Origin of the sequence: Rhodococcus sp. NPDC079359, from assembly GCF_040702585.1 — a bacterium.
Classification (GTDB): Bacteria; Actinomycetota; Actinomycetes; order Mycobacteriales; family Mycobacteriaceae; genus Rhodococcoides.
This window is the reverse complement of sequence record NZ_JBFBLH010000004.1, coordinates 115,344-173,014: the sequence shown is the minus strand read 5'-3', so window position 1 is coordinate 173,014 and position 57,671 is coordinate 115,344. Positions and strand designations below refer to the sequence as shown.

Sequence of the window (57,671 nt, the reverse complement as noted above, 5' to 3'; positions counted from 1 at the left end):
CCCGGCGATCGGCTTACCGACCACCGACGCACTGGTCTCGACGGACGCGGCATCGAGCGCACGGTACGACACGTGCACGGTCGTCTCGGTGATGCCGTACATGTTGACGAGCTGGGGCGCACTGTGCCCGTGCCGTTCGAACCAGCCGGTCAGCCGTCGTTGTTCGAGGGCTTCACCGCCGAAGATCACGTACCGCAGCACCAATTCGCCGTGCGCGGTCGCCGTCGTGCGATCGGCCTCGGAGAGCTGATAGAACGCCGACGGCGTCTGGTTGAGCACCGTGACCTGCTCGTCGACGAGCAGTCGGTGGAATGCCTCCGGCGACCGTGAGGTGAAGTAGTCGACGACGACCAACGTGCCGCCGTACAGCAACGGGCCCCACAGCTCCCACACCGAGAAGTCGAACGCGTAGGAGTGGAACATCGTCCAGACGTCGTCGGCACCGAAGCCGTAGACCGAATCGGTGTTGTCGAGCAGCCGAACGACGTTGCGATGCGGAACCATCACGCCCTTGGGACGGCCCGTCGAACCCGAGGTGTAGATGACGTAGGCGACGTTGTCGGGCCGCAGCGGAGCAGTCCGATCCTCGTCGGTGACGGGATCGTCGGACACCGAGGACAGATCGACGGTGTCGATATCGAGCAGCGCTGCGCCGGTACGTGATTCGACGTCGGACGGCAGTTCGACTCGGTCCGAGCCGGACAACAGAACGGTGGTGGGGCGAGCATCGTCGAGCATGTACTCGACCCGGTCGAGTGGGTAGCTCGGGTCGACGGGGAGGTATCCACCGCCGGCCTTGATCACCGCGACGAGCGCGACGACCAGTTCCGCCGACCGAGGAAGTGCTACGGCGACCAGGCTTTCGGGGCCGACGCCGTGCGAGACGAGAACGCGCGCAAGGCGATTGGACTGCGCATCGAACTCCGCATAGGTCATCGACGAGCCACCGAATCGCACCGCGACGGCGTCCGGGTGATTCGCGGCTGCTGCATCGAGCAGATCCACCAGGGTCAGCTCTCGTGAGACGTCGTCTCCCGAGACGTTCCACTGCGACACCACGGCACGGTGCTCCGCGGCGTCGACGATCGTGACGTCACCGACCGGCACTGTCGCGTCCGTGGTGACCGCGTCCAGAATCGCCAGGAAGCGACGCGCGAAGCTCTCGACGAGATCTTCGTCGAACAGATCCGTTGCGTACTCGAACACCGCATCGATACCCGCGGGCGCTCCGTCGTCGAGGTGCTCGGTCAGCCACAGCTGTATGTCGAATTTGGCGATGGGAACATCGAATTCGGCGGCTTCCGCGCGCAGACTGCCGACGGTGAGTTCACGAGACATCGCCGATTCGAGTGAGATCGCGACCTGGAACAGCGGGTGCCGAGACGTCGAGCGGACCGGGTTCAGCACCTCGACGAGGCGCTCGAACGGCACGTCTGCATGCGCGAACGCGGACAGATCCGTGTCACGTACGCGCGAGAGCAGATCCTCGAACGTCAACGCCGGGTCGACCTCGGTGCGCAGCACGAGCGTGTTGACGAACATGCCGACCAGGTCGTCCAGCGCGGGTTCTCCCCGACCGGCCACGGGCGCACCGATAGCGATGTCGGTGGTACCACTGAGCCGGGCGAGCAGCAGCGCGTACGCCGATTGCATGACCATGAACAGCGAGGCGTTGTTCGCTCGGGCCAGGTTCGCCAGCGAGGCATGCAGATGAGCCGGAACGTCCACCCGGAGTTTGCTGCCCGCATTCGAGGACACGGCGGGCCGTGGCCTGCTCGACGGCAGCGCCAGTTGATCGGGCAGATCTTCGAGAGTCGCGCTCCAGTAGGCGATTTCGCGAGACGCCAGAGACAGCGGATCGGTCTCGGGACCGAGCACCGCTCGCTGCCACAACGCGTAGTCGGCGTACTGGACCTCGAGAGGGGTCCACTCGGGTGCGCGCCCCTTGACGCGGCTCGAGTACGCCACCAGCACGTCCCGCGCCAGTGGGCCGAACGACGCACCGTCGGCGGCGATGTGGTGGAGCACCATCGCGAGTTCGTGTTCGGTCGGTGAGATCTCGAAGAGTGCGATGCGGAACGGTGTATCGACCGTGACGTCGAATCCCTTGGCGACCAGTTCGTGCAGCCGGCCACCCAGTTCGTCGCGTTCGATGCGGACCGGCAGGATCGTCGCCGGTGTCCGTGCGGCCGTGAGTACGACCTGTTCCGGTGAGCCGTCCACTTCGGGGTAGACGGTGCGCAGCGTTTCGTGTCGATCGACAACGTCGGCGAATGCGGCAGACAGCGCCACCACGTCCAGCGGGCCGGTCAGACGAACGGAGAACGGCAGGTTGTACGCCGCAGTGGTCGGGTCGAAGCGGTTGAGGAACCACATACGCTGTTGCGCAGGTGAGAGCGGAATACGCTCGGGGCGTTCCCGCGACTCCAGAACCGGGGTGTCCGCCCCGAGCCGGGCCGCCGATTCGGCCCTGGCCGCGAGTGCGCCGACCGTGGGAGCCTCGAACAGCTCACGGACACCGAGGCGCACACCGAGAGCGCTGCCGACTCGCGTCACCAACTGCGTGGCAATCAGAGAGTTACCACCGAGCTCGAAGAAGTCCTCGTCCAGACCGACCTTGGAGGCTCCGAGCAGATCCTCGTAGATGCCCGCGACGACGTACTCCGCTCGGCTCTGCGGAGCCCGGTACTTCTTCGCACTGCTGAACACCGGTTCCGGCAACGCTTTTCGGTCGAGCTTGCCGCTGGTGTTCAGCGGCAGGGCGTCGAGGACGACGACCGCTGCAGGCACCATGTACGACGGTAGGGCGTGACCGGCGAACTCGATCGCCGCGGCCGACTCGATGGATCGTCCGGGAGCGGCGACCACATACGCCACCAACTGATCACCGGTGACCGTCTGGACCACCAACACCACTGCCTGCGAGATGGATTCGTTGGAGAGCAGAACCGTTTCGATCTCACCGAGCTCGATGCGTTGGCCGCGGAACTTGACCTGGAAATCGGTTCGTCCGATGTAGTCCAGCACTCCGTCGCTACGCCAGCGCACGAGGTCACCGGTGCGGTACATCCGCTCGCCGCCGGTGCCGAAGGGGTTGGCGACGAAGCGATCCGAGCTCAGATCCGGTCGGCCCACGTAGCCGCGCGCCAACTGGACTCCGGCAAGGTAGAGCTCGCCCGATTCGCCGATCGGGGTGGGCCGCAGCCGACCGTCGAGAACGAAGGCCCTGGTGTTCCACTCGGGGACACCGATCGGAACGGTGCGGGTGTCCTCCGGTCCGCTGGGGTGATAGGTGACCGAGACCGCGGCCTCGGTGGGGCCGTAGAGATTGTGCAGCCCCGCCGAGCACAGCGCGCGGAACGACGCTGCTGTCTCGACCGGCAGTGCCTCACCGATGACGAACACGTGGCGCAGCGAACTGCAGGTGCCCATCGGCGCGTTGGCCACGAACACCGTCAGCATCGACGGCACGAAATCGGTGATCGTGACCCGATGTTCGGCGATCTTGTTGGCCACGTAGACCGAGTCTCGATGCCCGTCGGGGGTGGCGAGCACCATCGTCGCGCCGACGCGCAGCGGCAGGAAGAATCCCCAGAGCGAGACGTCGAAGGTGGTGGCCGTCTTCTGCAGATAGACGTCGGATGCGTCCATCGGATACTCCGAGAGCATCCACTCCATCTGGTTGTGGATGGCCGCGTGTTCGACCGCGACACCCTTCGGTCGTCCGGTGGAACCGGAGGTGTAGATCACGTACGCAGTATTCGAAAGTCGAAGTGGCGCAGTGCGTTCGACATCCCGAACGGGTGCCGTGGACCTCGCGGCACAGTCGACGAGATCGACCGCAACCGTCTCGGTTCCCTCGGGCAGCGCCACGTCGTCGCGGGAGGAGATCAGCACGCACCGCGGCTGCGCGGAATCCAGAATGTAGGCCGTGCGATCCGCGGGGTGGTCGGGGTCGATCGGCACCCAGGCACCGCCCGCCGCGACGATCGCGTACATGCCGACGACGAGGTCGAAAGAACGGCGAATCGACAGTCCGACGAGCGTCTCGGGACCCACACCCATGTCGATCAGGTGGCGGGCGAGGCCGTTCACGCGCGCCGAGAGGTCACCGTAGGTCAGCGCCTCGCCCTCGTACACCAGGGCTGTCGCATCCGGGTTCGCGGCCGCGGCTGCCTCGAATGCAGAGAGCAGAGTCCGTGGTTCGGTCTCGTGCTCGGTGTCGTTCCACCGGTCCACGACCTGCTCGCGTTCGAGACCGTCCGTCAGTGCCAGATCCCATACCGCGTCCTTCGGTCCCGACGCCACGAAACGGGCGAAGAAATCGACGAAGCGTTCGTGGTTCCGGCCGGCTTGTTCCGGTCCGTACAGATTGGGGTTGGACTCGAAGTCGATGTGCGTGGTGGACCCGGCGACGCTGGTGTAGAGATTGAGCCCGAAATCCTCGATGAGGCCGGTCGAGAGAATGTTGATGCCGCCGACCATCGAACCGAGGCGCACCTCACCGAAGAACAGCATGATGTTGACCCACGGGCCGAAGAACGAGGCCTGACCACTGGCCGAGCCTGCATCGCGCCGGATGTCCTCGTGCCGGTAACGCTGGTGGCGCAGGGCCCCGGAGACCTCGGCGTTGACGCGCGCGAAGAGGGTCTCGACGGTGGTGTCTCCCGACACGTCGAGCCGCAGGGGAACGACGTTGGAAACCATGCCGCCGGAACGGCGAAGTACAGCGGTGGTGCGTGCGGTGACCGGCAGCGACAGTACGACGTCTTCTCGTCCGGTCATCTGGGCGAGGTAGGCAGCGAAGCCGGCGATGACGATGGTTGCCATCGTCGTGTCCGTCTCGGCACGAAGAGCCTCGAGCCGTTCCATCGTCTCGGTGGACAGAGCTGTGCTGTCGATCTGGCTCTTCGCTGCGGGCGGAGCCGTGTGCCCGGCGAGAGTGGTGACTCCGTCGATGCCGTCGATGCGTGACGCCCAGTATTCGCGGTCGGCCTCGAAACGGGTCGAATCACGGTATGCCACGTCGATGTCGTAGACCTTGGTCAGGTCCGATGCCAGGTTCTTGCTCGGCTCGGTGCCCTCCACCGCTGCGGTGTACAGCTCCGCCGCACGGTTCATGAACGTGACGGCACCGAAACCGTCGAGCACCACGTGATGCACGCGCTCGTACCAGAACCACACGTCGTCCTCGAGGCGCAGGACGGTTGCAGCGATGAGTCGGTCGCGGAGAATGTCGATCGGCGCGCTGTAGTCACCGTGCATCCACGCCAGGGCGGCTGCCCGCGGATCGGTCTCACCGCGCAGATCGAGGTAGTTCAGAGAGTCGTCGAGAGTGGGGTCGACGATCTGCCGGGGCTCGGCGTCGACCTCGACGATGCGCACGAATCCGGATTGCAGTTCGAGTGCCGCCTGCGAGGATGCTCGGCGAAGCAGCTCCACGTCGAGGTCGCCGTGAAGTTCGATGTACTGGGCGATGTTCGCGGGTACCGAGGGGTCCACGTGCTGCGCGAACCACATTCCCAATTGGGCCGGTGACAGTGGGAACGACGAATGCTCGGAACTGCCGACTCCGTCGTCGTGTCCAGCACCTTCCACACCTAGCGGGTCCAATCGAAGCCTCTCTTTCCCACAATCACACGCGCCCCCACCGGCTGCCACACGGGCAGCGATCGGCAGGCACCGAACACATCGAGCAAGTTGCTTACTTCGTTCTCTATTTTCTCACCGGAAACAACTCGAAGTTACCTTTCAGTACATATCCGTCCGTATGTACCGGACCGTTACAAGTCGATACCCGATCCGAGCTCACCCGACACACTCCGACTCGATTCGGCACCCGGTCAATCTACAGTGCCGACCGGGCGAAGACCGTCGGTCGTCATGCCGTCATGTCGAAAGCGGCGATCACCTTGTTCGGTGTCACTCGAACGATCAATTCGCCCGGAACACCGTTGCGTGCGCCGAACTCCTCGGCGCGATCGCGGCCCATGTACCGAGCCCCCAGCTCGGTGGCGGTGCGGAGCAACTCGGCGGGATCCTCGTCGACCGACGCGATGCCCTGCACCTGGACGAATCCGTACGGCGGCTCTTCGAGATCGACGGTCAGCACCACGCGGGGATCACGGCGAATCGACTTTCCCTTCGCGGTGTCGGCCCCCGTGTTGAACACGATCTCGTCGCCCTCGACGATGAACCAGACGGGGGCCACCAGGGGCCTGCCGTCGGAGGCCAGGTACCCGAGCTTGCCGGTGCGGGTACCCGTGGACAGAAACTCGCGTACGCGCGGATCGGTGATCGACGTCATCGCAGACACGCTACGCGGGTGGTCCGACAGAATCGGCGATCGCGGACACTTCGGCAGGTCCACGAGATCCATTCACGCTGCTCCGGCCTCACCGGCCGAGAGTCGCTCCGACCAGAAGCAATCTCATCGCTCGCTCCGTGGCATCGGTCAGGAACTCGGCACCCCGTTCGAGCGCTTCGACCAACTCGACCGGCGAGGGCAGGATGCCGGCGAAGGCGTCGATACCCGAGTCGTAATTGGCGCGGGCGTCGAGACCGATGGTTCCCGCGAGCGCCACCACAGGTTTGCCGTGGAGCTTGGCTCGGCGGGCGACCTCCGTCGGGATCTTCCCCTTCGGCGTCTGCTTGTCGATGGACCCCTCGGCGGTCAACACCAGGTCGGCAGTCGCGATGAGGCTGTCGAGGTCGACATGATCGAGCATCACCTCGAAGCGCGGTAGCAGCTCGGCCCGCAGGACCGCTGCCACGCCTGCCCCCATCCCGCCGGACGCGCCGGTACCGGGCCCGGTGCGGAGGTTCAGACCGGCCGGCCGCGTCGACACGTCACGCTCCAACACCTCGGCCCAGCGGTCCATCGCGGCCGACAGGATCTCCACTTGCGTCGAGCTGGCCCCCTTCTGCGGTGCGAAGACCCGGGCAACTCCGCCGGGCCCACAGAGGATGTTGTGTGGGTTGCATGCGACCCTGATCTCCACACCGCTTCCCGGACTCAGCCGTGAATCGAGGCCGGATACATCGATGTGGTCGAGCCGAGTCAACTCGCCTCCGCCGTCGCCCAATTCGAGGCCTTCGGCATCGAGGAGTCGCACTCCGAGCGCCTGTAGGAGCCCTGCACCGCCGTCCGAGGTGCCGGAGTCGCCGCAGCCCAACAGGATTCGTTCGGCACCGTAGTCGAGGGCGGTACGGATGAGCTCACCGACTCCGCGGCTCGTCGTCACCGTCGGGTCGCGCATGTCTCGCGGAACCAGCGACAGACCGGCCGCTGCTGCCATCTCCACGACCGCGGTGACCGGCCCGTCCGTTCCCAGCAGAGCGAAATGGGAATCGACCGGCTTGCCCACCGGCCCGGTCACGACGGTGTCGATCACCTTGCCCAGGGTGGCACCGGCAAGGGCGCGAGCGGACCCCTCACCCCCGTCGACGAGAGGGACCGAGTTGACGATGGCCCCGGGCACCACCCGGCGAATACCAGCGGCAATGGCCGATGCGACCTCGTCGGCACCGAGAGATTCCTTGAACCCGGACGGGGCGACGACGAACCGGAGTGGGGTGGAAGACGGCATGGTGATCGATTCCTTTTCGAGGGTGGGAGGTCAGGCGATGGGGGTGCCGAGCAGCGGCCACACGAACACGGCGAAGAACAGCACGGTCCCTGCGGTCAGCGGCGCGAGAAACGCGGACAGGCGTAGCAGGTCCCGCGGTGAATACGTCTCCACACCTTCGGCTTTGGCAAAGATTGCCACCGGCTTCGCCGAGGACGGCATGGTGTGGCAGAAGCCCGCTGCAGCCGTCGACGCGAAGGCCGCGGCCATGGGGTCGACTCCGAGCGCGGAAGCCGTGGTGACGACGAGCGGAACGAGGACGGACGAACGTGCCGAGCGAGATTGGATGAGAAGGTGCGAGGCCACGGACAGCACGATCACCACCGCGATGAACACCCAGGGCGGTGCCGAGCCGATCGGAACCACCGTGAACAGCCCGTCCGAGAGCCACCCTGCCGCACCGGACGTCGTCAACGCGGTCCCGAGGGCCAGCGTTGCCGCCATGAACAACAGCAGCGACCACGGCACGGTAGCGAGCGCCTTTCCGAAGTCGGTGGTACCCACCCGCGGTGAGGTGGAGATCAAGGCACCCAGCAGGGCGATGATGGCGGGGTGCACGCCGTGCAACGGTTCGGAGCACCACAGCACGATGACGACGGCCAGCAGCGTCGCGGCCCGGTTCTCCGCGATGGTCAGCGGTCCCGTCACCGGTGTCGGGAGACGTGACGCCATGTCGGAAACGTTCACCGTCAACGGTATTCGGCGATCCTCCCGATCGGTGAACAGCACCAGTACCAGTTCGGCGGCGCAGTGGCTGCTGACCACGGCCAGCGGCACACCGAGCAACAGCCACGCGGTGAAGCTGATCCCGGTACCCGTCGCACTCTCGAGCACCTGGCTGGTGATCAGATGCGCCCCCGCCCCGATGAGCGTCGCCACCGCGGACAGCAGGATGACGGTAGGAAACAGGATTGCCAACGCCCGCACCACCCGCTTGCGCTCGGCGAGCGCCTGCGCCAACGCCAAGAACACCGGCAGCGCAAGGGCGGCGCGACCCGAGGTGGCGGGAATCGCGAAAGCGGTCACGATCAACGCGGCCGTCACCAGATGGGCGAGCTGACGTACGCTACGCGCGCCACTGACGATGAACACTGCTGCGCGCGTTGCCAAACCGGACTCGCGGACTCCCGCGGCGATGATGAATGCCGCGATGAGAAGCCAGATGGTCTCCTCGCCGAGAGTGTCGAACAGTGCGTCGGTGCTCACCACACCGGTCAGTACCAGAGCAAGTGCGGCACCGAGAGCTACGTAGGTGTCGTCGATCTTCGTGAACACCCAGAGCGCGACAGCTGCGGTGAAGACCACGAGCGTGGTCCGCCCGGCGCTGGGCAGCCCTTGCGCCGCGCCGGCGAGTACGGCCAGGAGTACCAGCAGCGCAACCGAACTCATGACACCCTGGACCAGTCGGCGGGTCAACAGATCGCGAAAGCGCCACGCGCGCATCGGTTCCGGGACAGGAGGTGGCTGCGTTCTGTAGCTGACCGTGTTCATGGTGACCAGTCTCGGTCCGTCCGATGAAACGTCGATGAACGTTCCATGAGCGTTCTTTCATGTGCCGTTCCACTGCCGTGGGTGACGTGGAAACATTTCTGGCAGAACGAAATCGTCGGTCGCTCACCGTGCCGGCAGGTCGAGCCCGAATGTCGCACCGGCACCGGGCCGACTGTCGAGTGTCGCGGCACCGTGATGCCCGTCGGCGATCGCTCGCACGATACTCAGGCCCAGACCCGCTCCGCCGTTGTCCGAGCGAGGCGAAGCACTGGTGCCGCGCGCGAATCGTTCGAAGATGGTCGGCGCGTCCTCGCTGGACACACCGGGACCGGTGTCGCTCACCCACAACAGAACTCGGTCCAGGGCGAGCTCGGAGCCCACGACGATTCGGTCACCGGGGCCGGTGTGCGACACCGCATTCTGCGCCAGCTGAAGCACTGCCTGCGTGACTCGTTGTGGATCGACCCGCACCGAGCCCGTGCCGACGTGCCCCAGTATCCAGTCGCGGTCGGCGAGCGCGCGTACCTTCGCGTCGATGTCGCGCGTGAGGGTCTCGAGATCCACCGGTTGCTTGTGCACGAAATCCGGCCGCTCGGCTTTGGCGAGGAGCAAGAGGTCTTCCACGATCCGGTTCATTCGGTCCAACTCGTCGGTGACGAGGCGGACCGTCTCTTCGCGCTCGCGTGGATCATCACCCATCAGTTCGAGATGCCCCAGCACGATCGTGATCGGCGTACGAAGCTCATGGCTCGCGTCGTCGACGAATTGTCGCTGCGCGGCGAACGCGGACTCCAATCGATCGAGCATGTCGTTGAAGGTGTCGGCGAGTTCGGCGACGTCGTCTCGGCCGTCCACCTCGATCCGCCTGGACAGGTCGTCGGTGGTGATCTGGGCTGCGGTCCGCCGAACCAGACGCACGGGCGCAAGGATCTGCCCGGCCACGACCCAGGCGATGCCGCCGGTGAACAGCAGTGCCATCAGTGATACTCCGATCACCACACGAACGGTGTCGGACACGTCCGCGCGTTCGCGGTCGACGAGGATTCCGATCGCGAAAGTTCCGGCCTGGCCTCCGCCGGAAGGTTCGGCGACCTGTTTCGCCCAGACGACCTCGCCTTCCGAAGTCTGCGTCGATCCCACACTGTCGGGTGAGTCCACGATCGCCGATACGACGGCCGCGTCGGCGACCAGATCTCCCGGGCCGCTGCGCTCCTGACGCAGCAGTCGGTCGGTGTAGCCGAACAGGATCTCGTCGTCGTCCGGGTATTGGCGCTGCAGGTGCAACTGGAGCAGATCGGCGACATTGCCGAACGGCAACCCGTCGTCCGGATCCCGGCCGGTCGCAGCGAACTCGCTGAACTCGCCGATCTCTTGCTCGAGCGCCACCGCGGTGTCTCTCTCGACATCGGCGAGGAGGATCGTTCGGACGGCAACCCCCACGGCCAGCATGGCCAGTGCCATGACGAACAACAGCCAGCCGAGGATGCGCACCCGCGCCGGAACACGGGTTCCCACCCGGGGACGACGAGGCGCAGGCTCGGGCACAGGTCCCCTCCGAGCGAGCACCTCGGTGCGGGCATCACTGCCGTCGATCAGTTTCTCGGTCGAGTTCACCCGTCGTCGTCTTCCACATCGTCGTCGCCATCCGCATCGTCCTGGCCACCGACGTCGTCATCATCGTCATCACCGTCCGGAATGACTTCGACAGGCGGAGGGGCAGGGACGACGATGGACTGCGGTGCTGCCGGCGGCTCCGCTGCATCCGGAGCCGTACCGCCCACCGGGCCCGTGGCCGCGGGAGGAATTTCAGCCACCGAGGGGGCCGCGGTCGAGGGTGCAGCGGTCGGGGGTACAGCGGTCGGGGGTACAGCGGTCGAGGAGGCCGGTGTGTCCGATGGGGGCGGTGCCTCGCCGGAGGTCTGGGATGCGCTCGGTGCCGCGACTCCGACGGTGACTCGCGGCTCGAAGCTCGGTGGCTGCGGGGTGTCGGCGAGTACGGTGCTCGCCAGTGCTACGCCCACCGGGACGATGACCACGGCCGCCAGGACGGCGATCTTGGGTGCGAACTTCACATCACCACACTGTCTCGAACGAGTGAGACGCCGATGAAGGCAACATGAGTGAGTTCTCATGTCCGGCTATGGACCGAATTTTCGTCCGCGAACCCGGTGCCTATCCGGCGGACGCGTGGGTCAGCGCGCCGGCGCAGATCGTCGCTCGGATCTCGGTGTCGGCCAGATCGTGTGCCGATCGGTGCACGGGATGCTCGACGAGAACGACGATGTCCGCCGTATCCCCCACGCGGAGTATCCCGCGGCCACCGCACGCCGCCCGCAGTGCCACCTCGAGAGGTACGGCTTCTTCGGGGTGCCACGGGGGTCGGTCGTCGTCGGTACGGAACACCGCCGCGGCGACTCCGGCCAACGGCTCGGGCGGACTGACCGGGGCGTCGGAACCGAACAGCAGCGTCGCCCCGCTGCGGTGCAAGGTTCCGTATCCGTACGCCACCGAGCGCCGTCCGGCCCACAGATCCTCGGCGATCTCGCGATCGGCCATCGCGTGCTGCGGCTGCACCGATGCCGCGACGCCGAGCGCTGCGAAACGCGTGATGTCCTCCGGCAGGATCTGTTGCGCATGTTCGATTCGACCACCGCAACCGGCGCGCTCGAACGCATCGAGAGCAACACCGTTCGCGCGGTCACCGATCGCGTGGATCGCCGGAACGATGCCGCCACGTGAGGCCCGCGACACGAGCTCGAACAGACCCTCCCGGGTCTCGAGCATCAGACCGTACGCGTCGTCACCCTCGATCCCCGGGTATCGGTCGTGGCAGCACGCGGTTCGGGTGTTGAGCGAGCCGTCGAGCATCACCTTGAGTGGTCCCCGCCGGATCAGTTCCGACAGAGCCGAGACGTCTCCGGTCCGCTCGCCGCGCTCGAGTGCTTCGTCGAGCCATTGCGGCCACACGGTCGTGTCGACGCGTACCGCGGGAGAGCCGGCCGTCAGGCGTCGATCCCAGACCGTCTTGTTGTCGGCGAACTCGAAATCCACGACGCCGGTGACTCCGCGGACCGCCAGTGCCGCGGTGGCGTCGAGCACGGCTCGATCGAGTTCGGCCGGGTCCTCCTGCTCTTCGAGAGCCATGACCGCTTCGAGGCCGTCGACGTCACGCAACACACCGGTGGGGTGGTCGATACCCAGGTCGTCGAGCAACGCCGGGCTCAGCCACAGCGTGTGCAGGTCCATGCTCGTCATCGCCACGCGGGCACCGGGCAGCGCATTCTCTAGCAGGTCCTTGTGTGGCTCCTCCGGCCACTGTGCATCGCGGAAACCGTTGGCGCGCACCACGGATTCACCTGCCGTACGCGCGTAGGGGTACACCAGCGCGACGGCGTCGGCCGCCGACATCGCCGGCCCGACGTCGATTCGCTTACGGGCCGCCGCCCACTGCGTCAGATGCACGTGAGAGTCCACGAATCCGGGTAGCGCCACCCCGCCCCCGCCGTCGAGCACCTCGTCACCCGCTGCGCGTCGAGTACCTGCGGGGGTGATCGCCGCGATGACCGACCCTGCCAGTTCGATGTCGAAGAGCACGCCGGAACCATCCAGTGCGACATTGGCGATAATCACTCCTGGGACTCTAGAGCGTCGACTTCACGGGCGCGCATGCCATCCTCTAGCAATGAAGACAGAGCCTGTTGCGATGCAGACACAGCAGACCGGTCCCGTCGGATATCACGCGAGCGTGACGGTGCGCTGGTCCGACATGGACGCCTTTGCGCACATCAACCATGCACGGATGGTCACCCTGCTCGAAGAAGCGCGAATCGAATGGCTGCTCAGCGAGGGCGAGGCCAACGAGTCACTGATCAAGAGTGCGTTGATCGCCAACGTGACCATTGCGTACAAGAAGCCGCTCCGTCATTCGGACAGTCCACTCGACGTCACCCTGTGGTTCGAGAAGGTGCGCGCTGTCGACTTCACCATCGGGTACGAGGTGCGCGCCGCGGGCGCGGCACCGGATTCGCCGCCCGCGGTGGTGGCGACCACGCGAATGGCGATGGTCGACGTCGGTGCCGAGACTCTGCGCCGCATCGCGCCGGAGGAGAAGGCCTACCTCGCGCGCTGGACTCGCTGAAACTCGGCCGCCCGGTCGACGAACCACGCCAACGCCGCCGGGTCGTCGACGGCACTCGCATCGACGGTGCCTGCCGCAGCGGCACCTTGGAAAAGTCGTTTGAGCGGTACTTCGAGTTTCTTCCCGGTTCGAGTGTGGGGCACCGCGGGCGTGGCGATGACGTCGTCGGGAACGTGTCGCGGCGACACCTGGGTTCCGATGACGGATCGGATGCGTTCACCCAACTCGTCGGTCGCGCCGCCCGGGACCACCACGAACAGCGGCATCCAGTATCCGCCGTCGGGTAGCTCGATGCCCAGAACGAGCGCCTCGGTGACCTCGTCCAGCGATTCGACGGCCTGATAGATGTCAGCGCTCCCCATACGAATTCCGTTGCGGTTGAGCGTGGAATCCGACCGGCCGTGGACGAGCACACTGCCGCGATCGGTCCTGGTGATCCAGTCGCCGTGCCGCCAGATTCCCGGATAGGTCTCGAAGTACGCCTCTCGGTAACGAGATCCGTCCGCGTCGTTCCAGAAGTACAGCGGCATCGACGGCATCGGCTCGGTGACGACCAGTTCACCGACGGTGCCACGGACTGCGTGGCCGTCCTCGTCGTAGGCGTCCAGCGCGACGCCGAGGAACGGCACCGACAGCTCCCCCGCCCAGACCGGCGCGGTCCGCACTCCCCCGGCGAACGCCGACACCACATCGGTGCCACCGGAGATGGAGAAGACCGGCACATGGGCTCCGATGTTCTCCGACAACCAGATCGACGACGTCGCAGGCATCGCGGACCCGGTGATCCCGACGGCCCGCAGTGCCGAGAGATCGTGATCGGAGCCCGGATGTGCGTCGGCCTTGATGCATGCGAGTACGTACCCGGGGCTGGTGCCGAGATAGGTCACGCCCAGCCGAGCGGCGATGTCCCACAATGCATCAGGCGTCGGAAATGCGGGATTGCCGTCGGCGCACACGATCGTGGAACCGACCAGCAGACCGGCGACCTGAAAGTTCCACATCATCCAGCTGGGGCTGGTGTACCAGAAGAACACGTCCTCGGGCCCCAGATCGGAGTGCAGGGCAACGGATTTGAGATGTTCGAGCACCACGCCGCCGTGGCCGTGCACGATGCCCTTGGGTAGACCGGTGGTACCGGAGGAGAACACGACCCACAGTGGATGATCGAACGGCACTGCGACCGGTTCCAACTCACGGCTCTGCACTGTTGCGGCAGACCAGCTCACTGCACTTCCCGACGCCTCGCCGACCGTCACCACCAGCCGTAGCGTCGGCAGCCCGGTCGTGAGCGCGTCGACATCGGCGGCCTTGTCTCGGAACTTCCCTCCGTAGACGTACCCGTCGGCCGTGATCAGTGCCGTGGGTTCGAGCTGCCCCAGACGATCGAGCGCTGCCGAGGCCGAGTAGTCCTGCCCGCACGCGGACCACACCGCACCCAGACTCGCGGTCGCCAGAAACGCGATCACCGCCTCGGGGACGTTGGGCAGATACCCGACGACGCGGTCGCCGCGTCGAACTCCCGCACCGGCCAACGTCCCCGCCAGCGCCCCGGCCTGATCGATCATCTCCTCCCACGTCACGGTCCGCGTCGAACCGTCTTCGCGGGCGTGCACGATCGCAGCGCGACCGGGTCGAGCGTGCCGAGTCACGTGGTCTACGTAGTTCAGTTCCGTACCCGGAAACCACTGTGCGCCAGGCATCGTGCGCTCCGCGAGCACCGTTGTCGGCACGCTGGAGGAGCGAACCTCGAAGAAGTCCCACACCGCTCGCCAGAACAGCTCCAGCTCGGTGGTCGACCATCGCCACAGAGCGAGGTAGTCCGGGAGAAGCACATCGTGACGTCGCTCGACGAAGCGCGCGAACTCGGTCACCCGAGCCTCGGCGAGGTCGGAATCCGTCGGCGTCCACAGCGCTCTGGTCATGGAAGCGAGTATGTCAGCCGAAGGGCAGCTGTTCGATCAGGCCGAGCGATCGCTCGCGCATCTCCACCTTGCGCACCTTGCCGGTCACCGTCATCGGGAACTCGTCGACCACGTGCACGTACCGCGGGATCTTGTAGTGCGCCAACCGCCCGTCGCAGAACTCACGCACCGCTGCCGAATCGAGCGGCGCAGCATCGTCTTTCATCCGGATCCACACCATCAGCTCTTCGCCGTACTTCGGGTCGGGCACACCGATCACCTGCGCGTCGAGGACGTCGGGATGGGTGTACAGAAACTCCTCCACTTCGCGGGGATAGATGTTCTCGCCGCCGCGAATCACCATGTCCTTGATCCGTCCGGTGATCGCCACGTAGCCGTCGTGGTCCATCACCCCGATGTCGCCGGTGTGCATCCACCCCTCGTCGTCGATGGCCTCGGCGGTCTTCTCCGGCTGCTCCCAGTAGCCCAACATCACCGAATACCCGCGCGTGCACAGCTCGCCCGCCTCCCCACGCGGCAGTGTGCTGCCCTCGATCGGATCGACGATCTTCACCTCGAGGTGCGGACCGACGCGTCCGACGGTCGACACCCGTTGCTCGATGGAGTCCTCGCTCCGAGTCTGCAGCGACACCGGAGAAGTCTCGGTCATGCCGTAACAGATCGACACCTCGGCCATCCCCATCCGCTCGATCACCTGCTTCATCACCTCGGTGGGGCACGGCGATCCGGCCATGATGCCGGTACGCAGACTGCCGAGGTCGAAATCCTCGAAGTTCTCCAGTGCCAGTTCTGCGATGAACATCGTCGGGACTCCGTAGAGCGACGTGCACTTCTCCGTGGCGACGGCCGTCAACGTCGCGACCGGATCGAACGCGGGTCCGGGAATCACCATCGCTGCGCCGTGCGACGTGCACGCGAGATTGCCCATCACCATGCCGAAGCAGTGGTAGAACGGCACCGGAATGCACACTCGGTCCTCGGCGGTGTAATGGCAGAGCTCGCCGACGAAGAATCCGTTGTTGAGGATGTTTCGATGACTCAGCGTTGCACCCTTGGGAAAACCCGTTGTCCCCGAGGTGTACTGGATGTTGATGGCGTCGTCGCAGCGGAGCCGCTCGGACACATCGGTGATCATGCGCGGAGTCTTCGCCAGCGCTCGATGCCCGCGATCGGTCATCGCTTCCCACTGGATGCTCCCGATGAACAGCACCTCACGCAGGGATTCCACCTCGGGACGCACGTCGTCGATCATCGCCGCGTAGTTCGAACCCTTGAACTCCGTGGCCGACAACAACACCGACACCCCGGCCTGCTTCAACACGAACTGCAACTCGTGCGAGCGATACGCGGGATTGATGTTGACCAACACCGCGCCGATCTTGGCCGTCGCATACTGCGCCAGAACCCATTCCGGGCAGTTCGGTGCCCAGATTCCGACGCGGTCCCCCACCTCGACTCCGGCCACGAGCAACCCGGCCGCCAACAGATCGACGTCGGCGACGAACTCCGAGTAGGTCCACCGCCGCCCGGACGCAACATCGATCAACGCATCACGCTCCGAGTACCGCGCCGCAGTTCGATCCAGATTTGCGCCGATCGTGTCGTCCAGCACCGCTGTGTCGGACGCACCGGAAGAATAACTGTCCATGAACCCCACGGTAGTGACCGCCGTCACCCTCGGCCACCCCCCGGATAGGGGTGATGTCACTCCAGGGTGAGGGCCTCGGTCGCCTCGAGCACATCGGCTCGCGAGGTGTCCTTCAACGCCACACCCGACCGCCCGAGCTTCCTGGCACCGGCCAACAGACCGGCCACGATTCGTGCCGACTGCGCATACCCCTGCCCTTCCGGCGGGTGGATGTTGGAGATGCAATTGCGATCGGCGTCGGTGCACCCGGGTTTCGGCAGATGCGTCAGATAGATACCGAGACTGTCGGCGACCGACAAACCCGGACGCTCCCCGATCAGCACCAGCACCGTCCGCACACCCATCGCCGCCGCGATGTGATCACCCAGCGCCACCCGCGCCTCGGTCGCGATCACCGGGGCTGCTATCGAATAGCGATCGGCCAGTTCGGCTTTCAACGCCTCCAGCATCGGCACACCGTGATCGGCGAGTGCGCGCGGGGACAACCCGTCGCTCAACACGATGCCGATCTCGTCCTCCGACAGCGTGATCGCAGACAGATCTTCCGGCTGCCGACCCAGATCGGGCCGTCGTAGATACTCCGCGCGACTCGTCGCCAACGACGTCACCACCGACGGCGCACCGAGACCGACCTGCTCGACCCGGCCCACGAACTCCTCGACCTCGAGCGGCATGTGCACAGCATCGCGCGCCGCAGCATGCGCCGAGCGAAACTCGAGCACCCGCGTGGTCGGCAACGAATCACCGATGCGGCCCAACCCGATTCGAGCCTGCGTCATCGCGCGCAACTCGCCCCAGAACTCTGTTTCCGGTCGTTCCGCTGGCGTGCTCATCGCGCACTCATCAACGCGCGCAGCGGCGATCCCGCGGCATCGACGTCGAGGACTCTGCCGTCGGCGTCCACCATGCCCAGTCGGGAGAGCCACGACTCGAATTCCGGTGCGGGTCGCAGACCGAGAACCTGCCGAACGTAGAGCACGTCGTGAAAGCTCAACGACTGGTAGCCGAGCATGACGTCGTCGGCACCCGGCACCGCGATCACGAACGCGACCCCGGCGGTACCCAGGAGCGTCAGCAGGGTGTCCATGTCGTCCTGGTCGGCCTCGGCATGGTTGGTGTAGCAGACGTCGACACCCATCGGCAGTCCCAGCAGCTTGCCGCAGAAGTGATCTTCGAGGCCCGCCCTGATGATCTGTTTGCCGTCGTAGAGGTACTCGGGCCCGATGAATCCGACGACGGTGTTGATCAGCAGCGGCTCGAGATCGCGGGCCACCGCATACGCACGCGTTTCGAGGGTCTGCTGATCGACGGGGCGGTCGCCGGTACCGATGTGCGCGCCCGCCGACAACGCCGAACCCTGGCCTGTTTCGAGATACATGACGTTGTTCCCGACGGTTCCGCGGTGCAGCGATCGGCCGGCCTCGTTGGCTTGCCGAAGCAGCGGAATGTTCACTCCGAAGCTCGAATTGGCTCCTTCGGTGCCCGCGATGGATTGGAACACCAGATCGACCGGAACGCCCTTGTCGATCAGTTCCATCGTCGTCGTCACGTGCGAGAGCACGCACGATTGTGTGGGAATCTCGAAGCGCTGCCGGATCTCGTCGAGCAGGTGCAGCAGTTCGGCCGTCGCCTGAGGCGAGTCGGTCGCCGGGTTGATCCCGATGACCGCATCACCCGATCCGAGCAGCAACCCGTCGAGCGTGGCCGCGGCGATTCCGCGGGGGTCGTCCGTCGGGTGATTGGGTTGGAGCCGGGTGGTGAGTGTTCCGGGCAGTCCCACCGTCGTACGAAAAGCCGACGTCACCTGCACGGCTCGAGACACCGCGATGAGATCCTGGTTTCGCATGATCTTGCTGACTGCTGCCACCATCTCCGGAGTCAGTCCGGCGGCCACCGACCGCAACGTCGCGGCCGCGTCCGGCCTGGCGGTGACCTGGAGAAGCCAGTCCCGCAGGCCGCCGACGGTCAGGTGCGACACCGCTCCGAAGGCGAGGCGGTCGTGTGAATCGATGATGAGCCGAGTGACCTCGTCACTCTCGTACGGCACGAGCAGATCGTGTAGGAAGACATCCAGTGACACCTCGGACAGCGCCCACTGCGCAGCAGCCCGTTCGGCATCCGATTCGGCTGCGCAACCGGCCAATTCGTCACCCGATCGCAGCGGGGTTGCCTTGGCCATCAGGTCGACGAGACCGTCGAACGTGTAGGTGGTGCCCGAGACCTGCTGGGTGTAGATCGTCATTCCAGTTCGGCCTCGGCCTCGGCCAGTGCGGCGAACTCCTCGTCCGGCGAATTCGCGACGAGATGATGCCTGCTGTAGATGCCGAAGTAGGCCATGAACGCCACGAACACTCCCAGGCACCACAGTGCCGCAGTGGAATCGACGACGAACGTGGCGACGACGGCGAGCGCCGCGATGATCAACGCGAATCCGGTGGTCACGACGCCGCCGGGGGTTCGGTACGGGCGTTCCATGTTCGGCTCGTTGCGACGGAGCACGATGTGGCTGACCATCATCAGAACGTAGCTCAGCGCCGCCCCGAACACGGCCATGTTCAGCAACATTCCGCCCTGGCCGGTCAGCGAGAGCAGGAAGCCGATGACGCCGGGGACGATCAAGGCGAGCGTCGGTGCCTTGCGAGAGTTGGTGATGGACAGAGTCTTCGGTAGGTACCCGGCACGCGAGAGCGCAAAGAGCTGACGCGAGTACGCGTACATGATCGAGAAGAAGGACGCGACCAATCCGGCCAGGCCGATGTAGTTGACAATCTTGCTCGCTGTTCCGTCCCCGAGGGCTTCGACCAACGGGTTGCCCGATTCCTTGACGGCGTCGGCCCCGCCGGCTCCGGTCACCAGGAACAGCACGACGGCACCGGTCACGAGCAGCACACCCATCGCGGCGATGATGCCGCGCGGGACGTTCTTGGTCGGGTCCTTGGCCTCTTCTGCGGCCAGCGGAACACCTTCGATCGCGAGGAAGAACCAGATGGCGAACGGGACGGCAGCCCAGATGCCGAGGTAGCCGAACGGCAGGAATCCCGAGGCTCCGGCCGCGTCGGTGGGCGCGATATCGGTCAGGTTGCTCGCGTCGAATTGTCCGATGGCGGCGATGGCGAACACGATGAGTCCGACCAAGGCGATCGCGGTGATGACGAACATGATCTTGAGGGCTTCGCCTGCGCCGGACAGATGGATTCCGATGAACACCGCATAGACCACCAGGTAGACCCACCACCCGTCGGTGATTCCGAACAGCCCGAGGGACTCGACGTAGGCACCGATGAACGTCGCGATGGCGGCGGGCGCGATGGCGTACTCGATGAGAATCGCTGTGCCGGTGGCGAATCCGCCCCACGGGCCGAGAGCACGGCGCGCGAAGGTGTAGCCACCACCCGCGGCGGGCAGCGCCGAGGACATCTCGGCCATGCCGAGCACCATGGCCAGGTACATGCCCGCGATGATGATCGCCGCGATGAGCAGACCACCGAAACCACCCTCGGCGAGCCCGAGGTTCCACCCGGAATAGTCGCCGGAGATGACGTAGCTGACTCCGAGGCCCGCCAGCAGGACCCAGCCTGCCGTCCCCTTCTTCAGGGTTCGTTTGGCCAGGTAGTCACCGCCCTCGACGTGTGACTGAGTGCTCTCGTGGGAGCCCGATTTCGGAGGAGACGACTGGGGGTCTACTACGGACATGACAAGCCTCTCGTAGCCTTTACTCTCGGGACGACGGTCACGCCCGAGGGGACGATTCACAACAGGTGTGGCGCGCGAATCGGTTCACGATAGGCCCGTGATGTAAGCGCCGCGTCATCGATGAATGACGGGCAAATTACGACTGGTGCCCCACGGCGTTGACGTCACCGATGTCGCCCTCGTCCGGTTCGGCGACTGTCAATACCGCGTCCACCACAGCTCTGTTGGTTTCCAACTCACGCTCCAGTCGCCGGAGCGTGTGTGCGATGCGTGATTCTGCGAAATCACCGACGAGGTCGACACTCGCCACCACATAGATCTGTTTGGGACCGACGAACTCGATGCGAACGAACCTGACCGACGCCACCTCGGGGAGTTGCTCGATCCGCTGCACCACCGCATTCCATAATGCCCTCGAACCCGGTTCACCGGTGAGGAATCGGCGGTTTCGATCGATCAGAACGAACGCGACGATTCCGAGCAGTATCCCCACGAGAATGGACCCGATGGCGTCGAAGGCGGCGTTACCGGTGAGTTGGTGTAATCCGATTCCGGCACCGGCGATCACGATGCCGATCAACGCGGCACTGTCCTCTGCGAACACTGCGCGCAGCGTCGGATCCGAGGTCTCGAGCGCGTAATCGAGAAAGTCTCTGTGGTACTCGGCGGCCTCGCCGCGAATCTGTCGAACCGATTGCAGAAACGAGACTCCCTCGAGCAGAAATGCGATGCCGAGCACCACGTATGCGACAAGGTAGTTCTCGCTGCTCGATTCGCCGGCGAACAGCGAGGTGATGCCGTGCCACACCGACACCGCCGCACCGGCGACGAAGAGTCCGACCGCTGCGAGAGTCGACCAGAAGTAGGTCTCCCGCCCGTACCCGAGAGGCCGTCGATCGTCCGGTCCGCGCGATCCCCGGCGATTGGCGACGAGCAGAAAGATCTCGTTCCCGGTATCGGCCCACGAGTGCGCGGCTTCGGCAACCATCGACGCAGATCCGGTGAACACCGCTGCAAAGGTCTTCGCGATCGCGACGCCGAGGTTGGCGACGAAAGCGATGACCACGGTGCGCAGGCTCTCGTCACCCTCGACGTGGTCGGACTTCGGTGCGCTCTTCATCGTTTGCACTGTATGCGCTGCGCGCAGTGGTGCGGTTGAGTGCCGCCTGGGGCTCTCAGCCGCACCACTGCCGCAGGCATTCAGCCCTGGAGCATCCCGGGAACGGGACATGCGTCGACGGCCTCGGCGACCACCAGGGGATCGTCGGGGATCTCCGGCCGTCGGCCTTCTTCCCAGTCGACGCCCACGAGCGGTGGGTGCTCGGCGAGGATGTCGTTCTCCTCGGCGGTGTACGCACGTCCGCGGCTGAGGAAGCGCACTCCCTCGGGCGATTCGAGCGAGAACCCACCGCCGCGGCCGGGAACCACGTCGAGCACGAGTTGCGTGTGCTTCCACGCCTGGAATTGAGACCCCGAAATCCACACCGGTACACCGTCGCTCCCGCTCGGGAGATCCTGTGGGACCTCGCCGACCCCGAGCCTGAGGTCGATGTACCCCAGAAGAACGTCCCGGTCGCCGACGATGAATTCGCCTGCGGGATAACACATCGGCGACGACCCGTCACAGCATCCCCCGGACTGATGCATCATCAGTTCGCCGTGGATACCGCCGAGGCGACGGAGCAGGTCCATCGCCTCGACGGTGGTCTTCAGCCGCGCAGGCGGCCGAGGGGCATTCATCAGAAGAAGCCCTGTGCCTTCTGCGCGTAGCTGACCAACAGGTTCTTGGTCTGCTGGTAATGATCGAGCATCATCTTGTGGTTCTCGCGGCCGATACCCGACTGCTTGTAACCACCGAAGGCCGCGTGCGCGGGGTACTGGTGATACGTGTTGGTCCACACACGACCGGCCTGGATATCGCGGCCGGCGCGGTAGGCAATGCCGCCGTCCCGCGACCAGACGCCTGCGCCGAGCCCGTACAGGGTGTCGTTGGCGATCTCGATGGCGTTGTCGTAGTCGGTGAACGACGTGACCGAGACGACCGGGCCGAAGATCTCTTCCTGGAAGATGCGCATGTTGTTCTTGCCGGTGAAGATCGTGGGCTGCATGTAGTAGCCGCCGTTGAGGTCGCCGCCCAGCTGTGCACGCTCGCCGCCGGTGACGACCTGTGCGCCCTCGCCCTTGCCGATCTCGATGTACGACAGGATCTTCTGGAGCTGATCGTTCGAGGCCTGTGCGCCGATCATGGTCTCGGTGTCGAGCGGATCTCCCTGTCGCACAGCCTTGGTACGGATGGCTGCGAGGGCGAGGAACTCGTCGAAGATATCGGCCTGGATCAGCGAGCGCGACGGGCAGGTGCACACTTCACCCTGGTTGAGGGCGAACATCGTGAAGCCCTCCAGCGCCTTGTCCTGGTAGTCGTCGTTGGCCTGCAGCACGTCGGAGAAGAAGACGTTGGGGCTCTTGCCACCGAGCTCGAGGGTCACCGGGATCAAGTTCTGCGACGCGTACTGCATGATCAGGCGGCCGGTGGTGGTCTCGCCGGTGAACGCGATCTTGGAGATACGCGGGCTCGATGCCAGCGGCTTGCCTGCCTCGACGCCGAATCCGTTGACGATGTTGAGCACGCCCGCAGGCAGCAGATCGCCGATGATCGAGATCAGGTGAAGGATCGACGCGGGGGTCTGCTCGGCGGGCTTGAGCACCACTGCGTTACCGGCCGCGAGGGCGGGGGCCAGCTTCCACACGGCCATGAGGATCGGGAAGTTCCACGGGATGATCTGCCCGACGACGCCGAGCGGCTCATGGAAGTGGTAAGCGACTGTGTCGCTGTCGATTTCGGAGAGCGATCCCTCCTGCGCGCGGATGCAGCCGGCGAAGTATCGGAAGTGATCGATGGCCAGCGGGATGTCGGCGTTCAGTGTTTCGCGGATCGGCTTGCCGTTGTCCCAGGACTCCGCCAGCGCGATGGACTCGAGGTTGTCGGCGATGCGGTCGGCGATCTTGTTCAGGATCACGGCACGCTCGGCCGCGGAGGTCTTGCCCCATGCGGGGGCCGCGGCATGTGCGGCGTCGAGCGCGAGCTCGATGTCCTCGGACGTGGAACGGGCGACCTCGCAGAAGTTCTCACCGGTGACGGGAGTCGGGTTCTCGAAGTACTGGCCCTTGACCGGCGGTACCCACTCGCCGCCGATCCAGTTGTCGTAGCGCGACTGGAACGACATGACGGAATCGGCGGTACCTGGACGAGCGTAGACGGACATTGAAAATCCTCCTGATCGACACGTGCTTCACAGTTGATGCGGTGTGTGATTCAGGACACTAGGGGTTGCAACGTTGCAACTACGTTGCCGATTCCGAGGACGGCCTGGAGCGACCGGTTCCTCAGATGCCGAGATCGCGGTCGAGAAGGTCGATACGCGCACTGACCTGCCCGTAGAGCGCGGAGTCGCGGCTGAGCGTGGCCCGGTACGCCTCCCATGCGATGACGTCCGTGCGGCCGTGGATGGACGAGGTCCACTGCGCCAGCAGCACCGGATCTCCGAGTCGGAGCAATGCGGCCTGCATCCGAGACCGCAGTTCCTCGCGGATCTCCTCGATTCCCGGCGCGGACGACCCGGGAAGCACCGGGCCCGAGTAGATGCGCAGAGCAGCGTCGACGTCGCCTCGATCCAGGGCTCGTCGGATATCGCCGACGTCGGAGGACAACTCGCCGACCAGCCGGTAGGGCCGCGATGCCAGGCCTGCAGTACCGAAGGCCTTGCGCAGCCTCGACATCTCGGCGCGAATGGTGACCGAGTCGAGTTCCTGCTCGTCGAGCAGCACGGCGAGGTGGTCGGAGCTCAGACCCTCGGGATGCTCACCGAGCAGAAGCAGAATCTCGGCGTGCCGCTGCGAGAGCGGTATCCGGCCGGATCCGCGCACCACTCCCGGCCGTCCCGATCCCAGGACCTCGAGCCGAGGGGCTGTGTCGCCCAATGATTTCGGCGAGTTCATCAGATGCAGGCGCAGCTCGGATTCAGCAGCGGCGACCGTTGCGCGCACCAACGAGAGCACCTCGGGCACCGCTACCCGCGGGCCACCGGTGATGTCGATGGCACCCAGGATGTGACCACTGGTGGGGTGGTGCACCGGTGCCGCCGAGCAGCTCCACTCGTGCACCGACCGCGAGAAGTGCTCGGATGCGAAGATCTGCACGCTGTGATCGACCGCGAGCGCAGTGCCGGGGGCGTTGGTGCCTTTGCTCTCCTCGCTCCAATCGACCCCCTCGGCGAAGTCCATCGCGAGTGCTCGGTCCTTGGCCGCGGAATCACCCTCGACCCACAGCAGGCGTCCCTCGGCATCGGAAATCGCAACGAGCAAACCGGTGTCGGACGCGTCCTCGACCAGAAGCTTTCGAATCACCGGGCGGATGATGGCCATCGGGTGTCCGTTGCGGTAGCGCTCGAGGTCCGCACCGGTCAGCGCAGGAGTGTCGTTGCCACCGTCCGGGTCGACACCCTTGGTTCGGCTGCGCATCCACGAATCGAGAACGACGGACCGGACGGCCGAACCGTGGGTGCGAACGTCGTCGACGAAAGATTGATGGGCACTGGACATCTGGCGCGCGAGCACAGCGACGTCCTCGCCGGGGCGCACTGCGACCCAGGGGTTGCCACCACTGTCCGATCGGCTTGCCATTCGACGCTTCCTCCGTGACCTGTCCACATCGTTGTAACCCAGCTCACACGCAAGGATACAGCCGTGGCCGACGCACGCGGCCGTGGCCGGTTGCGCCGACCCCGAGTGCCTACTTCTTCTTGACGGCCGTGGTGATGATGTCGTTGCTGGTGTCACCACTCGATTTGGCCCGCTTGTCTGCGCGCTTGTCCTTGAGCGATTTGCCGGATTTCTTGGTCATCGTGTTGCGGGGCGATTTGTCCGACATGGCAGTAACCCATCTATCGGGGAACCTGAACGGTCCCCAGACCACGAACGCTACGCCTAAACACCCTCACCGTGGTCTGCAACAGCCACCGGTCAGTCCGCCTGCTCCACTCACATCAACGCAGCGGCGCGCTCGGCGAACATGATCGCCGTCGCATGCGGGCCGCGGCTGGGCACCACCGGGAACGCCGAAGTATCGATCACGAAGACTCCGTCCACTCCCCGCACGCGACAGTGATCGTCGAGCACCGACCCCGGATCCGACTCGGGACCCATCCTGGCGCTACCGGACAGGTGCAACGACGTGCCCAGTGCCGCGAAAGGGTCGTCGGTCGCAGGGACTTCAGCGCAGGCCATGGACGGCGATGCGATCAGATCTCGCACCAGTGCGACGCCACCTCGCATCGCCTGCCGATCACCCTCCGATTCGAGATAGCGGTAGCGCACGTCCGGAGCCTCGAACGGATCCGTGCTGCGCAGCGCGATGCTCCCTCGCGCCGTCGAGCGCATGAGGCCGACACCGAACACGTGGGGACCCGCGGGGAGCCCGGAAATGAGTCGGTCGAATCTTCCGGTGTAGGGCCTGATCTCCACGTCGCCCGCATGCAGCACCGCTTCCAGAGCACGAGATGCCGTCGGGAATTCGTTCGTCGTGACGACGGGAACGGCAACCTCGGGATGGTCACTGAAACCCTGGCCGACTCCCGGACTGTCGGCGATGACCGAAATGCCCAGCGCAGCAGAGCTTTCCGACGGTCCTATGCCGGATCGAAGCAGCAGGGCAGGAGTATGCACCGCGCCGGCCGAGATGACAACGGTATCGGACTCGACGACACTGCGTACACCGTCGGCGATGATCTCGACCCCGATCACCTTGCTTCCCTTGAACATCAACGACGCGACCGTCGTATTCCCCTGTACCCGTAGGTTCTTCCTTCCGACGACCGGCAACAGATATGCCAGAGCGGCACTTACGCGGACCCCGTCGCGGATGTTCGAGGGCACAACGCCGACTCCCCCCACGGCCGCGTCGGGAGCGTTCAGATCATCATGGAATCGAAAGCCAGCGTTCGTAGCGGCCTCTACGAATGCCGCCGTCACTGGATGTCGGTCCTGCACGTGAGTGCGCGAGACCGGCATCGGTCCGTGGGAACCGTGCCACCGACCGGTCGCCTCGACATCGAGATCGGTTTCGGAGGCGATGTAGAACGGCAACACCTGATCGAACGACCACACCGACTGCGGCCAGGCGTCGAAGTCGCCCGGCGTGGCGCGGATGAAGTAACCGCCGTTCACTGCGCCGGAGCCCCCCAGCACCCGGCCTCGCGCGATCGTCCGAGACACGGCCGACGCGAGTTCGGCCGTGTAGGTTCCCACCCATTCGCTCCCCGGGCCGATGGGAAGCGTCGACGCGTCGAGCAAAGCCGCCGGAACGTCGGCGACGCCGGAGAACGCAGGCCCGGCTTCGAGCAACAGCACCGACCGATCGGGATTCTCACTGAGCCTCGACGCGACGACGCAGCCGCAGGATCCGCCTCCCACGACGATGACGTCCGCGTGCTCGATTCCGATCACACCGTCTGCGGGGCGGGCCCGGCTCGCATCGCGTCAGCCGTCCAGGCGAGGCTTGAGCGCGTCGATGCTGCGCGCGGACAGTGCACCGCGCCACAGGCCTGCGCCATACGCGACATCATCGGCACGTTTGTAGAATGCATACCGCACAGGGTCGAGGCCGCCGAGTTCACGATGCTTGTACCAATCCGAAAACGCCTCTGCAACAGCCAATCCCAGCGCTATTCTACGAATACGACTCGACAGCAGCACGGCGAGCAGGGTGATCGGCCAATAGTGTCGACACAGGGCCGACGCCAACTGCCACAACCCCGCCACGAAACCCTCGGCAGCGAGAATGGCCGCGATCCGCGTGGGCTGATCCAGACCGACGAACATCTTGCGCAGGCGGACGATCGTGACACCGAGCGTGGCGGCGGCACCGACGAGTCCGATCCTCGTCAGACTCGCGGCGAGCAGACACGCGACCAACGTCCACGGCGACATTGCGATGGGCGGCACCATTCCCGGATGACGTGCCGACAACGGGGTGGCACCGGTCCCGTAGAACAGCTTGCGGGCGAACCACTCGACGAAGGTGACGCGATGCTCGTGCGCGACGTGAGCGACCGGTTCGTAGCGCAGTCGCCAACCCGCCTCCTGCAGCCGCCAGCACAGGTCCACGTCCTCGGCCACGTGCATCGACTCGTCGAATCCCTCGCAGTCCATCGCCACCGACCGACGAATCAGCATTGCAGCACTGGGCACGTAGGAGACCGAGCTGCCTGCGCGTACCGCTGCTTCCCTGCGACCGAGATCGAGGGACGAGCGCGCGTGTTCGTACCTGGCCAGGGCGCTGCCCTCGGGCTCCAGCGCGACGATTCGGGGTGCCACCAGCGCCACGGCCGGATCCGAGAAGTGTCCCAGCATCACCTCGAGCCATCCCTTGCGCGGCACGACGTCCGAGTCCAGGAAAGCAACGAAATCCGTTGTTGCACATCGTAATCCCGTGTTTCGCGCCGCAGCGGGTCCGCGCGAGTGCTCGTGCCGGAGCACCGTCACGCTGCCCACACTCCACGAGACCCGCGGCACTGCGACCGGAACGTCCGACCCGTCGTCGACGATGATGACGTGCAGACCGTGGAGTGCGGCGATCAAGCGCTCCAACCCGGCCTCGTTGTTCTTGAGCGGTACGACCACGGTGACGTCGCTCGGCGACGGGATCGACATAGGGCGCGGGTTCCCGACACCCGAGTCGAGCAGTTTGCGAGCGACGAGAGCGGACTGCGAGTCGGTCACTTCGATGAAACCGTCACCGATCATCGCCGCTGCCGTCGGTGCCAGCTTGAGCATGCGTGTCGGTGAACCACCGATCAGGACTCGTCCTTCGGAGAATGTGCGTACGCGTGGATCGACTCGCACCCCGAAGCCGTCAGGCAACCGACCTTCACCCATCAGGAGATCGTAAGCGGACGAGACGCCGAAGTGTCGGCCACCCGTGAAATCGGACGGAACATACCCATGCCCCGTTTTTCCGGAATCGTCGGACGGCTCCTCAGCAGGCATTCCATCGAGCTCGTTCATGTGATCACTCCGTGCTCGGAGGGACTCCATCTCTGCACAGCATCGCCGGCGCGGGTGCAGAGCTGCTCGAACATCCGACGCCCCTCCTCCGGATCGGACCCGGTGGGATCACCGAGCACCCCGTTCGCAGTGATCGGTGCCATGCCGTCGACGCGAAGCGCAGGCAACAGATCGGCGATGTCGGCTACATTGCCCACCTCGGCCTTGCTCATGTTCACCACCTCGGGCGAAAGGTGCAGCAGCAACGACGTTTCGGTGCGCCCGGCGTGAGCATCTGCTCCCGGTATCGCGCACGGAAACCACACGACGTCGCGGCCCTCGTAGCGCAGCAGCAGTACGGCAGAGCGCACGGTGGGGCCGTTGCCTCCGTGTCCGTTGACGAACACCACTCGCTCGGCCCAGCGGCACGCGGAACGCCCGTACTCCACCAGAACCGATTCGAGAGCTGCGGCCCCGATCGACACGGTGCCGGGAAATCCCTCGTGCTCGCCACTGGCTCCGTACGCGATCGCGGGGGCCACGAGAGCATCCGCGATGGTGTGCGCCACGGCGGTTGCGATACGAGTGTCGGTATCGAGCGGGAGGTGCGGACCGTGCTGCTCGATCGAGCCGACCGGCACCACCAGGGTGCGAGACCCGTCGAGGTCCGGCCAGTACTGCGTACCGAGGGGGTCCGTGGCCATGAGTGCAGATGCTATCGGATGGAACGAGGACGTCACGCCGCCGAAACACTGCGACGATAATCTTCGATTCGTGCCACCCCGTCGCCGATCCGTATTGCTCTCGCAATTGTCGATATCGGCACCCGGCGGCCCGCAACCGACAATTCTGCAAGAGTTACGCCGAGTCATTCTTGCCGGCGATGCGCCGCCGAATACGCCGATTCCACTCAATGAAGTAGCGGAACTCTTCGGGGTGAGCAGAATTCCGGTGCGCGAATCCCTCAAGACACTCATCGGCGAGGGACTGGTCGATCATCGACCGAATCTGGGCTACACGGTTGCGCAGTTGACCGCAGCCGAACTTCGCGAAATGTACATCGTGCGAGAGGTATTGGAGACGGCTGCACTACCGTCCGCAGTCGAGCTCGCCACCGAGGCCGACCGGGCCCACATCGTCGAGATCAATTGTCAACTCGAGGCCTCGCTTGCCCAGGACGACTCGCGAGAATATCACCGCCTCTCGCGTGAGTTCCACCTGTCCCTGACCCGTCCGTCCCGCATGCATCGATTGCTGCACATGCTCGAATCCGCCTGGAACATAACCGAACCCGTGCAACCCATGGTGCATGTCGCCGGGTCGGACAGGGCGTCGCTGCACAGCGATCACGCCGAAATGCTCGCGGCATTTCTGGCCGGCGATTCCGCGGGCTTGCTGCGCGCCGCGCAGCATCACCACACGCGTCTCAATTCGGTCATTTCGACACTGTCGAACGATCACGGATTGTTCGCCGATCCGTCGTCGGAATAGAGACTGCAGGAACGACCGGAAAGATATATCGCTCTCGTCACGAGTGCGCAACACTTCGCCGCTAACTTTTCCTCATTCGCTCGTTCACCTCCTTCGTTCGTCTCATACGCCATGCCGTCAGGAGCATCGATGACAGATACAGCGCACGGTCCCGCTCAAACGGGAGATCTCGTGGAAGCCGCGGGCCACCCCGTCGGTGGTGGACTGATCAAGGACACCTATGACCCACGGCTGACCAACGAGGATCTCGCTCCGCTGAAGAAGCAGACCTGGACCTCGTACAACCTCTTCGCCTTCTGGATGTCGGACGTGCACTCGGTCGGCGGTTACGTGACGGCGGGCAGCCTGTTCGCGCTCGGGCTGGCCAGTTGGCAGGTGCTGATCGCGTTGCTAGTCGGCATCACGATCGTCTACTTCTTCTGCAATCTGGTCGCCAAGCCGAGCCAGGTGACGGGGGTTCCGTATCCGGTCATCTGTCGCAGCGTGTTCGGAGTGCTCGGTGCCAACATCCCGGCGATCATCCGTGGCCTGATCGCGGTGGCCTGGTACGGCATCCAGACATTCTTGGCATCGGCTGCCCTCGACATCGTGCTGATCAAGCTGTTCCCGTCCCTGGCTCCGTACGCCGTCACCGCGGACTACGGTTTCGCCGGACTGTCGCTGCTCGGTTGGGCGAGTTTCCTGTTCCTCTGGGTCGTTCAGGCTGCGGTGTTCTGGCGCGGGATGGAGTCGATCCGCAAGTTCATCGACTTCTGCGGCCCTGCCGTCTACGTCGTCATGTTCATGCTGTGCGGCTACCTGATCTGGAAAGCCGGCTGGGGCGCAATCGATCTCACCCTCGGCGATGTCGAGTACACCGGCTTCAGCGCCGTTCCCGTCATGCTGGGAGCCATTGCGCTCGTCGTCTCGTACTTCTCCGGTCCGATGCTCAACTTCGGTGACTTCTCTCGGTACGGAAAGTCCTACGCTGCCGTCAAGAAGGGCAACTTCCTCGGTCTGCCCGTCAACTTCCTGGTGTTCTCCATCCTCGTTGTCGTCACCGCCTCGCTGACCCTGCCGGTGTTCGGCGAGCTGATCACCGACCCTGTCGAGACGGTCGCCCGCATCGACAGCACCTTCGCCATCGTCCTCGGTGCCCTCACCTTCGCCATCGCGACGGTCGGCATCAACATCGTCGCCAACTTCATCGCTCCGGCTTTCGACTTCTCCAACGTCAGCCCGCAACGCATCAGCTGGCGCGCCGGTGGCATGATCGCCGCAGTCGGTTCGGTACTGATCACCCCGTGGAACCTGTACAACAATCCCGAGGTCATCCACCTGACGCTCGAGACCCTCGGCGCGTTCATCGGGCCTCTGTTCGGAATCCTGATCGCCGACTACTACCTGATCCGTAAGCAGCACGTGGCGGTCGACGAACTCTTCTCGATGTCCAAGACCGGCCTGTACTGGTACTCGAAGGGCTACAACCCGGCGGCGGTGTACGCGACCGTCGCGGGCGCAGCGGTGGCGATGTTCACCGTGCTGTTCAACGGAGCCGTCGACGGCCTGGAGATCGCCGGTATGTCCACGGCGTCGAAGTACAGCTGGTTCATCGGCTGCGGCATCGGATTCGCCACGTACTACTTCCTTGCGACGCGAACCAAGCTGGCTGTCACCAACTTCGACGTTCCAGCGAAGGCATAGGATCTCTTCCGTGCTCATCAAGGTCATCAATCCGAACACCACCAGTTCGATGACCGCAACGATCGGTGACTGTGCCCGGGCCGTGGTCGGCCCGGGCACGGTCGTCGACGCGGTCAGCCCCTCGATGGGGCCCGTCTCGATCGAGAGCCATGTCGACGAAGCCCTCAGCGTCCCAGGAATTCTCGCCGAGATCGCCAGTGGCGAGGCCGCGGGGGTCGACGGCTACGTCGTCGCCTGCTTCGGTGATCCCGGCATCGACGCGGCTCGCGAGCTCGCGGCCGGGCCGGTCATCGGTATCGCCGAGGCGGCCATGCACGCCGCGAGCTTCCTGGGCCGAGGATTCAGCGTCGTCACCACACTCGGGCGCACCGTCGGGCGTGCCCAGGATCTGGCCAACCACTACGGCTTCGGACGCCACTGCCTCGGCATCCACGCGTGCGACCTGCCGGTCCTCGATCTCGAGGCGGACCCCGACGCCCGCAAGATCGTCACCGAGGCGTGTCGCATCGCCGTGGAGACGGACGGTAGCGATGCCGTGGTCCTCGGATGTGCGGGGATGGCCGATCTGTGCCAACACATTTCGGCCGAGATCGGCGTACCGGTGGTCGACGGCGTCGCCGCGGGAACACTGTTCGTGCAGTCACTGATCTCGCTGGGACTGGGTACCGGAAAGAGGGGCGAATTCGCCGTTCCGCCACCCAAGCGCTACACCGGGATGCTGGAGGGTTTCAGCCGACCGATCCCTGATCCTTAGCCCTGGATCCGCGATCGATCAGGTCTCGCACAACTGCCGATACGGCACCCCGGGCAGGTAGCGGTCCCATTCGGCTTCGGTGACCACCGAGCCCCCGGATTCGCACAGGCGACTGCGGACCTCGTCCGGCTCGGTCTGCCACATGCGGAGGTCGCGGGCCGAGCCACCGCCGAAGAGCACCTGTCCGCCCGCGCCGAACACCGCGGTGTAGACACGCTGGCCGTACGCGGTGAGGGCCGCATACTCTTCGGGTGCGTAGCGGTCCCCCACGTTCCACAGCCAGAGCGTCGATCCCCCCTCACCGGCGGCCAGCCGCGTACCGGATCGATCGAACGAGAGCGACCAGATCGGACTGGACGGTCCGACGATGCGCGAGAGGTGCTGTGGGTTGTCCGGATTCTCCATGTCCCACAGTCGAATCGAGCGATCAGCACTGCCTGCGGCGAGTGTTCGCCCGTCCGGTGAGATGGCCACGGCCTGCACGTCACTTCCGAAACCGCCCAACGTGGTCCTTCGACGCGGATCGGTGGGGTCGGAGATGTCCCACAGTTCGACCACGCCACCGACACTGGCGATGACGAGTACCGAACCGTCGGGCGACAGCGCCATACCCGCGGGGTAGTTACCCGCCTCCAGGGTCGACAACGCTCGCGGGATCGTTGGGTCGGCCAGCGACCACAACGACACGTCGTTCGAGTTCTGGCCGGAGACGACCAGAAGCGATCCCGTTCCGTCGAAGACCAGCCCCGCAGTCAAGCTGGTCGTTGCCTCCCGAATGCCACCGAGGGCGACCGGATCGGTGAGATCGGTTGTGTCCCAGAGCTGAAATCCACCGGTGGTGGTACCCACAGCAGCACGGGTGCCGTCTGCGGTCAGTGCTACCGCCCCCGTCTGCTGGGCACCGTCGCCGATCACCAACGGTGCCGACGCCACCGGATTCTCCACATCCGTGACGTCCCAGACGATCGTGGCCGGGGCTCGGCTACCGGCACCGACGAGCATCCGGGTGTCCGACGCACCGATGGGGTTCTGATAGATCGTGTCGCCGGCATCGACCAGGGCCGGTCCGGGAAGTGGCCAGATCCGCGTGATGCCATCGCCACTGGCCGTCACGATCGACGAGCGATCCGGTGAGAACGCGAGCGAAGTGACCTCGATGGGGCCGGGCAGTGTCCGCTGCAGCGTTCCCGAGTCGGCGTCCCACACCTTCGTGGTGTTGTCCGAACTCGCCGCAGCGATCAACACCCCGTCCCCGCTGAACGCGACGTCGTTGACGTAACTGGTGAATCCAGTCAACGCCGGTAGTGCAGTCAGCCGACCGCCGTCGACCGCCCAGCGTAGAACCTCGCGACCGGTGGTACCCGCGATCAACGTGGTGCCGTCGGGAGAGAATGCCAGCTGTAGCGCGGTGTAGGTCGATCCGTCCGACGGGACGTCGATCAGCGGAACGACAGGGGCTGCTGGAGACGCGGTCAGTCGGGTCGCGTCCCACAGCCGCATCGCGCGCCCCGGACCGGCCGTCACCAGGTATCGACTGTCGGGACTGAATTCCGTCGCTGTCGGCGAACCAGGTTGAGAGACTTCACCTATGGTGCGCGGCGCGGTGGGATCTGCAACGTCGAGGAGAGGCAGTGTGTCATCTTGGGTTCCGACGAGGAGCAGCCGGCCGTCGGGAGAGTACGACAGGCTACTGACGCCAGTTGCGTCGATGCGCGACAACAACATCGGTGCAGACGGGTTCGCCACATCCCACAGCTCGACGCCGTACGATCCTCCCACAGCGAGCACGCTCCCCTGCGGATCGAACGTCAACACCCGGGCGTCACGCAAGACAATTTCACCGAGCTTCGCGTGCCCGTCTGCGAGCGACCACATCCGCACGTGTCCGTCGGAACCGGCTGTCGCCACGATGTTTCCGCGCGGCTCGACCGCGGTCACCGCCCCGCCCTCCACTCCGAGCAGCCGCACAGGAGTGTGGATCGCAGATGAATCGAGTAGCGATGACCGCGCCTCCGTCGTGCGGTCCACCTCGTACGACGCCAACGCGAAATATGCCGCCAGCCCGGGATCTCGAGTCCTCAATTGCTCTGCGACACCGGCGATCTGACGTGAGACAGCCTCTGCCTCCGCGCGCTCGGCCTCGACCCGTCGGTTGTTCGCGTCCGACCGAGCAACGAACGCGGTCACTGCCAGTGTCACAGCCAGTACGGTCAGCAGCGCGAGTGCAGTGACGAGCGTTTCGAGGGTGCGTCGCCGACGTCGGTCGCTTCGGTTCTGTTGCTCGATTCGGTTCGCACTCGCGTCGAGGTAGCGCCTCTCCACCGAGTTGAGATCTCGCCGACGTACCGGACCGAGGGATTCCTGCACCAGCGCCAACCTCGATTCCGGCAGCAACGAACCGTCGTCGCGATCGTTGTTCTCCCACAGTTCTGCGGCCTGGGTGAGTCGACGGTGCTCGACGAGCCACTGACGATCGTCGTCGAGCCACTCGCGCAGCCGCTGCCACGCCGTCAGCAACGCCTCGTGGGTGATCTGGACGGTCTCTTCTCCGACGGTCAGCAGTCTGCGTGCGGCAAACCGTTCGACGACGATGTCGACGTCGGTGACCGCGACCTCGTTCTCGTCTCCGTTGAACAGCTCCACGCGATCGACGCGGCGACGAGTGACGACCTCGTCGTCGAGATTGACCAACCGCATGAAGATGCGCCGTGTCTCGCGCTGCTGTTCGGCGGTCAAGGCCGAGAACACTTCCTCGGCGCTCTGCCCCACCGCACCGCCGATCCCGCCGGTAGCGAGATAGTCCGAGACAGTCAACGTTCTACCGCTCGACACCTGCCACGTGGTGAGCAGGGCATGGGACAGCAGCGGCAGGGCACCGGAGTCATGGGCGAACTGCGATCCGCGTGGACCCAATTCGCCGACCAAGACCTGCACGAGGGCGGCCTCGACGGAGACACCCGCCTTCGCGGCAGGCGACACGATGACCTCCCGCAGTTGTGACTCGGTGAGACGCCCGACAACCACCGGGTTGTCGGACAGGCCGGCGAGCAGCGCGTCCTCGGACACGGCGTTCTGGTAGAAATCCGCCCGCAGTCCGACTACGAGAACCGACCCCGCGCTCGGCAACGCCGCTGCCGCACGCAGAAAGTTCTCGCGCTCGAGCGGTGTCGCCAGTGTCCACAACTCCTCGGCCTGATCGAGGACGAGAACCGATCCCGGCGCAAAGGATTCGGCTCGCTCGGGGAAGGCACGAATATCGCCGACGCCGGAATGGACTTCCGAACCGGGGAATCTCGATGCCAGCCCGGCACGCAGGAGCGAGGACTTGCCGGAGCCCGAAGCACCGACGACGAAGACGATGCCTCCACCGGAGCCGAGGGCCTCACGGACGCGTGTGCCCAGACGCTCGATCACGTCGTCACGGCCGAAGAACCACTCCGCATCGGCCGGCTCGAACGCCTCGAGGCCCTTGTACGGAGGGTCGCCCTTCACCGGATCGACGGTCCGCCTGCCCGGGATCGACCGCACCCTCGACACCGCGTCCCACCACAGGGCGCGCTCGTCCTCGTCGGCGACGCCGCATGCGATCAGTACGGCGGCGAACATCTCGGCGCTGGCTTTGGTCGGGACGTGATGTCCGGAGAACCAGCCACCGATGGTGCCGTGCAAGCCACCGGAACGCTCGACGATCTCCCGGACCGTGGCACCCGCCTCTGTCCGGATCGCACGCAATGCTGCCGCGAATTCCGTGCGGTCCGTGATCGACGAAGGATCCGGACGGTCGATGGTCATGAGCGAGAACTATAGAACCGGGAAAACCTCGATAGAGGCACTCGAGCATCGCGCTGAGCTGCGCGAACAGCAAATTGATGCGTTTGAATGACGCTCGTACGGAGTCCGTGGCCGTCCGTATTGACCTTGTACGGACATGCTCGTTCAGCTGGATCCGCGACGAAGTCCAGTCGACGATGGACGGTGTTGTCGGGGCAAGTGGACACTCCAGGGGGGAAATTTTCGTGCTCGAACAAACGCTGGCATCGGCAGTGCATCACCCGTTCCGGAGGCCGGCACAGCGGGGACCCGGTGCAGTCCCGACACCGCTCGAAGCTCGCCACCGCAAGCCTGCGTTGAGCGCCCGCGAGATCGAGGTCATGCTCGCCTGGTTCGCCTCCGACTCGAAAACGGTCGCAGCTCGGTCCGTCTACATCTCGGTGGGCACGATCAACACCCACATCACCCGCATCCGGCAGAAATACGCGGCGGTGGGACGCAGCGCGCCGACGAAGGCCGCCCTGTTCGCTCGCGCACTACAGGACGGCCACACTCACCTGTCCGAATGGTGACTGTCGATTCGTCTCCCTGCGGCGGCCGTCCAGGTCGAATCGGCCCCTCGGTTCTGGATCCCGGACTCCGATCGGCGTCGGTTATCCCAGACCTGGGAGCTGATTCGACCGCGTGAAGTCAGGCGGCACGAGGACATCCGACGGTGACAGTTCGTGGACCGACGTGCGACCGAGACCGAGTACGGCGGAGTCCAGGCCGCCGCGCAGGATGTCGAGGACGTTCTCCACTCCGGCCTGACCGTTCGCCGCCAGACCCCACAGATACGCCCGCCCGATCAACACCGCCCGCGCACCGAGCGCGAGCGCCTTCGCGATGTCACTTCCCCGACGCACACCACCGTCGAGGGTGATCTCTACCTGATCGCCCACGGCCTCGGCGATCGCAGGCAACACCCTGATCGACGCCGGGGAACCGTCGAGATTGTTACCACCGTGATTGGACACCGAGATCGCGGTGACGCCTGCGTCCACGGCCCGCAGTGCGTCGTCGACCCGCGAGATGCCCTTGAGCATGAACGGCCCGTCCCACTGCTCGCGCAACCACGCGATGTCATCCCACGTGGGCAGCGGGGTCGCCTTCCACTCTCGATAAGCAGCGAAGAACGTCGGCGCACGCCCACCGGGCGGCGCGAGGTTCGGAGCAGTCAGATCAGGGAATACGCCCGACCGCGCCCACTGCGTCAGCCACCGTGGCCGACACAGCGCTTGCGGCGCGAACCGGATCATCGCCCTCGGATCGAGGCGTTCGGGAATCACCGGGCTACCCCAGTCACGGCCCTCCGAGAACGACCAGTCCATCGTCAGAATCAGCCCGACCGCGCCTGCATCACGTGCACGCTGAAGCATGTGCCCCAACAACTCTCGTGAACCGACCCAGTGCAGCTGAAAGAACGTCTGTGGGTTGGCCGCGACGACCTCTTCGATCGGTTTGCTCGCGAACAACGACAACCCCATCGAAATCCCCCGCGCCGCAGCAGCTCTGGCGACGGCGACCTCACCGTCCGGGTGTACCGCCTGCACACCCGTCGGGGAGATCATTGCCGGGAACGCCAGCGGTTGCCCCATCAGTGTCGTCGACAACTCTCGGGTGTCCGACAACCCTGCAACGTGTGGGGCGAAACCGAGTTCGGCGAACGCGGCGGTGTTGTCCGCCGCGGTCAGACCACGTTCGGAACCCGCCACCAGCGCCGAGTACACCGACGGCGGTAGACGTTTCCGAGCTCGCCGCTGGGCCTCGGCAACGGTCTCGAACCACACGCCCTCGCTCAGACCCCGAGCTTCCGGTCGAACCCGGGCGGCATCACCACATCCGACGGCGAGAGATCGTGTACCGAGGTGTGTCCGAGACCGAGGACCGCGGAATCGACTCCGCCGCGCAGAATGTCGAGCACGTTCTCCACGCCTGCCTGACCGCCGGCCGACAGACCCCACAGGTACGCCCGGCCGATGAGCACCGCACGCGCACCGAGTGCCAGCGCCTTCACCACGTCGCTGCCGCGCCGGATTCCGCCGTCGAGGGTGATCTCGATCTGATCGCCCACGGCTTCGGCGATCGCAGGCAACGCCCGGATCGGTGCTGGGGTGCCGTCGAGATTGTTGCCGCCGTGATTGGAGACGGAAATAGCGGTCACGCCCGCGTCGACGGCTCGTTTGGCGTCATCGACCCGCATCACTCCCTTGAGCATGAACGGCCCACCCCACTGCTCACGGAGCCAGGCCACGTCCTCCCACGTCGGCAACGGGGTGCCCATCCATTCGCCGTACGCACCGAAGAACGTCGGTGCAGGACCGCCGGTGGGTGGCGTCAGGTTCGGGGTCGTCAGGTCGGGAATCTTGCCGGTCTTGGCGAACTCCCACAACCACTTCGGTCGCATGATGCCCTCGGGGGCGAATTGCACCATTGCCTTGAGGTCCATCTTCTCCGGAATCGACGGGCTGCCCCAATCGCGGCCGTTGGAGAACGACCAGTCCAGGGTCATGATCAATCCGACGGCCCCCGCGGCGCGTGCCCGCTCCATCCGCTGCAGCAGGATCTCACGCGAGCCCACCCAGTACATCTGGAAGAACGTCTGCGGATTCGCCGCAGCGACCTCCTCGACGGACTTGCTGGCGAACGAGGACAGTCCGATCGGAATGCCCCGCGCTGCAGCAGCTCTCGCGACGGCTACCTCACCGTCGGGATGAACCGCCTGGACACCCGTCGGGGAGATCATCACCGGGAACGACAGGGGTTGCCCCATCACCGTCGTCGACAAGTCCCGCTTGTCCGACAACCCCGCAACGTGCGGGGCGAACCCGAGTTCGCCGAATGCTGCCATGTTGTCGTCGATCGTCAACCCGCGCTCGGACCCCGCCACGAGTGCGGCGTACACGGACTTCGGTAGACGTTTCTTCGCACGCCGCTGCGCTTCGGCAACGGTCTCGAACCACGCACTCTTGGCCATCAGTGTTCCTGTTCCATTCCTGCGAGCGGGTTCTCGTCGCAGATCTTCGCCGGCGGGCGCATCATCAGCGTGAGCGGCACCGACTTTCGTGGGGTCTTGCGCTGCCCGGTACGGGAATGGTCGACGCTGGACTTCGGGATCTCCCCCGCCGCCGCCAACGCCATTTCGCCGTTACCGATGACGCATTCGGGATCCGGACCGTCCATGGGCAGGCCAGTGAAGAATTTCGCCGCCATGCAGCCACCGCGGCACGCATCGAAATGAGCACACTTGGTGCATGCACCCGAAGTCTGCGGAGACCTCAACTCCTGGAACAATTCAGAAGTCTGCCAGACGGATTGGAACCCGCCCATGCCGTCTTTGGCGTCTCGCACGATGTTGCCGGCGAGGAAGTTCTCGTGGATGGCGAAGGGGCATGCGTACACGTCGCCGATCGGGTCGATCAGACACACCACGCGCCCGGCACCACACAGGTTGAGTCCGGGCAGAGCATCACCGAATGCCGACAGGTGGAAGAACGAATCACCGGTCAACACCCCCTCACCGTTCGCGACGAGCCAGTTGTAGAGCTCTCGCTGCTGCCCCGCAGTCGGATGCAGATCGTCCCAGACATCCGCGCCACGTCCCGACGGTCGAAGCCGCGTGATGCGCAGTGTCGCAGCGTATTTGTCGGCCAAGGCCTTGAAGTCGTCGAGCTGAGAAACGTTGTGCCGGGTGACGACCACCGAGATCTTCGCGTCCCGGAAGCCCGCCTCCTTCAGATTCTCCAATGCACGGCAGGCCATGTCGAACGAGCCCGGCCCGCGGACCGCGTCGTTGACCTCTGCCGTAGCGCCGTCGATGGAGATCTGCACATCCACGTAATCCGACGCAGCCAAACGCGCCGCGACCTTCTTGTCGATCTTGACCCCGTTGGTGGAGAACTTCACCCCCACCTGATGCGCAGTCGCATAGTCGACGAGCTCCCAGAAGTCCGACCGCACCGTCGGCTCACCGCCACCGATGTTGACGTAGAACACCTGCATCTTCTGCAGCTCGTCGATGATCGACTTGCACTGCTCGGTACTGAGTTCGCGCGGGTCACGGCGACCCGACGAGGACAGGCAGTGCACGCAGGAAAGGTTGCAGGCGTAGGTCAACTCCCACGTAAGACAGATGGGGGCGTCGAGTCCGAGTTCGAATTGATCGACCAGTTTTCCTACCGGAGCTGGTCTTTCGAGGGTGGAGGTCATGGGCGGAAGTCCTCTTCTGCGATAGGTCAGGGCTTTACGGGCGAGTGATCATGTTCGAGCGGGCCAGCGTCGCGAGTGCCGTCACATACGGCGCCGACTGCGACTCGGTGATTCCCGCAGCCGCAATCGCCGACCGCATATCCGGGTGGTCGGGCAGCGATTCGATGATCGCCACGATCGTGCGGTTCTTCAGGAACGAGAGCTTGCGAGTTCCGAAGTGGTAGAGCAGCGCCCCGAACGACTCCGGCCGTAACGCCACCTGCGGATGCAGAATCCACCGCACATCCAGGTCCAACTCGTCGAGGTCCTCACGCACCGCAGTGGTCATGATCAGTACACGCCGCACATGCCGTCGATGGATACTTCCTCGACCAACGACTCTTCGACCAGATCGGATTCGACGACTGCCGTATCGACTACAGCGTTCTCGTTGTTCTTCGACATCGGAAACCTCCTGAGGTTGTTGCGGACCACAATCGGAGTCGACAGTGGCTTGGGTCACCAACATAATGACACTGAGTGCAGAAAACCAGAGAATGGAAAGAAGAAAATGGTCAGGAGCGCAAAACCGTCCAGTCAGCCAGGTAGGCGCCCGTCCACAACGCGGGGCGAGCTGAGCGATCTCGGAATCGAACTGTTCGCCGCCAAGGGATTCGAGGAGACCAGCGTCGACGACATAGCCGATGCCGCGGGCATCGCTCGACGCACGTTCTTTCGCTACTTCCCGTCCAAGAACGCAGTTCCCTGGGGCGATTTCGACGCTCAACTCACGGCATTGAGGACGCATCTGAACGACCTGCCCGGCAACGTCGGACTCGCGGACGGATTGCACTCGGCCCTGTTGCAGTTCAACACATTCCCCGAGGAAGAAGCCGCCGTTCACCGTCAGCGCATGGCACTGATCCTGGGAAATCCAGCACTGCAGAGCTACTCGATGGTGATGTACGAGGGCTGGCGTCAGGTCATCGCCGAATACGTGGCAGCACGGACGAACTCCGACCCCGGCGACCATCTTCCGCGCACCGTCGGATGGATGGTCTTGGGGGTGGCGATCTCGGCGTACGAGCATTGGCTGATCGACGAGAACAACAGCCTTCCCGAGCTTCTGACGGCAGGAGCGTCGGTTCTCTTCACCGGTGTCGGTCCGCTTCGAGCACCCAGCGACACTGCCGAAAGCCGACTGGACGGAGAGCGCATCGAGTGAGCACTGGAAACCGAGCACTGCGCCGACTCACACCGTCAGCTCGATGGAGTCAGCGACGAGATCCGCTCCGACACCACCTCGAGATCTACATCTGCCACCGCACCGGACGGGAAATTATGGCCCGCAGACGGCGGCGGTAGTACTTCGCCGATTCGGTGACGAACGCGCTCATCGTGGCCGCAGCAGCGTCGGGATCGCGCAGGCTCAGCGCATCGAGGACATCCTGCTGCATCTCGATAGCCGCCAGCCGCGTCGCGAGAGGATGCTCGTTCGGTTCGGCGTCGCGTACCAACAACCAAAGAGTTTCCATCAGGATGTTCAGGACCGGATTTCCGGCCGCGTCGTACACCCCCCGCTGGAACTCTGCATTGTTCTCCTGGAAATTTCCGTAATCACCGGGGTCCTCACGCATTCGGTCGAGAGCACTCTGCATGAGCTGTATCTGCTCGTCGCTCACATTCGTCGCGGCCTCGCGAGCGATGATGGGCTCGAGCATCAGACGGGCATCGATGACGTCGCTGATGTTGGCCCCGTCCAACTGCAGGAACAGCTTCATGGTGTTGCCGAGCGATTCGAGCCTCGGTCGCTTGACCACAGGGCCGCCGCCGATCCCCGATTTGATGGTGACCAGATCACGGCTTTCGAGCAACCGCAGCGCTTCACGGACCGTGGTCCGAGCAACACCGTGCTCGGCCATCATGTCTTTTTCCGTGGGCAACCGCTCCCCCTCCACGACGCCCCCGTCGAGGATCCGGTCCGCGATGATGTTGGCGATCCTCGCGGAGACCTTGGGCGACCGCACCCGGGGAGCGGCGCTCTCCTCAGCTGTCATGTCTGTGACCTCACCTCGTTGTTCTCGGTGTGATGCGGGTTAACTCTATACATAGTTTGGTAGCTTAGTTACTGTAGTGATTGTCAGAAAACTGAGGGACTAGGGCAGGAGCCGACCATGTTGCCGACTCGGCCGCCGGACATCGACCTCGCCCGGACGTATCGCGAACGCGGGCTGTGGAGAGATCTTCCGATCGGGCATTACCTCTCGCGTGCCGCTCGCCTCTACCCCGACGCCACTGCAGTGGTGGACGGCGACCGGCGCGCGACATTCGCCGACATAGACCGTGACGCGACTCGTCTGGCGGCTGCCTTGCACGCCAGAGGAATCACCTCCGACGATGTGATCGCATTCCAACTCCCAAACTGCACCGAGGCAATCGTCGTATTTCATGCCGCGATGAAGCTCGGAGCCACCGCCAATCCGATCGTGCCGATCTACCGGTTTCGCGAGCTGCGATTCATCTTCGGTCAGTCGCGGGCGCGGATCGCCTTCGTGCCCGCGGAGTTGCACGGGGTCGACGTAACCGACATGTACAGCGATCTCTCCGCCGAACTACCGGACCTCGAATCGATTGTCACCGTAGGCGATTACGGGGACGACCGACCTGGCACGAGGTGGACCGACCTGATCGGCGAGGTCACGGACTCGATGGTCGCCGATCTCGATGCTGCGACTTCTCCGTCGCCCGACGACGTCTGCTTGTTGCTCTACACGTCGGGGACGACCGCAGATCCCAAAGGCGTACTGCACAGCCACAACACGCTGGTCTACGAAAACCTCTCGATGGCGCGGTGGTTCGGACTGAACGAAACCGACGTCGTCTTCAATCCGTCTCCGGTCACGCACATCACCGGGGTCAACTGCGCTCTGGTTCTCCCGTTCGTGGTGGGCGCAACCGTGGTGTTGCAGGCCGACTGGGATCCGGTGACGGCGTTGCAGCGAGTGATCGACGAACGGTGCAGCTTCATGATCTTCTCGACGCCGTTCCTTCGAGGCTTGCTCGATGCCGCCGAGGCGACCGACTCGTCGACCCCGTCGATCCGGTACATAGTCTGCGGTGGAGCCGACATCCCCGATGCTCTGACAGCGGCGGCCACCACCCGCCTCGGCACCGTCGTTCGGATGTACGGGGCCACCGAGGGGCCGTCGGTCACCACAGCGGACCGGTGGGACCCGCCTGCCCTGCGGATGAAATCCGACGGTCGCCCCATCGAGTCGACCGAGGTGATGGTGACCGATGCCGACGGTGGACTCGCGCAGACCGGCGATGTCGGCGAGATTCTATGGCGTGGACCGGACACCTTTCTCGGCTACCTCGATGCCTCTCTCAATACGGCGGCGTTCACCGAGGACGGATTTTTCCGTACCGGTGATCTCGGCCGCTTCGACGCCAGCGGTGCCCTCCATGTGGTGGGGCGAATCAAGGACATCATCAACCGGTCGGGTGAGAAGGTCAGCGCCTACGACGTGGAGAACGAGCTCGGCGCACACCCCGACGTGCTCGAGATTGCCGTGGTGGCAGGTCCCGATCCTGTGACGGGAGAACGTGGTTGCGCATTCGTCGTCACCCGCGAGCACCGAGACCTGAGTCTCGAGGAGGTGCGTGAGTTCCTCGTGCACCGCCGAATCGCCATGCAGAAAATTCCGGAAAGCCTGTTCATCGTAGATTCGCTGCCCAAGACGGCAAGCGGAAAAATTCAGAAGTTCGCGCTGCGCAACTGGACGCAGGACCGCGTCACGGTGCCGCCGCAGATGGCTGCGATGACCTTTGCCGCAGCACACGAAAGATAGGACATCCCAATGCCTCTCCAGCCTGATGGAATCGAACATCTCACGGTGACCGAGCCGGAACCCGGCATCGCAGTGGTCGAATTGGCCCGCGGCAAGGTCAACGCCATCGATACGCAGATGTACGGGGAGATCGCTACGGTCTTCGAAGCACTGTCGGACAACCAGGATATTCGCGCTGTTGTACTGACCGGTCGTGGCCGAATATTCTGCGCCGGAAACGATCTCGGGAGCTTTCGGGTCATGGATTCGATCGGCGGAGAGATCGAGATGCGGGCAGCGCGCCGGGCGATTTTCGGAGTTCTGGACTGCGCACTCCCGGTGATCGCGGCCGTCAACGGCCCCTGCCTCGGAAGCGGATTCGGATTGACCTCGGTCTGCGATCTGGTGGTCGCGTCGGAGCGAGCCACCTTCGGCCTGCCGGAGATGGGAGTCGGTGTGCTCGGCGGCGGCCGGTTCACGGCCCGAATGCTGCCGCAGCAAGCCATGCGGCGGCTGTTCTTCACCGCCGAAGCTGTCGAGGCCGAAACCCTGCGCAGGTGGGGCGCACCGATCGAGGTCGTCCCACATGAAGAGTGTCTGACCACGGCCATGACACGTGCGCGATCCATTGCGTCGAAGAGCCGCTACGCACTCACCCTGGCGAAGAAGTCGCTCAACGGCTGCGAGGACCTCGATCTCAAGCGCGGATACGAGCTGGAACAGACGTTCACACTGCGCCTGTCCGAACACCCGGACTCGAAGTCGGCAGTCGAGGCACGCATAGCCGAGATGGCAGGAGGCAAGAAGGCATGACGCCGAACGATCGCGGTATCGACGTTCGGGTCTTCACCGAGAAGGCCGAGGCATGGCTCGAAGAAAACCTGGCGCGGCGAACCAACGAATCGACCGATTCGAATTACGCGATCTTCCACGACCGCAGCCACGACGAGGAGCGGCAACTCATCGACGCCGCCAAACACTGGCAGGGGGTGCGCGTCGACGCCGGCTTCGGAGCCATCACGTGGGCTCCGGAATGGGGCGGTCCGGGGTTGACCGCAAGCCACGAGCGCGCGTACGTCGGGCTCGAGCGAGACTTCGCAGCGCCGGAGCGGCACGAAAGCGTCCTTGTCACGGTCGAGCTGGTGGCCCCGACAATTCATGCCCTGGGCACGGACGAGCAGAAGCAGCAGTTCGTCACGTCCTTTCTGCGGGCCGAACAATTGTGTTGTCAGCTGTTCTCGGAGCCCGGAGCCGGGTCCGACCTCGCCGGATTGTCCACCAAGGCAGCGAAAACCGACGGTGGCTGGCGGGTGAACGGCCAGAAAGTGTGGAGCTCGGGAGCTCAGTTCTCGGAATGGGGTCTACTCATCGCCCGCACCGATACGACAGTCCCGAAACACCGAGGTATGACGGCATTCATGGTGCCGATGCACACCCCGGGTGTCGATATCAGGCCGATCCGCCAGATGTCCGGTGGCTCGACCTTCAACGAGGTGTTCTTCTCCGACGTCGAACTGCCGGATTCGCTGCGCCTCGGAGCCGAGGGGGACGGCTGGACTGTCGCACTCACGACGCTCGGCTTCGAGCGAAGTTCGAGCGCGGGAATTGTCAGCGCCGGAGGAAACAGTGCCGACTTGGTCCGGCTGGCAAAGACTTTGGGCATAACCGACGACCCACTGGTTCGCCAGCAGCTCGCCGACGCGGCGATCTACGAGCGGGCCGCGGCGTTACTGGTAGCCCGGTACGCCGAGCGAGAGTTGGCCGGGGCGGTCCCGGGCGTGGAAGGTTCCATCGGCAAGCTGGTCTGGACTCAGAACCTCAAGCGAATCGGCGACGCCGCGGCGTCGTTCCTCGGGCCGAGCATCCTGGCCGACACCGGGGTGCTCGACACCTTCGCCTGGACCGAGCATCTTCTCGGCGCCCCCGGCTACCGAATTGCCGGGGGCTCGGACGAGATTCAGCGCAACATCATCGGCGAACGCGGACTCGGCTTGCCGCGTGAACCACGGGAAGGCCTCGCATGAGACTCGAACTGTCCGAAGAACAGCAGGACCTGAGCAATAGCCTGCGCGCGTCCTTGTCCAGAACTGCTGCAGGACAGGATGTATGGCCTGCGCTTCTGGAGATGGGCTTGACCGAGATTCCGTTCCCCGAACACGTCGGCGGTGCGGGCTTCACGCTGAAGGACACTGCTGTCGTGATGTCCGAACTCGGTCGATCGCTCGGAAGTGCTCCGTACTTCTCGTCGGTGATCTTGGCAGGGCTCACTCTGCTGCATGCCGGTTCCGATGCTGCCTGCAAGCAGTACCTCCCGTCGATCGCCGATGGCTCCGCCGCTGCAGCGCTCGTGACGGGATTTCCCTTCGGCACGTCGCTCGTCGCTGCGCGCGTACAGGACTCCGACACCGTCGTTCTCGACGGTGCCCAGGAGTCCGTAGTCGACGGCTCCGATGCCGATGTGTTGCTCGTGGTCGCGAACGGATCGGACGGACCTCACCTCGCTGCGATCGACGCACACGCAGAGGGAGTTATCCGAACTCGCCGAGAAACATTGGATTTCACCCGAGGGCTTGCTCGCGTCGAGTTCTCCGGTGCCCTCGCGCACCGAATCACCGGCGCAGACCTGTCGGCCGGTCTCGACACAGCGCAAGCAGTGGCGATCACGGCACTTGCCGCCGAGCAAGTGGGCGCAGCGCGGGCCTGCCTGGAGATGTCGGTGGAATATGCGAAGACCCGGCGACAATTCGGCCGGGCCATCGGGTCGTTCCAAGCGATCAAGCATCGTCTGACCGACATGTCGATCGCGATCGAACTGGCCGAGGCCGCTGTGCTTCACGCCGCGGGAGCCGACACGCGACTCGGCCCGGAGTTCGCCGTCGCTGCGGCCACCGCGCGGGTGCTCGCTTCGCGGGCCGCTACGTTCGCCGCCGAGGAGTCCATCCAGATCCACGGGGGCATCGGCTTCACGTGGGAACACCCATTACACAGGTACTTTCGTCGGGCCAAGACCAGCGAGCTCCTGTTCGGAAGCACCACCCTGCACGTGGCGGCCGTTGCGGCCGCCCTCGTGCAGGGTCCCTGAGGGCCCTAGGCCCCTACCACCAACAACAGGTCACCGCCCTCGACCGGTGCCCCGCCGCCGATCAGCACTCGGGTGACGACGCCTGCGGTGGTCGCGGTGATCGTCGCTTCCATCTTCATTGCTTCGATGGATCCCACCGACTCCCCCTTGTCCACGGTGTCACCCTCTTTCACCGACAGCGTCACCACGCCGCTGAAAGGTGCGGACAGATGAGCAGGATCGGTGCGGTCCGCCTTCTCGGCGGACCGCAAGGCGGTCTCGATGCTCCGATCACGCACCCGCACCGGCCGCAGTTGACCGTTGAGGACGCACAACACATTTCGACTTCCCGCGGGGTCGGGTTCGGAGATCGCCTCCAATCCGATGAGCAATTCCACCCCCGGTTCGAGCACGACTCGGTGTTCGTCGCCCTGTCGCAACCCGTAGAAATACTGATTGGTCGACAGCTGCGACGTATCGCCGTACCTGTCGCGGTGTCGCTCGAACTCAGCAGCTGGCCCCGGGAACAACAACCTGTTCAACGTCTCTTGCCGCTCGCGTCCCGACGTTGCCAGAGCCGCTCGATCCGCGGCACCGACCGAAACCTGAGGGCAGGCCTCTCCCCTCCCCTTCAGCGTCCGACTCCGCAGCGGTTCGGGCCAACCTCCGGCCGGCGTGCCGAGATCACCACGGAGGAAGTCGACGACCGATCCTGGAATGTCGTAGCTCGACGGGTCGGCAGCGAATTCCGCTGCGGTGGCATCTGCACCGACAAGAGCCATCGCCAGGTCCCCTACGACCTTCGAGGACGGTGTGACCTTGGTGATCCGCCCCAGAATGCGGTCTGCACCTGCGTACGCCTCCTCGATGTCCTCGAAGCGCTCCGCGAGTCCCAATGCAGCCGCCTGCTGCCTGAGATTGGAGAGTTGGCCACCCGGGATCTCGTGCACGTACACCCGTCCCGTCGGTGCCCGCAGTCCGGACTCGAAGGGTGCATACGCCGATCGCACTGCAGCCCAGTACGGTTCGAGGTCGCATACCGAACCGAGATCGAGGCCAGTGGCGCGATCGGTGTGTTCGGTTGCGGCCACGATGGCCGACAGTGCCGGCTGGCTCGTCGTACCGGCGAGCGCCGCGCTCGCGCCGTCCACAGCGTCTACTCCCGCTTGCCACGCAGCGTAATAGGTAGCCAACTGGCCTCCCGGTGTGTCGTGGGTGTGCAGATGCACGGGGAGGTCGAACCGTGACCGCAAGGCGGTGACCAAGGTGGCTGCCGAAGCCGGACGCAGCAGGCCGGCCATGTCCTTGACGGCCAGAACATGAGCTCCCGCCTCGACGATCTCCTCGGCCAACCGGAGATAGTAGTCGAGGGTGTAGAGGCTCTCACCCGGATCGGCCAGGTCACCGGTGTAGGACATTGCCACCTCCGCCACCGCGACACCGGTATCACGCACCGCATCGATCGCGGGCCTCATCTGATCGACATTGTTCAGAGCATCGAAGATTCGGAAGATGTCGATACCGGTCTCGGCCGCCTCCGCCACGAAAGCATGCGTGACGCTGTCCGGATAGGCCGTGTATCCCACGGTGTTCCGGCCGCGCAGTAGCATCTGGAGACAGATGTTGGGCATCGCGGATCGCAACAGCGCGAGCCGTTCCCACGGATTCTCGTGCAGGAAGCGCAGCGCGACATCGTACGTTGCACCACCCCACGCCTCCACCGACAACAGCTGCGGTGTCAGTCGCGCGACGTGGGGTGCCACGGCCACCAGATCACGGGTGCGTACCCGCGTGGCCAGCAGCGATTGATGAGCGTCCCGAAACGTCGTATCGGTCACTGCAAGAGCGGAGGCCGAGCGAAGATCGGCTGCGAAGCCGGCCGGGCCGAGTGCACGGAGCCGATCGCGGGAGCCTGCAGGCGGGGCCGTGTGAGCGTCGATGGGAGGAAGCTTGTCGACGGGGTACACAGGCGACGGACGTTCCCCGTGCGGGCGGTTGACGGTCACGTCTGCGAGATACCGAAGAATACGAGAGCCGCGGTCTGCAGAGACGTTCTGCGTCAACAGAAGTGGATGGTCCTCGATGAAGTTCGTGTCGACGTTCCATGCGAGAAAGTCCGGATCTTCCAGGACCGCTTGCAGAAACGAAATGTTGGTCGCGACTCCTCGCACCCGAAACTCGGTGACCGCGCGCCGGGAGCGAGCACAGGCCGTCGCGAAATCTGCTCCTCTACAGATGATCTTGACGAGCATCGAGTCGAAGTGAGGGCTGATCTCCGATCCGACTCCGACGCTGCCGTCCAATCGCACACCCGATCCTCCCGGTGTGCGGTAGGCGGTGATCTCACCGGTGTCGGGACGGAATCCGTCGGTTGGATCCTCAGTGGTGATCCGGCATTGAATCGCCGAACCCCGGATTTCTATGTCGTCCTGGCTCAGACCCAGATCGGCCAGGGTGTCACCGAATGCGATCCGCAGTTGCGACGTCACCAGGTCCACGTCGGTGATCTCCTCGGTGACGGTGTGCTCCACCTGGATTCTGGGATTCATCTCGATGAAGACGTAGTTTCCGTGCGGATCGAGCAGAAACTCGACAGTGCCGGCGCAGGTGTAGCCGATGTGTCGAGCGAAGGCCACCGCATCGGCACACATCTGTTGCCGGAGTTCGGGATCGAGACCGGGTGCGGGTGCCACTTCGACGACCTTCTGGTGACGTCGCTGCAGTGAGCAGTCCCGCTCGAACAGATGGATGATTTCCCCACTCGAATCGCCGAGGATTTGCACCTCGATATGCCGGGGATCGATGACCGCCTGTTCGAGGAACACGGTCCCGTCACCGAATGCGGCTTTCGCTTCACGCGAGGCTGCCTCGATCGCGTCTCGGAGTTGCTCCGGCGCAGGCACTCTGCGCATTCCACGTCCACCGCCACCGGCGACCGCTTTGACGAACAGCGGGAAAGTCATGGCCCGGGCCGCATCGATCAGCACGTCCGGCTCGTCGGACGGAGGCGACGAAGCCAAGACCGGCAACCCGGCCGCTTTCGCTGCGGCGATCGCCCGGGACTTGTCACCGGTGAGCTCGAGGACCTCGACCGATGGACCGACGAAGGTGATGCCGGCATCCTTGCATGCCGTTGCCAATGCCGGGTTCTCCGAGAGGAATCCGTATCCGGGATACACCGCGTCGGCTCCCGACTCACGTACCGCAGCCATGACAGCGTCGACCGAAAGGTAAGCGCCGACCGGGTTTCCCGGGTCACCGATCTGGTACGCCTCGAAGGCCTTGGCGCGATGAGCGGAGTTTCGATCCTCGAAAGGATAGACCGCAACCGTCGAGGCGCCGAGTTCGACGGCGGCACGGAAAGCACGGACAGCAATCTCTCCGCGATTGGCGACGAGGACTTTCTCGAACATGGAGTTCCTCTCCAAGACCAGGGATGTGATCCGAGTCTCGCACAAGACGGTGACCATTACTACACTGCATATAAAGTTACTACCGAGATGCTCGTCGCCGGCACGTGCGTGCGACTTGCCGGAAAATATCTCTGTACATGTTTCTTTTGCTCCACAGTTTCTATAGTGTGACTTGAAATACAGTCCGGCATCAACGGCAGAGGAGCACTCAGTGAGCGTCGAGAACGATCGCGACAGCTGGATCACCGACTGGGAGTTCAGCGAGCGGTACCCGGTGTACACCCGAGCCAACGCCGGGGAAGTACTTCCCGACCCGTCGAGTCCCCTGAATGTGACCCTTGTCTGGAACAAGGGCCTCAACATCGGCTGGCGCGAAGGATATGTGGAACACCTCGGCACTCACCTGGCCTCCGAGATCGACGAGACCATGCCACAGATCATCGGCAACTTCGGCGGCTACCACTACACCAACTTCTCGATGACCGAGCTGAACGGAGCCCGCCTGCCGGGCTTGACCGTTCCGGTATGGAACAGCCTGTGGGTCGGCGATCACCCCGACATCCCGGAGTACGTCGAACAGCCCTGGCACCAGAACGATCGACTGACTGCAGGATTGGCCGACAAGACCGCGTGGGCACTGACCACCGACACCTTTCCCGAGGCAGAGGAGGCGAAGCGTCGCGCGGACGCCGCCCGCGCCGCGCGCCCCGACATTGCTGCACTGACTGATCGCGAACTGGTCGACCACGCGCGATCCTTCGTTCCGGACCTCGTTTTCTGCTACGCCTACCACCCGGTGACCACCACACTCTCGACCATGGGGCCGGCCGTAGCCGGAGCCCTTCTCGATGCGATCGGTGAGGCCGACAAGCTCGGCGACCTCCTCAGCGGGCTGGGCGGAGTCGACTCGGCAGAACCGTCGTACGCCCTGTGGAACATGGGTCGGTCGGTGGCGAAGTCCGCGGAACTGACCTCCCTGTTCGACTCCGGTCTTGCCACTCTCCTCGAGGCCGTCGACGCCAGTGACTCCCCCGATGCGAAGCAGTTCCGCCAGGACTTCGACGACTTTCTGTACAAGTTCGGATCGCGCGCCCCGAACGAGTGGGACATCCGTTCCGACAGTTGGGAATCGAAGCCGGTGCTCGCTTTGCTGGCCATCAACGGCATGCGCCTGAGTCCCGACGAATCAGACCCCGAGGTCATCAGAGGGCGCAACGAGAACAAGCGCATCGCACTCACCGCGGAGCTCGCCGCCAAGATGCCCGACGACGCAACTCGTCAGAGTTTCCTCGACGCCGCCAAATCCATCACCAAGTTCATGCCCTGGCGGGAGCGGACCAAGACGGCCTGCGTGAAGGTCATGGGCGAGATGCGCACGGCCCTCTACGAATTGGGCCATCGTATGGTCGATCGCGGCATCATGGGCGACCATCACGACGTCACCATGTTGCTCGACGACGAACTCGACGCGTTCGTCGCCGACCCCGAAACTTTCAAGAGCACCATCGCCGAGCGGCGCGAGCAGTACCTCGCGCTCTTCGACCTGGAGCCGCCCTTCTTCTTGTTCGAGCCACTCCCACTCTCGCAGTGGCCCAGAAGGACCGAGAACAAGGCGCAGGCCGCAGCTCCCGGCGATTCGTTGACCGGAGTCGGTGGTGCACCGGGGGTGAGTCGTGGACGAGCACGCGTCCTTCATGATCCCTACGAGGTCGGTGACCTCGCCGAGGGAGACATCATCGTTGCTCCACAGACGGACCCGGCCTGGACTCCGCTCTTCGTGTTCGCCGGCGGCGTCGTCGTCAACGTCGGTGCCACCATCACCCACTCATCGATCGTGTGCCGTGAACTGGGCATCCCGTGCGCAGTCTCGGTGCAGGACGCCACCCTGAGAATTCCCGACGGTGCGATGATCGAGGTCGACGGAAACACGGGAACGGTGACCGTACTGTGAGTCTCGCAATCGGGTTGTCCCTTCCTCAGCTCGGCGAACATGTCGATGCCGGGGCCGTCCGCGCCTTCGCCACCTCGGCCGAGGAACTGGGCTTCTCGAGCCTGTGGGTTCAGGAGCACCTGTTCTATCCCGAGGAGAACGAATCGATCTACGGCGGGCGACACACCACCAGCGTGCATCCGGCGTATCGCTCGGTACTCGGTGCCACAGAACTGATGGCGTTCACCGCTGCCTGCACCCGGACGATCACGATCGGCAGCAGCATTCTGGTGGCCGGCTATCATCGTCCGGTCGAATTGGCGCAACGCTTGTCGACTCTGGACCTACTGTCGGGCGGACGACTCGTGGCAGGCCTCGGGGCCGGCTGGTCCGATGAAGAACATGCTCAGATGGACGTCGATCCGCGCACCCGTGGCCGTCGGATGGGCGAATTGGTGCGGGCCGTGCAGGCCTGTTGGGGACCCGACCCGGTGGAATTCGAAGGCGAGTTCTTCACCATCCCCCGGTCCATCGTGCGCCCCAAACCGGTGCAACAGCCACACCCACCGCTGCTTTCGGGTCTTCGTTCGGCAACCGGATTGAAGCGCACCGCAGCACTGTTCGACATCTGGAACCCCAGTAGCGGCAGCCCGGAAGCTCTGCTCGAACAACTCGAGACGATGCGCGGCCTGCGTCCGAAAGGTACACACCCGGTGCGGTTGTTCCTACGTTCCTACCTGCAACGTCCGACGGACGCCGTCGGATCCGGAGGTCAAGGCATCGACGGGGTCCGAGGCGACATCCGCACTGCCCTGGCGGCAGGCGCAGAACACCTGATCGTCGAGCCCAACTTCTGGGACGCGATGCGTTCGCCGACCGATTGGGTCGACGTACCGGCACAGTTGGCAGTCCTGCTCGACGACGTCGAGGAACTGTCGACGGCGAGCGCATCGTGAACACCGTCGCTTTGGTCACAGGTGCAGGATCGGGTATCGGCCGTGCAACCGCTGAGATCATCCTCGCCAACGGCGGCTCGGTCGTTGCATTCGACACCACCGCGGAATCCTTGGATTGGTTGTCCGGCAACGACAATGCGGTGCCGTTCGTCGGCGACGTCACCCGACAGGACGACAACCGCGCAGCGGTACAGCACGCGGAGACCGCGTTCGGACGTCTCGACGCCCTGGTGCTCAATGCCGGTGTACCTGCATCCGGGTCCATCGAAACCCTCGACATGGAGGTCTTCGACCGCTCGATCGAGGTCAACCTCCGCGCCGTCGTACTCGGTGTGCGCGAATCCATTCCCGCGTTTCGCCGCACAGGTGGCGGTTCGATCGTGATCACCGCGTCGGCAACCGCGCTCGGTGGCGAGCCGAACCGCTGGCCGTACGCCGCGGCCAAAGCCGGGGCTGTGAACCTCGCGCGGTCCTTCGCCCTAGACCTGGCGAACGACCGAATCCGCGTCAACGCCGTCTGCCCAGGGCCCATCAGCACCGGCATGACCCGACGTATCGAGGACAACACCCCCGACCGCTACGAAGCGCTCAAAACGATGATCCCCCTGCACCGTTGGGGCACCGCTCACGAGGTGGGCGAGGTCATCGCATTCCTGGCCTCGCCGCTGGCGTCGTTCGTCACCGGTGTCGCGATCCCGGTCGACGGCGGGGCTACCTGCGGGAGCGGTCAGACGGTGCCGGTGCCGGCTCCCGCCTGACCCACCGCGTCAACGACTCGGGTCCACCAGCACCTTGGCGTGCCGACTCGTTCCGGAATCGAGTTCGGCGAACATCCCGACCAATTCACCGAGCCCGATCGTGCCTGTGTGCAAGGACTTCAGGTCGATTCGACCTTCGGCGACCAGCGTCATCGCACCGATGAAGTCCTCGTGCGAGTACGCCAGCGAGCCGATCACCGTGAGCTCCCTCGACTGCCAATCGCCGTAGCTGACCGAGGAATCGGTGCCCGGATACCCGAGCAACGCCAGGGTCCCGCCGCGTCTGACGAGCTCGGCGGAGGGCTGCATCAAGGCGGCGACTCCGGTGCACTCGAACAGGACATCCGCGCCGAGACCACCGGTGACCTCACCGAGCAGCGCTGCGAGATCCGCCGGTTCCACCACGTCTGCGAAGCCCAGATCCGTTGCTGCCGTTCGACGTGCCGCCGACGGCTCGCTGACGAGAATTCGGCCTGCTCCGGCGGTACGTGCGTGTTGCGCGGTCAGTAGACCGATAGGACCCGCACCCTGAACGACCACCGTGGAACCCAGCGTGATCGCGGCACGTTTGACGGCATGGAACGTCACGGTCGTCGGCTCCATCAGCGCGGCCTCCTCGTCGGACAATGCGTCGAGCACCGGAATCGCTCGGCGAGCCGACACCGTGAGGGTGGTGGCAAACCCGCCGTGCACGGGTGCGTCGTCGGTGATGCCGTTGGCTTCTGCGAAGGCCAGGTCGCAGTGAGCGGCGTGACCTGCCCGGCATTGGGCACACACACCGCACGCAGGCCCGACACCGGCCACCACGCGTTGACCCACCCGCAGGGTGGTCACGTTCTCACCGACAGCGCTGATCGTGCCTGTCCATTCATGTCCGAACACGGCCGGTGGCAGAGCAGCGGACGAGTATCCGTGCGTGTCGGTCGCACAGATACCGCAGTAGCGAATGTCGACGACAACAGCGTCGGGGGCAGGCGGCGATGCGGCTTCGATCGTCGTCTCCGCGGTTCCGGGTGCGACGACGTGGACGTACTTGCGCTCGACGGTGCTGGTCATGACAGTGTGCAATGCAGTTTGTTGGTCATGTCTCCAGTTTCTCACTTTCCGCGTCGTCGAGCACCTTTCGCGTCGCTCGACCCAGTTCTGCAATCCACTCCCGTGTATCGGCCGCGCTACGGGCGGAGGGGACCTCCACGCTCACCGCAGCCGTCGATGGGAGTGCATGCACGAGATCGGCCAGTGGGAATGCACCCAGTCCCGGTGGGAGCCTGTCGGTTCGAGCCTCGGTGATCGCTGCATTCAGGTCGCCCGAGGGCTCCGCCGACGCTGCATCGCAGATCTGCCAGTAAGGCAGTGAGTCGTCGTCGACGGCGTCGAGATCGGCCAGCTCCGACCCCGCCCGGATCCAATGCAGGGCGTCGACGAGGACGCCGGAATCGCTCCCCCGAGCTTCGACGACGAATGCAGCAGCGGCAGTGAAGTCCCGAACAGACGAGAAAATCATCGGCTCGAGACAACACCGAAGGCCGTACGCCCCGGACAACTCCGACAGGAGGTCGAAGTTGTCGATTGCTCGACTGCGATCGTCGTCGAACACCGTCACGAGCAGATGCTTCGCCCCGAGTTCGGCACCTGCCTCGACAATCGCCGACCAATCGCCCTTGGAGCTTCCGGGATGCAGCTTGACCACCTCGACATCGAGAACTCGTATCCGTTGTGCGCCAGCGCAGATGCTGTATCCCGCAGCAGCGCCGATCCCGCCGGGAGAAGGAATCCCCTTTCCCGTTCGCCCTGCGCCACCCGGATACCCACCGCGTCGAAGCCACCCGACGCAGCGCAGTCGATCAACTCCGGGGGTGAGAGGTGCAGCGCCGACAGATGCGACAGGGACAGAACCCGAGGCGTCACTTCTGCCAGAGTGTCTCGAATTCACCCTGGTAGTCCGCGACACCGACGTAGTATCCGGTGTCCTCATCGAGGACTGCCGACCCGATGTTGTCACTGTTGAGCAATTGCGTGGGGAGGAACGCGGCGTCGGCCGCTGCGAGGTCGTCGCCGTTGAAATGCCGCGCCAGAGTGTCGATGACGCGCCATCCCAGAATCTGCACCGGGAAGCCGACCCACACACTGTTGTCGCCACCCTTCAGCGACTCGAGGTTGTCCGGTGTGGGCGTCTGACCGGCGAAAGTCACCTGATCGGTCAGGCTCGCACCACGCAGCGCCGCATCGACACCCAACACGAGATCGCCGAAGGAGAAGACCGCGTAGTTGATGGTCGGGTCCCGCTGGAGTGTACTGACGACGCTCTGCGGAGTCTTGGTGCCGAGATCGGTGACCTGCTGATTCACGAGTTGGGTGGTGCAGTCCGGGCACTGGGCTTCCAACTGAGCTGTGAATGCGTCGGTGAAGACGTTGAGGATCGAGTAGTCGGTGATCGAGAAGATTGCGACATTCGCCTGCCCATCGCTGTCTGCGACGACCTGACTAGCGACCATCTTTCCCCACTCCTCGACCTGCGCGTCCCCGTCCAAGGCGGTGGAGATGACACCGGCGACGGGAGGGCCCGCGATACTGTCCGCGATAATGGGAATGCCCGCGGCATCGGCAGATTCGATCTGGCGGGTGAGCATCGTGAGCGGGGTGCCCGAGATGTGGATCGCATCCGGCTTCAGTGCGATTGCCTGGTCCATCGCCTTGGGTGCCGCTTCGGCGTCGGTGCCCATCAACACTCGCTGATAGCGCCACCCGAGGACGTCCGCCGCCTGCTGGATGGCATCGTTCTTCGCGCTCGAGATCGGTTGCGGGGTCTCGATACTGATGACGTACTTGCCGCTGTCCGGAGCTCTGCTCAACGGCGTCGTCAGAACCAGACCGGCCGGCGGGGCCTCGTACTGATCGGCGACGGCCTGCGCGCCGGCGACGTCGGCAGCTTCTCCGGTCGCCGTCGTCTCGTCCGAGCTGCTGCATGCGGACACCAACAAGCTTGCGGACACGAGGGCAACGAAAGCCTTCGTCCAGTTGGTCGATTTCACGTGATCACCTTTCGGGTGGAGGAGAGTTCAGGTACGGCGGGCGGTCCGGGCCGCGAGAGCCACGGCGACGATGAGGGCGAGTCCGTTGAAGAGGTCGTTGACGAAGCTGGGAGCACCGGCCAGCTGCAGTCCCTTCACACCGGTGGCAAGCAGGTAGATGGCGATCAGCGTGCCCAGTACGTTGACCCGCCCGGCGCGTATCTGA

45 protein-coding genes (2 of these 45 cut by a window edge) are annotated in these 57,671 nt (G+C 64.7%); 13 read left to right on the top strand and 32 right to left on the bottom strand.

Annotation, left to right across the window (positions count from 1 at the left end; genetic code table 11):
• From AB0362_RS12070 to AB0362_RS12040, 7 genes are all read right to left on the bottom strand, one after another.
• A protein-coding gene (locus AB0362_RS12070) for a non-ribosomal peptide synthase/polyketide synthase (protein ID WP_366235635.1) crosses the window boundary here: on the bottom strand, nt 1–5,613 show its 5' portion. 15,273 nt of this gene lie to the left of the window's left edge; 5,613 of the gene's 20,886 nt are visible here — the first part of the coding sequence; its start codon is at nt 5,611–5,613; its stop codon lies beyond the left edge, outside the window.
• A 268-nt stretch (nt 5,614–5,881) separates the two neighbouring features.
• Nucleotides 5,882–6,307 (bottom strand): PPOX class F420-dependent oxidoreductase, encoded by a 426-nt coding sequence (locus AB0362_RS12065; RefSeq protein WP_068051470.1) that lies wholly within the window; start codon nt 6,305–6,307, stop codon nt 5,882–5,884.
• Between the two features lie 88 nt (nt 6,308–6,395).
• Entirely contained in the window at nt 6,396–7,589 is a 1,194-nt protein-coding gene (locus tag AB0362_RS12060) for a glycerate kinase (RefSeq protein WP_317532208.1), read from the bottom strand.
• Between the two features lie 30 nt (nt 7,590–7,619).
• A complete protein-coding gene (locus AB0362_RS12055) occupies nt 7,620–9,119 on the bottom strand; it encodes an SLC13 family permease (protein ID WP_317532207.1) in 1,500 nt (499 codons plus the stop codon).
• A gap of 123 nt (nt 9,120–9,242) precedes the next feature.
• Nucleotides 9,243–10,733, bottom strand: a complete 1,491-nt coding sequence (locus tag AB0362_RS12050; protein ID WP_317532206.1) for an ATP-binding protein — start codon at nt 10,731–10,733, stop codon at nt 9,243–9,245.
• A complete protein-coding gene (locus tag AB0362_RS12045; protein WP_317532205.1) occupies nt 10,730–11,191 on the bottom strand; it encodes a hypothetical protein in 462 nt (153 codons plus the stop codon). The genes AB0362_RS12050 and AB0362_RS12045 overlap by 4 nt, the downstream gene beginning before the upstream one ends.
• Before the next feature lie 100 nt (nt 11,192–11,291).
• The gene (locus AB0362_RS12040; protein WP_317532204.1) at nt 11,292–12,749 is read right to left on the bottom strand and encodes an amidohydrolase family protein; all 1,458 of its coding nucleotides are present in this window, start codon (nt 12,747–12,749) and stop codon (nt 11,292–11,294) included.
• 52 nt (nt 12,750–12,801) lie between these two features.
• Here AB0362_RS12040 and AB0362_RS12035 point away from each other — a divergent pair, with 52 nt between their 5' ends.
• Nucleotides 12,802–13,257: a thioesterase family protein gene (locus tag AB0362_RS12035; protein ID WP_317532203.1), complete on the top strand. Its 456-nt coding sequence runs from the start codon at nt 12,802–12,804 to the stop codon at nt 13,255–13,257.
• Here the strand turns inward: AB0362_RS12035 and AB0362_RS12030 are convergent.
• The 13 genes from AB0362_RS12030 to mftE form a co-directional block, all read right to left on the bottom strand.
• Entirely contained in the window at nt 13,233–15,179 is a 1,947-nt protein-coding gene (locus tag AB0362_RS12030) for an acetoacetate--CoA ligase (protein WP_317532202.1), read from the bottom strand. The genes AB0362_RS12035 and AB0362_RS12030 overlap by 25 nt on opposite strands.
• Before the next feature lie 13 nt (nt 15,180–15,192).
• On the bottom strand, nt 15,193–16,827 hold the full coding sequence (locus AB0362_RS12025) for an AMP-binding protein (RefSeq protein WP_317532201.1): 1,635 nt from the start codon (nt 16,825–16,827) through the stop codon (nt 15,193–15,195).
• Nucleotides 16,828–16,883: 56 nt separating this feature from the next.
• On the bottom strand, nt 16,884–17,660 hold the full coding sequence (gene eutC / locus AB0362_RS12020; RefSeq protein WP_317532200.1) for an ethanolamine ammonia-lyase subunit EutC: 777 nt from the start codon (nt 17,658–17,660) through the stop codon (nt 16,884–16,886).
• Entirely contained in the window at nt 17,657–19,069 is a 1,413-nt protein-coding gene (locus tag AB0362_RS12015) for an ethanolamine ammonia-lyase subunit EutB (protein WP_317532199.1), read from the bottom strand. The genes eutC and AB0362_RS12015 overlap by 4 nt, the downstream gene beginning before the upstream one ends.
• The gene (gene eat, locus AB0362_RS12010; protein WP_317532198.1) at nt 19,066–20,520 is read right to left on the bottom strand and encodes an ethanolamine permease; all 1,455 of its coding nucleotides are present in this window, start codon (nt 20,518–20,520) and stop codon (nt 19,066–19,068) included. The genes AB0362_RS12015 and eat overlap by 4 nt, the downstream gene beginning before the upstream one ends.
• Before the next feature lie 136 nt (nt 20,521–20,656).
• Nucleotides 20,657–21,640: a cation transporter gene (locus AB0362_RS12005; protein WP_317532197.1), complete on the bottom strand. Its 984-nt coding sequence runs from the start codon at nt 21,638–21,640 to the stop codon at nt 20,657–20,659.
• A gap of 80 nt (nt 21,641–21,720) precedes the next feature.
• Entirely contained in the window at nt 21,721–22,260 is a 540-nt protein-coding gene (locus tag AB0362_RS12000; protein ID WP_300514581.1) for a DUF779 domain-containing protein, read from the bottom strand.
• Nucleotides 22,260–23,783, bottom strand: coding sequence for an aldehyde dehydrogenase family protein (locus AB0362_RS11995; RefSeq protein WP_068051492.1), 1,524 nt, complete (start codon nt 23,781–23,783; stop codon nt 22,260–22,262). The genes AB0362_RS12000 and AB0362_RS11995 overlap by 1 nt, the downstream gene beginning before the upstream one ends.
• A gap of 121 nt (nt 23,784–23,904) precedes the next feature.
• Nucleotides 23,905–25,200 carry a transcriptional regulator gene (locus AB0362_RS11990; RefSeq protein ID WP_068051494.1) on the bottom strand — a complete coding sequence of 432 codons (1,296 nt, stop codon included), beginning with the start codon at nt 25,198–25,200 and terminating at the stop codon, nt 23,905–23,907.
• Nucleotides 25,201–25,309: 109 nt separating this feature from the next.
• Complete coding sequence (locus tag AB0362_RS11985) at nt 25,310–25,447, bottom strand: hypothetical protein (RefSeq protein WP_176460347.1); 138 nt, start codon at nt 25,445–25,447, stop codon at nt 25,310–25,312.
• A 110-nt stretch (nt 25,448–25,557) separates the two neighbouring features.
• Entirely contained in the window at nt 25,558–27,018 is a 1,461-nt protein-coding gene (gene mftG, locus AB0362_RS11980; RefSeq protein WP_317808808.1) for a mycofactocin system GMC family oxidoreductase MftG, read from the bottom strand.
• A 36-nt stretch (nt 27,019–27,054) separates the two neighbouring features.
• The gene (gene mftF / locus AB0362_RS11975; RefSeq protein WP_094639178.1) at nt 27,055–28,452 is read right to left on the bottom strand and encodes a mycofactocin biosynthesis glycosyltransferase MftF; all 1,398 of its coding nucleotides are present in this window, start codon (nt 28,450–28,452) and stop codon (nt 27,055–27,057) included.
• A 125-nt stretch (nt 28,453–28,577) separates the two neighbouring features.
• Nucleotides 28,578–29,264 carry a mycofactocin biosynthesis peptidyl-dipeptidase MftE gene (gene mftE, locus AB0362_RS11970; protein WP_317784002.1) on the bottom strand — a complete coding sequence of 229 codons (687 nt, stop codon included), beginning with the start codon at nt 29,262–29,264 and terminating at the stop codon, nt 28,578–28,580.
• Nucleotides 29,265–29,334: 70 nt separating this feature from the next.
• Between mftE and AB0362_RS11965 the strand changes: the two genes are divergently transcribed.
• The 3 genes from AB0362_RS11965 to AB0362_RS11955 all read left to right on the top strand — a co-directional run bounded on the left by AB0362_RS11965 (nt 29,335) and on the right by AB0362_RS11955 (nt 32,488).
• A complete protein-coding gene (locus tag AB0362_RS11965; protein ID WP_149405618.1) occupies nt 29,335–30,051 on the top strand; it encodes a GntR family transcriptional regulator in 717 nt (238 codons plus the stop codon).
• 129 nt (nt 30,052–30,180) lie between these two features.
• Nucleotides 30,181–31,734, top strand: coding sequence for an NCS1 family nucleobase:cation symporter-1 (locus AB0362_RS11960; RefSeq protein WP_149405318.1), 1,554 nt, complete (start codon nt 30,181–30,183; stop codon nt 31,732–31,734).
• Nucleotides 31,735–31,744: 10 nt separating this feature from the next.
• A complete protein-coding gene (locus AB0362_RS11955) occupies nt 31,745–32,488 on the top strand; it encodes an aspartate/glutamate racemase family protein (protein WP_317808706.1) in 744 nt (247 codons plus the stop codon).
• A gap of 18 nt (nt 32,489–32,506) precedes the next feature.
• Here the strand turns inward: AB0362_RS11955 and AB0362_RS11950 are convergent, their stop codons facing one another.
• Nucleotides 32,507–36,280, bottom strand: a complete 3,774-nt coding sequence (locus AB0362_RS11950; protein WP_317808705.1) for a WD40 repeat domain-containing protein — start codon at nt 36,278–36,280, stop codon at nt 32,507–32,509.
• Nucleotides 36,281–36,504: 224 nt separating this feature from the next.
• Here AB0362_RS11950 and AB0362_RS11945 point away from each other — a divergent pair, with 224 nt between their 5' ends.
• Nucleotides 36,505–36,831 (top strand): LuxR C-terminal-related transcriptional regulator, encoded by a 327-nt coding sequence (locus tag AB0362_RS11945; RefSeq protein WP_317808703.1) that lies wholly within the window; start codon nt 36,505–36,507, stop codon nt 36,829–36,831.
• Between the two features lie 81 nt (nt 36,832–36,912).
• Here AB0362_RS11945 and mftD (AB0362_RS11940) read toward each other — a convergent pair whose 3' ends face one another.
• The 5 genes from mftD (AB0362_RS11940) to mftA are packed head-to-tail and all read right to left on the bottom strand — an operon-like array spanning nt 36,913 to nt 40,951.
• Complete coding sequence (gene mftD / locus AB0362_RS11940) at nt 36,913–38,100, bottom strand: pre-mycofactocin synthase MftD (protein WP_317808807.1); 1,188 nt, start codon at nt 38,098–38,100, stop codon at nt 36,913–36,915.
• The gene (gene mftD / locus AB0362_RS11935; protein WP_269594349.1) at nt 38,097–39,275 is read right to left on the bottom strand and encodes a pre-mycofactocin synthase MftD; all 1,179 of its coding nucleotides are present in this window, start codon (nt 39,273–39,275) and stop codon (nt 38,097–38,099) included. The genes mftD (AB0362_RS11940) and mftD (AB0362_RS11935) overlap by 4 nt, the downstream gene beginning before the upstream one ends.
• Nucleotides 39,275–40,507 (bottom strand): mycofactocin radical SAM maturase, encoded by a 1,233-nt coding sequence (mftC, locus tag AB0362_RS11930; protein ID WP_037188381.1) that lies wholly within the window; start codon nt 40,505–40,507, stop codon nt 39,275–39,277. The genes mftD (AB0362_RS11935) and mftC overlap by 1 nt, the downstream gene beginning before the upstream one ends.
• Nucleotides 40,508–40,541: 34 nt before the next feature.
• The gene (mftB, locus tag AB0362_RS11925; RefSeq protein WP_068051521.1) at nt 40,542–40,835 is read right to left on the bottom strand and encodes a mycofactocin biosynthesis chaperone MftB; all 294 of its coding nucleotides are present in this window, start codon (nt 40,833–40,835) and stop codon (nt 40,542–40,544) included.
• 2 nt (nt 40,836–40,837) lie between these two features.
• Nucleotides 40,838–40,951, bottom strand: coding sequence for a mycofactocin precursor MftA (gene mftA / locus AB0362_RS11920; RefSeq protein WP_094639111.1), 114 nt, complete (start codon nt 40,949–40,951; stop codon nt 40,838–40,840).
• Between the two features lie 106 nt (nt 40,952–41,057).
• Between mftA and mftR the strand changes: the two genes are divergently transcribed.
• Nucleotides 41,058–41,711: a mycofactocin system transcriptional regulator gene (gene mftR / locus AB0362_RS11915; protein WP_317808701.1), complete on the top strand. Its 654-nt coding sequence runs from the start codon at nt 41,058–41,060 to the stop codon at nt 41,709–41,711.
• 85 nt (nt 41,712–41,796) lie between these two features.
• Here mftR and AB0362_RS11910 read toward each other — a convergent pair whose 3' ends face one another.
• A complete protein-coding gene (locus AB0362_RS11910) occupies nt 41,797–42,543 on the bottom strand; it encodes a FadR/GntR family transcriptional regulator (RefSeq protein ID WP_317547421.1) in 747 nt (248 codons plus the stop codon).
• 117 nt (nt 42,544–42,660) lie between these two features.
• On the opposite strand from AB0362_RS11910, the gene AB0362_RS11905 reads away from it, so the two are divergent.
• From AB0362_RS11905 to AB0362_RS11890, 4 genes are read left to right on the top strand one after another with little or no spacing between them, the layout of a single operon-like run.
• Nucleotides 42,661–44,337 carry an AMP-binding protein gene (locus AB0362_RS11905; RefSeq protein ID WP_317808700.1) on the top strand — a complete coding sequence of 559 codons (1,677 nt, stop codon included), beginning with the start codon at nt 42,661–42,663 and terminating at the stop codon, nt 44,335–44,337.
• 45 nt (nt 44,338–44,382) lie between these two features.
• Nucleotides 44,383–45,129 carry an enoyl-CoA hydratase-related protein gene (locus AB0362_RS11900; protein WP_317547423.1) on the top strand — a complete coding sequence of 249 codons (747 nt, stop codon included), beginning with the start codon at nt 44,383–44,385 and terminating at the stop codon, nt 45,127–45,129.
• Nucleotides 45,126–46,340, top strand: a complete 1,215-nt coding sequence (locus tag AB0362_RS11895) for an acyl-CoA dehydrogenase family protein (protein ID WP_317808698.1) — start codon at nt 45,126–45,128, stop codon at nt 46,338–46,340. Before AB0362_RS11900 ends, AB0362_RS11895 begins: the two co-directional genes overlap by 4 nt.
• Nucleotides 46,337–47,398, top strand: coding sequence for an acyl-CoA dehydrogenase family protein (locus AB0362_RS11890; RefSeq protein WP_317808697.1), 1,062 nt, complete (start codon nt 46,337–46,339; stop codon nt 47,396–47,398). Before AB0362_RS11895 ends, AB0362_RS11890 begins: the two co-directional genes overlap by 4 nt.
• 5 nt (nt 47,399–47,403) lie before the next feature.
• Here AB0362_RS11890 and AB0362_RS11885 read toward each other — a convergent pair whose 3' ends face one another.
• Nucleotides 47,404–50,790: a pyruvate carboxylase gene (locus AB0362_RS11885; RefSeq protein ID WP_317808696.1), complete on the bottom strand. Its 3,387-nt coding sequence runs from the start codon at nt 50,788–50,790 to the stop codon at nt 47,404–47,406.
• Nucleotides 50,791–51,001: 211 nt separating this feature from the next.
• Here AB0362_RS11885 and AB0362_RS11880 point away from each other — a divergent pair, with 211 nt between their 5' ends.
• The 3 genes from AB0362_RS11880 to AB0362_RS11870 are packed head-to-tail and all read left to right on the top strand — an operon-like array spanning nt 51,002 to nt 54,434.
• The gene (locus tag AB0362_RS11880; RefSeq protein WP_317547428.1) at nt 51,002–52,741 is read left to right on the top strand and encodes a PEP-utilizing enzyme; all 1,740 of its coding nucleotides are present in this window, start codon (nt 51,002–51,004) and stop codon (nt 52,739–52,741) included.
• Nucleotides 52,738–53,676 (top strand): TIGR03619 family F420-dependent LLM class oxidoreductase, encoded by a 939-nt coding sequence (locus tag AB0362_RS11875; protein WP_317547429.1) that lies wholly within the window; start codon nt 52,738–52,740, stop codon nt 53,674–53,676. The genes AB0362_RS11880 and AB0362_RS11875 overlap by 4 nt, the downstream gene beginning before the upstream one ends.
• Nucleotides 53,673–54,434, top strand: coding sequence for an SDR family NAD(P)-dependent oxidoreductase (locus tag AB0362_RS11870; RefSeq protein WP_317808695.1), 762 nt, complete (start codon nt 53,673–53,675; stop codon nt 54,432–54,434). Before AB0362_RS11875 ends, AB0362_RS11870 begins: the two co-directional genes overlap by 4 nt.
• Before the next feature lie 9 nt (nt 54,435–54,443).
• Here the strand turns inward: AB0362_RS11870 and AB0362_RS11865 are convergent, their stop codons facing one another.
• From AB0362_RS11865 to AB0362_RS11850, 4 genes are all read right to left on the bottom strand, one after another.
• Nucleotides 54,444–55,490, bottom strand: coding sequence for a zinc-binding dehydrogenase (locus AB0362_RS11865; protein WP_317547431.1), 1,047 nt, complete (start codon nt 55,488–55,490; stop codon nt 54,444–54,446).
• Nucleotides 55,491–55,515: 25 nt separating this feature from the next.
• Nucleotides 55,516–56,124: a TIM barrel protein gene (locus AB0362_RS11860; protein ID WP_317808694.1), complete on the bottom strand. Its 609-nt coding sequence runs from the start codon at nt 56,122–56,124 to the stop codon at nt 55,516–55,518.
• A gap of 214 nt (nt 56,125–56,338) precedes the next feature.
• Nucleotides 56,339–57,466, bottom strand: a complete 1,128-nt coding sequence (locus tag AB0362_RS11855; RefSeq protein ID WP_317547434.1) for a substrate-binding domain-containing protein — start codon at nt 57,464–57,466, stop codon at nt 56,339–56,341.
• Between the two features lie 27 nt (nt 57,467–57,493).
• Nucleotides 57,494–57,671 carry the 3' portion of an ABC transporter permease gene (locus AB0362_RS11850; RefSeq protein WP_317547435.1) on the bottom strand. It continues 851 nt past the right edge of the window, so 178 of the gene's 1,029 nt are visible here — the last part of the coding sequence; its start codon lies beyond the right edge, outside the window; its stop codon occupies nt 57,494–57,496.

What these genes read in the sequence shown, in the direction of transcription:
- AB0362_RS12035 (WP_317532203.1), top strand. Translation starts at nt 12,802, where the DNA reads ATGAAGACAGAGCCTGTTGCGATGCAGACACAGCAGACCGGTCCCGTC.
- AB0362_RS12065 (WP_068051470.1), bottom strand. Translation starts at nt 6,307, where the DNA reads ATGACGTCGATCACCGATCCGCGCGTACGCGAGTTTCTGTCCACGGGT.
- AB0362_RS11960 (WP_149405318.1), top strand. Translation starts at nt 30,181, where the DNA reads ATGACAGATACAGCGCACGGTCCCGCTCAAACGGGAGATCTCGTGGAA.
- AB0362_RS11990 (WP_068051494.1), bottom strand. Translation starts at nt 25,200, where the DNA reads ATGGCAAGCCGATCGGACAGTGGTGGCAACCCCTGGGTCGCAGTGCGC.
- eutC (WP_317532200.1), bottom strand. Translation starts at nt 17,660, where the DNA reads ATGAGCACGCCAGCGGAACGACCGGAAACAGAGTTCTGGGGCGAGTTG.
- AB0362_RS11995 (WP_068051492.1), bottom strand. Translation starts at nt 23,783, where the DNA reads ATGTCCGTCTACGCTCGTCCAGGTACCGCCGATTCCGTCATGTCGTTC.
- AB0362_RS11905 (WP_317808700.1), top strand. Translation starts at nt 42,661, where the DNA reads ATGTTGCCGACTCGGCCGCCGGACATCGACCTCGCCCGGACGTATCGC.
- mftE (WP_317784002.1), bottom strand. Translation starts at nt 29,264, where the DNA reads ATGGCCACGGACCCCCTCGGTACGCAGTACTGGCCGGACCTCGACGGG.
- mftR (WP_317808701.1), top strand. Translation starts at nt 41,058, where the DNA reads ATGGTCAGGAGCGCAAAACCGTCCAGTCAGCCAGGTAGGCGCCCGTCC.
- eat (WP_317532198.1), bottom strand. Translation starts at nt 20,520, where the DNA reads ATGTCCGTAGTAGACCCCCAGTCGTCTCCTCCGAAATCGGGCTCCCAC.
- AB0362_RS11910 (WP_317547421.1), bottom strand. Translation starts at nt 42,543, where the DNA reads ATGACAGCTGAGGAGAGCGCCGCTCCCCGGGTGCGGTCGCCCAAGGTC.
- AB0362_RS11985 (WP_176460347.1), bottom strand. Translation starts at nt 25,447, where the DNA reads ATGTCGGACAAATCGCCCCGCAACACGATGACCAAGAAATCCGGCAAA.
- AB0362_RS11885 (WP_317808696.1), bottom strand. Translation starts at nt 50,790, where the DNA reads ATGTTCGAGAAAGTCCTCGTCGCCAATCGCGGAGAGATTGCTGTCCGT.
- mftC (WP_037188381.1), bottom strand. Translation starts at nt 40,507, where the DNA reads ATGACCTCCACCCTCGAAAGACCAGCTCCGGTAGGAAAACTGGTCGAT.
- AB0362_RS12025 (WP_317532201.1), bottom strand. Translation starts at nt 16,827, where the DNA reads ATGGACAGTTATTCTTCCGGTGCGTCCGACACAGCGGTGCTGGACGAC.
- AB0362_RS11865 (WP_317547431.1), bottom strand. Translation starts at nt 55,490, where the DNA reads ATGACCAGCACCGTCGAGCGCAAGTACGTCCACGTCGTCGCACCCGGA.
- mftA (WP_094639111.1), bottom strand. Translation starts at nt 40,951, where the DNA reads ATGTCGAAGAACAACGAGAACGCTGTAGTCGATACGGCAGTCGTCGAA.
- AB0362_RS12000 (WP_300514581.1), bottom strand. Translation starts at nt 22,260, where the DNA reads ATGAATGCCCCTCGGCCGCCTGCGCGGCTGAAGACCACCGTCGAGGCG.
- AB0362_RS12030 (WP_317532202.1), bottom strand. Translation starts at nt 15,179, where the DNA reads ATGACCAGAGCGCTGTGGACGCCGACGGATTCCGACCTCGCCGAGGCT.
- AB0362_RS11890 (WP_317808697.1), top strand. Translation starts at nt 46,337, where the DNA reads ATGAGACTCGAACTGTCCGAAGAACAGCAGGACCTGAGCAATAGCCTG.
- mftF (WP_094639178.1), bottom strand. Translation starts at nt 28,452, where the DNA reads ATGGGTGAAGGTCGGTTGCCTGACGGCTTCGGGGTGCGAGTCGATCCA.
- AB0362_RS12060 (WP_317532208.1), bottom strand. Translation starts at nt 7,589, where the DNA reads ATGCCGTCTTCCACCCCACTCCGGTTCGTCGTCGCCCCGTCCGGGTTC.
- AB0362_RS12055 (WP_317532207.1), bottom strand. Translation starts at nt 9,119, where the DNA reads ATGAACACGGTCAGCTACAGAACGCAGCCACCTCCTGTCCCGGAACCG.
- AB0362_RS11950 (WP_317808705.1), bottom strand. Translation starts at nt 36,280, where the DNA reads ATGACCATCGACCGTCCGGATCCTTCGTCGATCACGGACCGCACGGAA.
- mftD (WP_269594349.1), bottom strand. Translation starts at nt 39,275, where the DNA reads ATGGCCAAGAGTGCGTGGTTCGAGACCGTTGCCGAAGCGCAGCGGCGT.
- mftB (WP_068051521.1), bottom strand. Translation starts at nt 40,835, where the DNA reads ATGACCACTGCGGTGCGTGAGGACCTCGACGAGTTGGACCTGGATGTG.
- AB0362_RS12005 (WP_317532197.1), bottom strand. Translation starts at nt 21,640, where the DNA reads ATGAAGAGCGCACCGAAGTCCGACCACGTCGAGGGTGACGAGAGCCTG.
- AB0362_RS12015 (WP_317532199.1), bottom strand. Translation starts at nt 19,069, where the DNA reads ATGACGATCTACACCCAGCAGGTCTCGGGCACCACCTACACGTTCGAC.
- AB0362_RS11895 (WP_317808698.1), top strand. Translation starts at nt 45,126, where the DNA reads ATGACGCCGAACGATCGCGGTATCGACGTTCGGGTCTTCACCGAGAAG.